This is a genomic window from Thauera sp. AutoDN2 (genome assembly GCF_051280715.1).
Classification (GTDB): Bacteria; Pseudomonadota; Gammaproteobacteria; order Burkholderiales; family Rhodocyclaceae; genus Thauera.
In genome coordinates this window covers 1-56,145 of the sequence record NZ_JBNCAR010000008.1, presented here as the reverse complement: position 1 = coordinate 56,145, position 56,145 = coordinate 1, and the positions used below count along the sequence as shown (strand labels likewise).

Genomic DNA, 56,145 nt, shown 5'->3' with positions numbered 1-56,145 from the left:
GAGCCCGACGACGCTGCCTTGTCCGGCTTGCGCGCGGGAGTTGACCTCGGCGACTTTCACACGCGGCCCTGCGAGGCGCGACGTGTGCCCGAGCCGCAGTGGCTGTGGCAGCGAATCCCTGCGGTACGTTTTCGCAAGACGGTGCCGACGGCCTGGCTCGAGATCGTGCTGCGCGAGGGAAAGAACAGGCAGGTGCGCAGGATGACGGCGCGTGTCGGTCATCCGACCTTGCGCCTGATCCGCGTCGCGATCGGACCCTGGCGTCTGGACGGGCTGCAGCCCGGACAGTGGCGCGAGGTTCAAGCCGTCCTGCCGGATTCGCAGTCAGGGCGCGAGCGCCGAAGCGGATCCGGTGTCCCGGCGGGTTCGGGTGGCGCTCGTCAGCCGGGCAGGGGGGCAGGTAAGATGCGCGCCAGCACGAAAACCACAAGGGACCCCCGATGAAGATCTCTCCGAACACGCAGGTCACGCTTTGCGGAGTTGCCGCTGGCCTCCTCCTCGCCATGTCTGCTCATGCGCAGGATGCGCTACCGATTGCAGAGCTTGGCGCGGGCATGGCGCGTATCGAGGCGGAGGTGGCGCATACCGCCGAAGCACGCATCACCGGGCTGATGAACCGGGTCGCCATGCCGCTGCATCGCGGTATGGTCTTCGTGTTCCCCGAGGAGCGGGCGCATTGCATGTGGATGAAGAACACCCTGATTCCGCTCTCGGTCGCCTTCCTCGACGCCGAGGGCCGCGTGCTCAACATCGCGGACATGCAGCCGCAGACCACCGACAATCACTGTGCGGCGGGGCCGGCCCGGTTTGCGCTGGAGATGAATCTGGGCTGGTTCGCCGAGCGTGGCGTGCGGCCCGGCGACCGCCTGCGCGGTATCGACAAGTTGCCTGCGCCGCAGTAACCCGGCCACAAGGCGCGAATAGCGCCGCTTTATCCGCGTTTATCCCGCCACGGCGCTTGCGCGTCCGGGCCGATAATCCGCACACGTCGCTTCGCGTCCGCGCCCACTCGGGCCGGCGGGGCGGCAGACGGAGCCGGCAGTGGCCGAAGAAAGCGACCTCGAGAAGACAGAAGCCCCATCACCGCGAAGGCTGGAACAGGCGCGCGAGGAAGGACAGGTCCCGCAGTCGCGGGAACTGTCGACCTTTCTCGTCACGGTGACCGGGGCAGCGACCCTGCTGCTGCTCGGCGGCTGGATGGCGGGGCGTGTCTCGGGTCTGCTGCGCGACGGTTTCGCTTTCGACCGGCGCGCTGCCTTCGACGAAAACGTCATGCTCGACATGCTCGAGCGCATGCTCAGCGGCGCACTGCTCACCCTGATGCCGCTGTTCTTCGCCCTGCTGATCGCTGCAGTTGCTGCACCCATGCTTCTGGGCGGGCTGGTGTTCGCCCCCAAGGCGCTCGGGCCAAATTTCGGCCGCATGAACCCGCTCAAGGGGTTCGGTCGCATGTTCTCGGTGCACGGGCTCGCGGAGATGGTGAAAGCCATCCTGAAGTCGCTCCTTGTGGGGGGGGTTGCGGCGCTGGTGCTGTGGCTGAACATGGATCACCTCTTCGACCTGATGGTCGAGCCCCTCGAGATTGGCATGGCCGACTTCTCCGATACCGTCGCCTTCGCCGCGCTGCTCATCGTGCTCAGCCTCGGCCTGCTGGCGCTGATGGACGTGCCGTTCCAGCTCTGGCAGTACCACAAGAAGCTGCGCATGACCAAGGAAGAGGTCAAGCGCGAGGGCAAGGAGCAGGAAGGCGACCCGATGGTGAAAGGCCGTATTCGCGCGATGCAGCGTGAGATGGCCCGTCGCCGCATGATGTCCGAGGTGCCGAAGGCGGATGTCGTGGTGACCAACCCGACCCACTTCTCGGTGGCGCTGAAGTACGACGCTGAGAAGATGGGCGCGCCCGTGGTGGTGGCCAAGGGGCGGGGAGAACTCGCGCTGAAGATCCGGGAGCTTGCCAAGGAACATGGCGTACCCATGCTCGAGGCGCCGCCGCTGGCGCGTGCGCTCTACAAACACTGCGAACTGGAGCAGTCCATTCCCGCCGCGCTGTACACCGCAGTCGCCGAGGTCATGGCCTATGTCTACCAGCTCGATGCCTGGATGAAACTGGGCGGCCTGCCGCCCGTCGCGCCGACTGCCCTGCCTGTACCGGCGGGAATGGACCCGGGCGCCCCTGAGGAATGATTGCCTGACCCATGGCCATGAACGACGCCCTGAATCTGCGCCAGCTGCTCTCGCCGGCAAACCTCCGCCAACTGGCGGCGCCCTTGCTCATCATCATGATCCTGTCGATGATGGTGCTGCCGCTGCCGGTGTTCCTGCTCGACGTGTTTTTCACCTTCAACATCGCGATCTCGGTGATGGTGATGCTGGTGGCGATGTATTCGAAACGGCCACTCGATTTCTCGGTGTTCCCCACCGTGCTGCTGGTGACGACGTTGCTGCGCCTTTCGCTCAACGTGGCGTCGACGCGGATCGTGCTGCTCGAAGGCCACGGTGGCGGCGACGCGGCGGGCAAGGTGATCGAGGCCTTCGGCAGCTTCCTCGTCGGTGGCAACACCGCGGTGGGTCTGGTGGTGTTCGTCATCCTCACTGTCATCAACTTCGTCGTGATCACCAAGGGCGCAGGGCGAATCGCCGAGGTGTCCGCCCGCTTCACGCTGGACGCCATGCCTGGCAAGCAGATGGCGATCGATGCCGACCTCAACGCGGGGCTCATCGATGAGAAGGAAGCCAAGCAGCGGCGCAAGGAGATCGCGCAGGAGTCCGACTTCTATGGCGCCATGGACGGTGCTTCCAAGTTCGTGCGCGGCGACGCGGTGGCCGGCATCATCATCCTCGTCATCAACATCCTCGGCGGCCTCTTCGTCGGCATCATGCAGCATGATATGGCGGTGGGTGAGGCGGGACGCACGTATGCGCTGCTCACGATCGGTGACGGCCTGGTGGCTCAGATCCCGGCGCTGATCATCTCGGTGGCGGCCGGCTTGGTCGTTTCGCGCGTGGGTGACGAGGGCGACATCGGCGGTGTCATCATCGCCCAGGTGTTCTCCAATCCAATGGTGATGACGCTGACCGCCGTCATCATCGGGGTGCTCGGGCTCATTCCCGGGATGCCGAACCTCGTCTTCCTGCTCATCGCGCTGACGCTTGGGGCGATGGCCTGGATGCGACACAAGCGGATCGCCGAGGCGTCGACGGCTGCCCAGGCGCCGTCCGAGCAGGTGGCCGCAGCCGCCGCGCCCGCCGCGGAGGCCCAGGAGGCGAGCTGGAACGACGTCTCCCAGGTCGACGTGCTGGGGCTTGAGGTCGGCTACCGCCTGATCCCGATGGTGGATAAAGGGCAGGATGGCGAGCTGCTCAAGCGCATCCGCGGGCTGCGCAAGAAATTCGCCCAGGAGGTGGGTTTCCTGTCGTCCCCGGTGCATATCCGCGACAACCTCGAGCTCAAGCCCAACGCCTATCGCATCGCCCTCAAGGGGGTCGAGGTTGGCAGCGGGGAGGCCTATCCGGGTCAGTTCCTTGCGATCAACCCGGGCCGCGTGTCCGGCCCCCTTGCCGGGCGTGAAACCACCGATCCGGCGTTCGGTCTGCCCGCGGTGTGGATCGACAGCGGCATGCGCGAGCAGGCCCATGCGCTCGGCTACACCGTGGTCGATGCCAGCACCGTGGTGGCTACCCATCTCAACCACGTCATCCTCAATCACGCCGCGGAACTGCTCGGCCGCCAGGAAACCCAGGCGCTGCTCGACCACGTGGGCAAGGATTCGCCCAAGCTGGTCGAGGATCTGGTGCCGAAGGCGCTGGCCATCGGTACGGTTCAGCGCGTGCTGCAGAACCTGCTCGAGGAAGGCGTCAACATCCGCGACATGCGCAGCATCATCGAGGTGCTCGCCGAGCATGCGCCGCGCACGCAGGACCCGATGCAGCTCACCACCAAGGTGCGCGAGGCTCTGGGACGCGCGATCATGCAGAGCCTGTTTCCGGGCAACACCGAGGTGCAGGTCATGGCGCTGGAGCCGGGGCTGGAGCGCATTCTCATGCAGGCCATGGCCTCGGGCGGCGAGGGCGGTGCGATCGAGCCGGGCCTGGCCGATACCCTGCTGCGCCAGACGGCGCAGATCGCCCAGCGCCAGGAGGACATCGGTCTGCCGCCGGTGCTGCTCGTGCCCGCGCAGTTGCGCATGCTGCTGTCGCGCTTCCTGCGCCGCGCGGTGCCCTCGCTCAAGGTCATCTCCAACAGCGAGGTGCCCGAGAGCCGCACGATTCGCGTCACCGCAATGGTCGGCGCGCAGGGTTGAGCGCTGTCCCTGCACCGGCTCGGTGTCCGGCTTGCGCACGGGCTGTCGAGTCCCTGCGTACAGGCCTTTCTTCCCTGTGCAGGCCATGCGTCCGAGCACTCGAATTGACGGGGGAAAGCCGCTTTATTCGACCCAAGGGCCTTGACCGGGTGTGGCGATAATCCTCATCAAACAGTGGTCGACCGTGGCCACCGGGAGAATCGCCATGAACGTCAAACGCTACTTTGCCCCCACCGCCCGCGAGGCGCTCCGCGCGCTTAAGGAAGCCCTTGGTCCGGATGCGATCGTCCTGTCCAACCGCGCCGTCGAAGGCGGCGTGGAGATCCTCGCCTTGCCGGGTGAGGCCGTGGGGGCCTTGCAGGCCGCGAACCGTGCGGCCGTGACCGCGCGCAGCGCTACCGTAGCGCCTGCCGCCCCTGCCGCCCCTGCCGCGATGCGTGCGCGGATGCAGCCCGAGGCAGACGATGGCGACTTCGAGGTGAGCCTGTCGGCGCTGGCGTCAAAGGCCGCGCGCAACGTCGAGCGTCCGCCGCTGCGCCCCGCGCCGGAGGCGTCCGAGCCAGTGCTGCGTCCGTTCAACCCCCCGCGGATTGAAACTGCCGACTATACCGTGCGTGCCCGCGAGGCCATTCTGCGCAGCGCCGCAGAAACGGCTCGCCCGGCGCAGGGGGCGAGCCCGGCGCCAGCGGTCGCGTCGGGGCGGGCGGCGGGCCGTGCAATGGCGGCTCCGTCGGCCGACGAGTTCGGCAGCACGCGGGTGCGCGAGCTGCAGGAAACCAATGCCCGCCTGATGTCCGAACTGACCGGTATCCGCAGCATGATCGAGCGCCAGCTTGCGGGTTTCGCCTGGGGTGAAACCCGTCGCCATGCTCCAGCGCGCGCCGCGATGCTGGGCGAACTGCTCGAGGCAGGATTCTCGGCCGCGACTGCGCGCAAGCTCGTCGAGGCCGTTGCGGAGGATGCTGGGCGCACCGAGGCGCGCGAGGCCGCGGGCGCGGCGCTGGACCGTATGATGCACGCCTGCGCCTCCGACGAGGATCTGCTCGATCAGGGCGGGGTGTTTGCCCTCGTGGGCCCGACCGGCGTGGGCAAGACCACCACCACGGCCAAGCTGGCCGCCCGCTGCGTTGTGCGTCACGGTGCCGGCAAGCTCGCCCTGATCACCACCGACGGCTACCGCATTGGTGCGCAGGAGCAGTTGCGCATCTACGGCCGCATCCTTGGTGTGCCGGTGTTCTCGGTGCGCGACGCGGCTGATCTTCGACAGACACTGGCAGGTTTGCGCAACAAGCACATGGTGCTCATCGATACCATGGGGATGAGCCAGCGCGATCGCATGGTGGCCGAGCAGGCTGCGATGCTGTCCGGTGCGGGTGATGTGCGCCGCCTGTTGTTGCTCAACGCCACCGTGCGTGGCGACACCCTGGACGACGTGGTGCGCGCCTATGCCGGCGATGATCTCGCGGGCTGCATCTTCACCAAGGTTGACGAGGCGGCATCCCTGGCGCCGGCACTCGATGTGACCGTGCGCCATCAACTCGACATCCGCTACCTGACCAATGGCCAGCGGGTGCCTGAAGATCTGCATCTTCCGAATCGGGCCTATCTCCTCCACCGCGCCCTGCGCGAGCATGCGGGTGAGTCGCCCTGGCATCTGAACGGCGACGAGGCCGGATTCATGCTGGCGGCCGCCGGGGGGGCGTGATCATGCTGGATGGACGCGAAGATCAGGCCGCAGGACTGCGCCGCCTCTTCCGCCGCGCGCCGCCGCAGGTGGTGGCGCTGTACGTGGGCGGCAGGACGCGGACCCAGAATGCCGTGCTGGCTGCGCACCGCATCGCTGGACGTGCGGAGCGCGTGGTCATCCTTGACGAAGCCGAAGGCAGCGACACCCTGGCCGACGCGCTCGGCGTGAGCGAGGGTACCGACTTACTGCAATTGCTCGATGGCCGCACCCGGCTCTCGGGCATCCTCCAGACGGTCCCCGGGCTGGTCGGGCGCGTGCCTGTGGCCGCGGCCGCGCTGGCGCTGCCCTTGCTCGATGAGGCGCGCAGGGCCTGCCTGGTCGAGGCGCTGCGTATCCTGCACCGCCATGCGAGCTTCGTGCTCGTGCATGCAGCGGCGGAGTCGGTGGCCGAGCCGTCCCCCTTCGTGCAGGCTGCACCGCGCCGGCTGGTCGTGGCCGAGGCGAGTGCAAGCGGCGCGACTGACGCCTACCGGAGCATCAAGGGCCTCGCCGCGGCGGGCGCCGGTTCCGTGCATGTCGCCGTGTGCGGTGCACGCGGGCGCGCTGATGCGGCGGCGTTCTTCCGCAGTCTCGAGGCGCTGGTGGTTCGCCATGTAGGCGTTCCCCTTGCCTGGCTGGGTGAACTCGAGCGCGATGACATCGCCGCCGGGCTGCGCCAGCCACTGGAATTGTCCCAGCCCGAAGCCGGGGCTGCCTTCCTGCGCCGAGTGGCCGGCCTTGCTGCAGCTCGCAGCGTGTCCGGAACACGGATTGCCAGGCGGGTCGGTCCATGAGTGTGAAATATCCCGCTGGTAATGCCGTCGGCGCTGCCGGACAATTAGGGCCTCCAATGACCGGAAGCGGTGGGCTCCGGAGCCCGCGCCGCAAGACCATACAGGCCCAGTGGATGTACGACGCAAACGGTAATCTCGACAAGGCGAGCCTGGTCGAGGCCTATGCCCCCCTCGTGAAGCGCATTGCCTTCCAGCTCATGGCGAAGCTGCCTGCGAGCGTGGACGTGGATGACCTGATCCAGAACGGGATGATGGGGCTGCTCGATGCCCTGGGCCGTTACGAGCACGGACTGGGCGCCCAGTTCGAGACGTACGCGGTGCAGCGCATCCGCGGCGCAATGCTGGACGGCCTGCGTGACAATGACTGGCTGCCGCGCAGCCTGCGTCGAGACATGCGCCGGATCGAGGCAGCGATCCATGAACTGGAGCAGCAGTGCGGCCGCTCGCCCACCGAGTCCGAACTCGCCGAAGCGCTCGAAATGTCGCTGGACGACTACCAGCGCATGCTGCAGGACGCGCGTGGGCACCAGCTCGTCTACTTCGAGGATTTCAACCGGGAGGAGAGCGATGACTACCTCGATCGCCATCTGGCCCAGGACGACGCCAACCCGCTCAGTTTGCTCGAGGACGCGGACATGCGCCGGCGACTGGTCGGCGCGATCGAGCATCTGCCCGAGCGCGAGCAGATGGTGATGGCCCTGTATTACGACGAAGAGCTCAACCTGCGCGAGATCGGCGAAGTGCTCGGAGTGACCGAATCCCGCGTCTGTCAGTTGCACAGCCAGGCCGTCGCACGCCTGCGCGCATCCATCTTCGAAGGCGGGGCAGGGCGGCCAGCGGCACGCCGGCGGGGGCGTCCCCCGAAGCAGAAAGCGGCGAACTGATCATGCATGCTGTGCTGACGGCCAGACCCGATCATGGATAAGACCAGCCTTTTCGGCCTCGCCCTCGGTCTCGCCGCGATCGTGCTCGGGCAGATGCTCGAAGGCGGGCATCTGTCGTCGCTGTTCCAGCCCACGGCCTTTCTGATCGTGGTCGGCGGCACCCTTGGCGCAGTGATGCTGCAGAGTCCCCTGCGTACCTTCGTCGATGGCATGCGCATGGTGCGCTGGGTGTTCGTTCCGCCCGCGGTCGATCAGCAGGCCGTGATCGAACAGGTGTCGGGCTGGAGTCACGCCGCACGCAAGGAGGGCTTGCTGAATCTGGAGCGCCAGGTCGATGGACTGAGCGATCCCTTCATGCGCAAGGGTCTGCAACTACTCGTCGATGGCATCGACCCGCAGCGCCTGCGTGAGTTGCTGGAGGTGGAGATCGGCGTGCGCGAGGCGCAGATGCGGCAGTGTGCCCGCATCTGGGAGGCGGCCGGCGGCTACGCGCCCACCATCGGCATCCTGGGCGCCGTGATGGGTCTGATCCATGTGATGGAGAACCTCTCCGATCCCTCGCGCCTCGGTGCAGGCATCGCGGTGGCTTTCGTCGCCACGATCTACGGCGTCGGTTTCGCGAACCTGGTGTTCCTGCCCATCGCCAAGAAGCTGACCGCCCACATCGCGATGCTCACCACGCAGCGCGAGATGTTCGTCGACGGGCTGATCGGGATCGCCAATGGCGACAACCCGCGCATCGTCGCCAGCCGCATGCAGGGCTACGTGGTCTGACGCGGACACAACGGACATGAGGCGCAGGCGCAGACACGAAGAAGAGCATGAGAACCACGAGCGCTGGCTCGTCTCCTATGCCGACTTCATCACCCTGCTGTTCGCGTTCTTCGTCGTGATGTACTCGCTGTCCTCGGTGAATGAAGGCAAGTACCGGGTGCTCTCCGATTCCATGGTGCAGGCTTTCCGCAATGTCACCGTCAATGAAAGCGGCGAGCAGGTGATTCTGCCCACCACCAGCCTGATGCCGACAAGGCCGATCACTCAGGCAGGTCCGCCCGCGACCGAGGAGGTGGTCGAGCAGCGTCGTCGCGAGGTTGCCCGGCAGATGCGCGACATGGCGGAAGAGATCCGTCGCGTGCTGTCGCCCCTGACCCAGTCGGGGCAGGTGAATGTCACCGAGGGTGCCTTCGGCGTGAGCGTCGAGATCAACGCCAGCCTGCTCTTTGGCGCGGGCGAAGCCGTGCTTGGCGCGCAGGCGGCCTCGGCGCTGCAGGCCGTGGCGCAGGTCCTGGCGCCTGCTGGATTTCCGATCACGGTCGAAGGGCATACCGACAACGTGCCCATCAATACTTTCCGCTTCCCCTCGAACTGGGAACTCTCGGCGGTGCGCGCCTCCACCGTGGCGAGGCTCTTCATCGACAACGGCGTGGCGCCCGACCGCCTCACCGCAGCCGGCTATGCCGACCAGCGCCCGGTTGCGGACAATGCCAGCGACGAAGGGCGTAGCCGCAACCGGCGCGTCACCGTGCTGATCGAGTCGCGCACCGCAGACCTTCTGCCGGAGCCGGGCCCGACCACGATCCCTCCGGACGACCCGATCCGGTCGATCCTGCCAGGCAATCCGGAGGGCTGACCCTGACCAAGGCGGTTGCCCATCCCACTGTACACCTCCTCTCCCGACGTCCACATCCCTGAGCTGGGTGATGGGACGTCCTCAGCGCATGTGCTCGGGCTTCACCTTCGGCGCCAGCGGCGCACCCTTGCGCGCGCGACGGTGGCGTAGCGGTTCGCGCTGCGAGGGCTTGAGTTCGATGCGCACCGTCTTGCCACCGCGTCCCACGCCCTCGATCGTCAGCACCGCATCGTCTGCCGGCACCGCCACGGCGGCCAGCGCCTCGCCTTCGTCGAGTGCCATCACGATCACACCGCGACCACCGCTCTGCGTCTTCATCTCCGGGCGGGGGAAGACCAGCAGTCGGCCGTTCTCGGACGCTGCCGCAATCCAGTCGCCAAGGACCTTGGCCGGCGGCAACACCTTCTCGCCCTTCTCCAGGCTCATGAAGGCCTTGCCTGCGCGCTGGCGGCTGGTGGCATCCGCGACGCTGCACAGGAAGCCGTAGCCGCCGCTGTTGGCGAAGAAGTACACCGACTCCGGCGTGTCGGTCACGACCTGCGCCAGCTTGCCGCCGTCCTGGAACTCGACCAGGGTGGTGATCGGCGCACCGTCGCCACGCCCGCCGGGGAGGTCGGAGACCTTTACCGTGTACGCGCGGCCATTGCTGTCGATGACGATCAGCGGCCAGGTGGTGCGCGTCTCGATCACCGCGAAGCCGAAGTCGCCGGCCTTGTAGGCGATGCCTTCGGGGTCGATGCCATGACCCTGGCGCGAACGCACCCAACCGTTCTTCGACACGATCACGGTGACCGGCTCGTCCGGCACGCTGATCTCGGCAGGTGCCACCGCGGCCACCGCTTCGACCAGGGTGCGGCGGTCGTCGCCATACTTCTTCGCGTCGTCCTGGATCTCCTTGAGGATCAGCTTGGTCATCGCCGCGCGGTTATCCAGGATGTGCTGCAGGCCGGTGCGTTCGTCCTTGAGTTCGGCGAGTTCCTTCTCGATCTTGAAGCCTTCGAGGCGGGCCAACTGACGCAGGCGGATCTCGAGGATGTCCTCGGCCTGCGTCTCCGAGAGGCCGAAGGCAGCGATCAGCGCCGGCTTGGGCTCGTCCGACTCGCGGATCACGCGGATCACTTCCTCGATGTGCAGGAAGGCGATCATGCGGCCTTCGAGGATGTGGATGCGGCGATCCACCTCGTCCAGGCGGTGACGGGTGCGGCGCTCGACGGTGACGTAGCGGAAGTCGATCCATTCGCGCAGGATCTGCACAAGGTTCTTCTGCTGCGGTCGACCATCGCGCCCGATCATGGTCATGTTGACCGAGGCCGAGGTCTCCAGGCTGGTGTGGGCGAGCAGCACCGCCATGAACTCGTCCCGGTTCTGGCGGCTGGACTTGGGCTCCAGCACGATGCGCACCGGGGCCTTGTCGCTGGATTCGTCGCGCACCGTGTCGAGCACGCCGAGCACGAGCTGCTTGAGGTTCTTCTGCTCCTGCGAGACTTCTTTCTTGCCCGTGCGCGGCTGCGGGTTGGTCAGGGTCTCGATCTCGGACAGCACCTGCGCGGTGGAGACGCCGTGCGGCAGCTCCTCGACGATCGCGCGCCACTGGCCACGGGCGAGTTCCTCGATCTTCCAGCGTGCGCGCAGGCGCAGGCTGCCGCGGCCCGCCGCGTAGGCGTCGCGGATGGTCTCGGGGGTGGAGATGAGCTGGCCGCCGCCGGGGAAGTCCGGCCCGGGGATGATGCCGAGCACATCCTCGAGCGTGGCCTCGGGGTGGCGGATCAGGTGGCAGGTGGCTTCGGCCACCTCGCGCAGGTTGTGCGGCGGAATCTCGGTCGCCATGCCCACGGCGATGCCCGAGGCGCCGTTCAACAGCACGAAGGGCAGGCGCGCCGGCATCAGCTGCGGCTCCTCGAAGGCGCCGTCGTAGTTGGGGATGAAGTCCACCGTGCCGCGGTCGATCTCGGACAGCAGCAGTTCGGCGATTGGGGTCAGGCGGCACTCGGTGTAGCGCATCGCCGCCGCCGAGTCGCCGTCGCGCGAGCCGAAGTTGCCCTGGCCGTCGACCAGCGGATAGCGCAGCGAGAAGTCCTGCGCCACCCGCACCATGGCGTCATAGACGCTGGAGTCGCCGTGCGGGTGGTACTTGCCGATCACGTCGCCGACCACGCGCGCCGACTTCACGTGCTTGGAGGTGGACGACAGGCGCATCTCGTTCATCGCGAACAGGATGCGGCGCTGCACGGGCTTCAGGCCGTCCTCGACCTGCGGCAGCGCGCGCGACTTCACCACGCTCATGGCGTAGGCGAGGTAGGCGCGCTCGGCGTAGCGGTCGAGCGCCAGGGTGCCTTCGTCCTCGGGTTCGGGGTCGGGCTCGGCGGGCGGGGCGGGGGGCGGGGGCTGGTCCGCACCAATCGTGGTCGCGGGCGTTTGGCTCGTGGCGGGAAGCGCCGGTGCGACCGCGGTCGTCAGCGGCGTAGCAGATTCAGACGCTTCGGGGGCGCCGAACAGGTCGGGAGTGTCGTTGCTCATGCTTGGTGATCTTCGCTTTCGTTCGGCGCGCGCTCCAGGTTCGACCCCGTGTCGATCGGTGTGCGCGTTTCCGCCTCTGCAGGCTGATCGCGCGTGATCGAAAAATCGGGCTCGAACAGCGTCAGGGCGTCGAGTGCGCCGACCGGTGTGAGCTTGTCATTGGAGTTTGTATTCATTTGCGGGTCCTCAGGCGCTCAGACATCCGCCTCGACGCTGTCACCCTTTTCCTCCATCCACGCGCGCCGCCCCGAGGCCTCGCCCTTGCCCATCAGCAGCGTGAACATCTTCAGCGTGTCCTGCAGCGCGCCGCTACGCACCTTCACTGGCAGCACGCGGCGGGTGGCGGGGTCCATGGTGGTTTCGCGCAGCTGGTCGGGGTTCATCTCGCCCAGGCCCTTGAAGCGGCCGATCTCGATCGCGTCGGGCTTGAAGCCTTCCTTTTCCAGGCGGTCGCGGATCGCGGCGAGCTCGCGCTCGTCGAGTGCGTAGAGCCGGCGCGGTGGGCGCTTCTTGCCCTGGGCGGGCACATCAACGCGGTACAGCGGAGGCTGTGCCACATAAACATGGCCGCGCTCGATGAGCTTGGGGAAGTGGCGGAAGAAGAGCGTCAGTAGCAGGGTCTGGATGTGGGCGCCGTCCACGTCGGCGTCGGACATGATGACGACCTTGCCGTAGCGCAGGCCGGAGAGGTCGACCTCGCTGTCGGCCTTGTGCGCATCCACGCCGAGCGCCACCGCGATGTCGTGGATCTCGGCGTTGGCGAACAGGCGGTCGGGGTCGATCTCCCACGCGTTCTGCACCTTGCCGCGCAGCGGCAGGATGGCCTGGGTTTCCTTGTTGCGCGCCATCTTGGCCGAGCCGCCAGCGGAGTCGCCCTCGACCAGGAAGAGCTCGTTGTCGGCGATGTCCTCGGACTCGCAGTCGGACAGCTTGCCCGGCAGCACGGCAACGCCTGAGGTCTTCTTCTTCTCGACCTTTTGTGCGCTCTTCTGCCTTGCCAGCGCCTGTTTGATCGACAACTCGGCGATGGCCTTGCCGGCCTCGACGTGGTTGTTGAGCCAGATCTCGAAGGGGTCGCGCAGTTGCGAGGACACCAGCTTCACCGCTTCGCGCGAGTTGAGCTTCTCCTTCACCTGGCCCTGGAACTGCGGGTCCAGGAGGCGCGCAGACAGCACGAAGCTCATGCGCCCGCACACGTCCTCCTGCTGCAGTTTGACGCCGCGCGGCAGCAAGGTGTGATGGTCGATGAAGGACTTCATTGCCTCGAACACGCCGGCGCGCAGGCCGGACTCGTGCGTGCCGCCGTTCACCGTCGGGATCAGGTTGACGTAGGACTCGCTTGGCACCGCCGACTCGAACCACGCCAGCGCCCAGGCTGCGCCTTCCCCCGGGGCGAACGTCGGGTCGTCCTTGCCGGCGTACTTCTCGGCGGTGAAGATCGGCGCCACCGGCTCGACGTCACCGGCAAGTTCCTTCAGGTAGCCGGCGAGGCCTTCGGGGTAGGACCAGGTCTTGGTCAGCGCCGGGCCGCTAGCCTGCTCGATGTCGAGCCGCACCGCAACGCCGGACAGCAGCACCGCCTTCGAGCGCAGCAGGCGCTCGAGCTCGTTCATCGGAACGCGAGGCGACTCGAAGTATTTGCCGTCGGGCCACACGCGCACCCGGGTACCGGTCTGGCGGCCGCAGTCGCCCTCGATGCGCACCGGGCTGATCGTCTCACCGCCATCGGCGAAGTCGATGCGGTGGATCTTGCCATCGCGCTTGACCTCGACTTCGATGCGGGTCGACAGCGCATTGGTCACCGATACGCCGACGCCGTGCAGACCGCCCGAGAAGGCGTAGGCCGAATTGCCCTCGCGCTTGTCGAACTTGCCGCCGGCGTGCAGGCGGGTGTAGGCCAGCACCACCACCGGCACGCCTTCCTCGGGATGCAGGCCGACCGGAATGCCACGACCGTCGTCGGCCACGGTGACCGAGCCGTCCTGGTGCAGGGTGACGTGGATCTTCTTCGCAAAGCCGGCCAGCGCCTCGTCGGCGGCGTTGTCGATCACTTCCTGGATGATGTGCGCCGGACTGTCGGTGCGGGTGTACATGCCGGGGCGCTCACGCACCGGCTCGAGTCCTTTCAGGACGCGGAAGGAGGATTCGTCGTACTGCTTTGGGGTGTCTTGCTTGCCAGCCATGCTGCGCGCCCGTTCGGTGTCACGAAGGGCGCAAGGATAGCAGAGAGCCGGGCGTAGTTGAGTTGGCGATACTGAACAAACGTTCAGGCACTGCCCAGTATGCGGCCGCCGCCGGTCGGCTTCGAAAGACCGTCGGCGTCATACAGTTGCGGGTGATTGGCGGCCGACAGCAGGATCGACAGTGCGGCCTGGTTCCCGGCCATGCGCTCGAGGATCAGCTTGCCGTTGAGTGCGTTGCGATCGCGCGCGTTGCGGGCCCGCTCGATGACTTCGTCCCAGCGGGCGAGTACGCGCGGCAGCCCCGAAAAGATTGCACGCACCGCCGCGTCGGCAGTCGGGTGGGCGGAACGACCCAGCAACCGGCCGCGTTCGTCGGATAGCCTTTGCAGCTGCCGGTAGCGTTCGTTCTTTTCGTTGGCGATGGCGACAAGGGCGTCGGTGTCGCCCTTGATCAACACAGCCTCCTCGCGATCGAGCAGGGCGAGGAATTCGCCAAGCTGGAGCGATTCGGCTTCGATCAGCAGCGCGATGCGCTGGATGTCGGCGGGGGTCGGGGCGGAGGTCTGCATGGAGTCGTGCCGGCGGTGTGGCCAGGGAGCGGTTCGCGTGCGCGAATCTTAGCGCCCCGGACTCATCCCTGCGAACCGAGCATTTCCCTGACGCTGTCGATGAGACCGTCGGCGATGCGGCTGGCGTCGACCTTGAAGCGCCCCTCGGAGATCGCCTGGCGGATCTCGTCGACCCGCTGGCGGTTGACCTCGGGGGTGCTCGAGATCGCGGTCTCTGCCTTGCGCATCAGCGAGGCCATCGGCGAGATCTGCACGCTTTCTGAACCACCCTGTGTTTCGGCCTTGCCGCGCGCAGCCTGGCTGCGTGTGTCCTGGGCAGGCGTTGGGACGTAGGCCTTGCCCGAGCTTTCGATTTTCATGTCTGTCTCCGCGAACGCTATGACTCGAAAGGGTATACGGCCCCCTTTCATAAAACTTGAGTGATTTATTTCACGCAGCGGAGGCTGCCGGCTTGTCCCGCTTCAAAAGCGGAGGGTGACGGTGCCGTCCTCGCGGGCGATGCCCTGGACGATCTGTCCGTTCGCCAGTCGCACGCGTACCCGCTCGCCCGGCGCCGCGTCGTTGAGGGCCTGGCCCTGGCCGGAAACGGTGAACCCCTCGCCCTGCGTGAACACCTGCACGGGCCTGCCGCGGCTCACCGCGTTGGGCGGTCGGAGCGAGCTGGCCCGCAGCGGCATGCCTTCTGCGACTGCGAAGCGGGTCAAGTTGCCCACTGCCTGCTCCGGGGAAGTAAGCACATTGTCGGGGAGGGCGGTGAGCTCGCCGCTGCGGAGTTCGATATCCTGTGTGCCCAGCATCTCGGCCGAACGCAGTGACCGGGCCGCCACGAGGTAGGCACCGAAGACCTGCACCTGCGCCTGAACATACGCGGTCCATGCCATGGGGGCGTCGCAGCGTACGCCCACGTTGATCGTGCCCCAGGGGCGAACCCCCGACGGCAGGAAGGGCGCGATCGCCGCGCAGGCCGGGAGCCGGTTCGCCGGGTCGAAGCCGCGCACCGCGATACGGACCTCGCCGGGCATGCCCTGAACCTCGCGCTGCAGGAATGTCCGCACTGCGTGCTCTACGGGTTCCGGGGGCTGGTGTGCGCCCGCTACCCCCGGAAGGAACACCGCGGCTAGCACGGTGAGGCTGGCGTGGGCGAGGATCGGTATGCGGAAGGACGGTTGCTTTGGGTCGCTCATGGGGTGATTGCAGCACGGTCCGCCAGCGCAGGCAAGGCGGCAGCTTTTGCCGCGGCCGGCGGGCAAGCGGCAAAGAAGGGCGGTTTTCTGCCGTCTTATCGGGCGAGTGCGGGTGGCGGCGGCCGCGTACCATCGCTGGCATGAAAGCTGCACGTTCTCCCGTCATCCAGCCCGCCGCGCCCAACGTGACGGCGCTGCTCATTCCCGAGGCCCTGCGATGAAAACCCTTGTCGACAACAGTTTCCGCTTTCACCAGACCGCGCTGAACCTGCAGGCGTACCGGCAGGAGTTGCTCGCCTCGAACATCGCCAACGCGGATACGCCGCACTTCAAGGCGCGCGATGTCGACTTCAAGAGCGCGCTGCAGGGGGCGCTTGCCGGCAGCGGCAGTGGTGTGGGGCTCGAGACCACGCACGCTGGGCACATTTCCGGCGGCGCCTTTTCCGCCGTCGAGGGTTCGGTCAAGTACCGTGCCGAGCTGCAATCCTCGGTCGACGGCAACACGGTGAACATGGATGTCGAGCGCGCGGCCTTCGCCGAGAACGCCCTGCGCTACGAAGCCAGCGTGACCTTCATCAGCGGCATGCTGCGCTCGATGAACACCGCGCTCACCGGCCAGTAAGGAGTTCTGTCATGAGCATGCTCAACGTTTTTCAGATTGCGGGTTCTGCGCTCAATGCGCAGTCGATGCGCCTCAATACCACGGCGTCCAACCTCGCCAACGCGGACAGCGTCACCACCGAAACCGGCGAACCCTACCGTGCCAAGCAGGTGGTCTTTGCCGCCCGTCCGGTTGCCGGACCGGGCGCGATCGGCGTCCAGGTCACGCAGATCGTCGAGAGCGCGGCGCCGATGCGGCTCGTGTATGAGCCGAACAACCCGGCGGCCAATGCCGACGGCTACGTCGAGATGCCCAACGTCAACGTTGCCGAGGAAATGGTGAACATGATCTCCGCGTCGCGTTCGTACCAGAACAACGCCGAGATCATGAGCACGGCACGGACCTTGCTTCAGAGGACATTGCAGATCGGACAGTAAGCCCGTCCGGCAAACGATGCCCCTAGCAGGAGATCTTCATGACCACCGTCTCGAACAATCAGACCGCGAACAGCGTGCTGGCCAGCCTGGCCCGCAGCGAACCTGTCCAGAAGCCCGAAGAGGACCAGCAGGGCCGCTTCCTCAAGCTGCTGACGACGCAGCTTCGGAATCAGGACCCGATGAATCCAATGGAAAACGCGGAGATGACTTCGCAACTTGCGCAGATGAGCACGGTGGATGGCATCGAGCGACTCAACAAGATGGTGCAGTCTTTCTTCGACTCGCAGGCTTCCGCCGAAGGGCTCAATGCAGCCGCGCTGCTCGGGCGTGGGGTGCTGGTGGAAGGGCGCAGCCTGGCGCTGACCGAATCGGGTGCAGTCGGCGGTTTCGAGGTCGACGGCCCGGCCGACCGCGTCACGCTGACGGTACGCGACAGCGCCGGACTGGCGGTGAAGCAGATGGATTTCGACGCGGTCGATGCGGGCAGCCACAACTTCGTCTGGGACGGTAGCGCGGACGATGGTTCGCGCGCTGCGGACGGCATCTACACGCTTTCGCTGTCCGCCACGCTGGGCGACGAGGCTGTAGCCGGGCGTACGCTGCAGTTCGGCCCCGTGACCAGCATCGTGCGTGGTGCCAACGGCACCGACCTTCAGGTTGGCGACCTTGGCGTGTTCAAGGTTGCAGACGTCAAGCAGATTCTCTGATCCGGAGCACCGATCATGGCATTTCAGCAGGGCCTCAGCGGCCTGAATTCTTCCTCGAAGGCGCTCGACGTCATCTCCAACAACGTCGCCAACGCCAGCACCGTGGGCTTCAAGAACTCCGGCACGGTGTTCGCCGACGCCTACGCATCCTCGCTCACCGGTGCAGTCTCCAAGGTCCAGATCGGTATCGGCAGCGGGGTGCAGGCCGTGCGCCAGACCTTCAACCAGGGCAACATCACCACCACCAACAACCCGCTCGACATGGCGGCCAATGGCAATGGTTTCTTCGAGGTGGAGCTGCAGAACGGTGGCTACGCGCTGACCCGTAACGGCCAGTTCAACATCGACAAGAATGGCTACATCGTTACCGCATTGGGCGACCGGTTGATGGGGTACCAGTTGGTTGATGCCGTGTCGGGCGACGTTCAGGCGCCGGCCACGGTCACAGCCGATTCGTTCCGTACGATGATGATTCCTTCGACCGGGGTGGGTGCCACGGCGACCACCGATGTTGGCCTGAGCCTCAACCTCAGCGCGGACGCAGCGACCATTGACGCCACAACGACGCCTTTCGATCCGGATGTTCCCGCCACCTACACGTACTCGACCGCGCTGAAGATCTTCGACTCCCTCGGGAAGGAGCACTCGCTGTCCCTTTACTTCGCCCGGCGTACGGATGTCGTAAACAGCACGTGGGATGTCTACACCGTTGTCGATAACACGGTGCCGCCGCCGCCGATCGCAGCAAATGCGACGCTGAGCTTCGATGGGCTCGGCAAGCTCGTTCCGCCCAGCAATTTCGTCCTGAATTCCAACCTTGGTCCGGACGCTGACCCGAGCGTGATCGACGTGGATATGTCGCTGATCACCCAGTTCGGCGGCAAGTCCACGCCGCGCGAACTGACCCAGAACGGCTCTTCCCCCGGCGAGATCGCCGGCCTGGCGATCAGCCGCAACGGCGTCATCCAGGCGCGCTACACCAACGGCATCACCAAGGACATCGCGATCGTCAACCTGACGACCGTGCGCAACAACAACGGCTTGTCGCCCATCGGCAACAACTACTGGGTCGAGACGCCGGAGTCGGGCGGCTTCGCCCGCGGCGAGCCGGGCAACGGGCTCAACGGCGTCATCTCCGCCGGCCAGGTCGAGGAGTCCAACGTCGATCTGACCCAGGAGCTGGTGCAGATGATCATTCAGCAACGTAACTACCAGGCCAACGCGCAATCGATCCGCACGCAGGACCAGATCCTGCAGACGCTGGTCAACCTGCGCTGATGCCTGAGCCGGCCGTCGGCCGACACAAGCAAGGGAGTCGAACATGGACCGCCTGATCTACACCGCGATGACCGGTGCCAAGGGCACGATGGACCAGCAGGCCGCGGTGTCGAACAACATCGCCAATGCCGCATCCACCGGTTTCCGCTCGCAATTGCACAAACTGCGTGCGGTGGAGGTCCAGACCGAAGCTTTCCGCACGCGCTCGTTCGCGGTCGATGCCAGCGTCGCCAACGACTTCACGCCCGGCACGATCCAGTACACCGGGCGTCCCTACGACGTGGCTTTGGAAGGCAAGGGCTGGCTGACGGTGCAGCAGCCCGACGGCAGCGAGGCCTACACCCGCAACGGCAGCCTCACGCTCAGCCCCGCGGGGGTGCTGCAGACGCGTGAGGGGCTACCCGTGATCGGGGATGGCGGGCCGGTGACGCTGCCTCCCGACACCGAGATCGTCATCGGCCGGGACGGCTCGATCTCCTCGATCAATCCGGACGATGGCGTCGTCAACCTCGTCGGCCAACTCAAGCTGGTCAACCCGCCCGAGGCGGAACTCGTGCGTGGCGACGACGGCCTGTTCCGCCTTGCCAACGGAGCGCCAGCGCCGGTCGACCCCAACGTCCAGGTCGCGGGCGGCTACGTCGAGGGCAGCAACGTCAACGTGGCCGACCAGATGGTGCAGATGATCTCGCTCGCCCGCCAGTTCGAGATGCAGGTCCGCATGCTGCAGACCGCCGAGGCCAACGACCGCGCAGCCAGCCAGGTGCTCGCCTGGCGCTGAGCCCTTCCGCGCTTGGCCTGCCGATTAGCACGGTTTTTGCATTGCTTATCCTGCAATGGCCTGGCCCGACCGAGGGCTAGACTGATCCCGTGAAAAAGCGGCAATCGCCGTCACGCTGCGGCAAAACCTGCCGCAGCGGCAAGGCAGAACAGAGGACTTCATCATGATCCGCTCACTGTGGACCGCCCGGACCGGGCTGGATGCCCAGCAAACCTCGCTGGACGTGATCTCCAACAACCTGGCGAACGTATCGACCAACGGCTACAAGCGGCAACGCGCCGTGTTCGAGGATCTGCTCTACCAGACCATGCGCCAGCCGGGCGCACAGACCACGCAGCAGACGCAGGTGTCCAGCGGCCTGCAGATCGGTACTGGCGTGCGACCGGTCGCGACCGAGCGCATCTTCACGCAGGGCAGCCTGCAACAGACCGGCGGCGCGCTCGATGTCGCGATCCAGGGCAATGGCTTTCTGCAGATCGAGATGCCCGACGGCACGACCGCCTACACTCGGGACGGCGCCCTGCAACTCGACAACCAGGGCAACGTCGTCACCCCCAGCGGCTATCCGCTGCTCGACGGCATCCAGATCCCCGCCGACGCCAAATCGATCACCATCGGCAAGGACGGCACCGTCACCGTGACCTTGCCCAATCAGGTCGAGCCGCAGCCCGTGGGGCAGATTCAGATCGCCACCTTCATCAACCCGGGCGGTCTGCAGAGCGCGGGCGAGAACCTCTTCTACGAGACCGCGTCGAGCGGCGAAGCCACGCCGACCGAGGCGGGCACCAATGGCGCAGGGGTGATCAACCAAGGCTATGTCGAGACCTCGAACGTCAACGTGGCCGAGGAACTCGTCAGCATGATCGTCACCCAGCGCGCCTACGAGCTCAACTCGCGTGCGATCTCGACGTCCGATCAGATGCTCGGTCGGCTCACCCAGCTCTGAGGAAACGGTCATGCGCAGCATCCGCGCCTTTGCGCTCCTGATCGTGGCCCTGCTGTCGGGTTGTGCGTCCATCGACACCGTTCCGCCGACGGCGGTGCATCAGCCGATGAGCGTGCGCCCGAACGAACGCGCGGCAATGCCGCCCGCCAATGGCGCGATCTACCAGGCCGCGCTCGCAAGGCCGCTGTTCGAGGATCGGCGCGCCCGTCATGTCGGCGACATCATCACGATCAACCTGGTCGAGCGCAACACCGCGACCAAGAACGCCAACACCAATGCCTCGCGCGGGTCCGGAATGACGGGGGGGATTACCGCATCGTCGCGTCTGCCCCTGGGCGGCCTCAATGGGCTGAACATCGAGGCCGGGGTCGAGTCCGAGTTCAACGGAACGGGGGCGGCGAGCGCGAATAATGCCTTCAATGGAACGATCACCGTTTCTGTCATCGACGTTTATCCCAACGGCAACTTGCTGGTGTCGGGCGAGAAGATGCTCGCGATCAACCAGGGCAGCGAGTTCATCCGCTTCTCCGGCGTGATCGACCCCAACACCGTCACGTCCACCAATACCGTCCAGTCCACCCAGGTGGCCGACGCGCGCATCGAGTACCGCGGCAGCGGCTTCATCGACCAGTCCAACACGATGGGCTGGCTGCAGCGCTTCTTCCTTGCCGTCCTGCCATTCTGATCGAGGTTCGCCATGTTCCGGATCCAGCCCTTCCTGCTGCGCGCTGCGGTTGCCGCCGTGGCCGCCGGCATTTTCCTCAGCTCCGCAGCCGAGGCTGCACCCGAGCGCATCAAGGACCTTGCCTCGATCGCCGGCGTGCGCGAGAACCAGCTCGTCGGCTATGGCCTCGTCGTCGGTCTCGATGGCAGTGGCGACCAGACCACGCAGACGCCCTTCACCAAGCAGAGCATCGTCAACATGCTCGGCAACATGGGCGTGACCGTGCCGCAGGGCACCAACATGCAGCTCAAGAACGTGGCGGCGGTCATGGTCACTGCGAGCCTGCCGGCCTTCGCGCGGCCCGGCCAGGCGATCGACGTCACCGTGTCCTCGATCGGCAACGCCAAGAGCCTGCGCGGCGGAACCCTGGTCATGACGCCGCTCAAGGGGGCCGACGGGCAGGTCTATGCGGTGGCGCAGGGCAACCTCGTCGTCGGCGGCGCGGGCGCTCAGGCCGGCGGCGCGGCGCAGACCATCAACCACCTTGCAGCGGGACGGATTCCCGCGGGCGCTACGGTGGAGCGCGGGGTCGCCTCGTCGGTGGGGCAGGGCGACTACGTCATGCTGGAGCTCAACGAAACCGATTTCGGCACCGCCCGCCGCGTGGTGGACGCGATCAATGCCGTCTCCCCGGGTGCCGCGCGCGCGCTGGATGGCCGCAGCATCCAGGTGCTGGCGCCGGCGGACGTGTCGCATCGCGTCGCGTTTCTCGGGCAACTGGAGAGCCTGCGCGTGACGCCGGAGCAGCAGGTGGCGAAGGTGATCGTCAATTCGCGTACCGGTTCGGTGGTGATGAACCAGCGCGTCACGCTGCAGAATGTTGCGGTCTCGCACGGCAATCTCACCGTCACCGTCAACGCCGAGACACAGGTCAGCCAGCCCAATCCCTTGTCGCAGGGCGTGACCGTCGTGGCGGAGAACCAGGGGCAGGTCGACATCCGTCAGGACGGTGGCAGCATCCATAACGTGCGTGCCGGCGGCAATCTGGCCGACGTGGTCAAGGCGCTCAATTCGCTCGGCGCCAATCCCATGGACCTGGTCAGCATCCTGCAGGCGATGAAGGCCGCGGGTGCGCTGCGCGCCGAACTCGAGATCATCTGAGGCTGCGGTCATGAACGCCGGCGTCCAGCTCAACGCTTTCGACCCGAACTCGCTGCGCGACCTGCATCGCCTGGCGCGCACGGACGGCCAGTCCAACGAAACGCTGCGCGCGGCTGCGCGCCAGTTCGAGGCGCTGTTCCTGCAGATGGCCCTCAAGTCGATGCGTGAGGCGTCGCCGTCCAACAGCATGCTCGACAGCGAGCAGACGCGCATGTACCAGAGCCTGCTCGACCAGCAGCTTGCGCTCAACGCTTCGCAAGCCCGTGGCACTGGGCTGTCCGAGGTCATCTTCCGCCAGCTCGGCGGCAAGAGCGAGGGTGCAGGCGACATCGATGCCCTTGTTCCATCGGCTGCGGGCGTGGGCGGCTTCGACCTTGCCGGTGTGGCGCGCCGGCCGGCAATTTCTGCCGTGATGCAGAAGGCCGGGCTTGCCGATTCTGCACGCGCGGGTGCGGAAGACCCGGCGGCGATGGCGGAAACCGCGCTCGAACAGGCTCGCTTCGTCGAAGCGATCCAGCAGGCGCGCGATGCCAGCGGCGAGGTCTCGGCCAAGGTGCGCGACTTCGTCACCGAGGTTTGGCCGCATGCGGTCGATGCCAGCAAACGCACCGGCATTCCTGCTGCATTCATGGTTGCGCAGGCCGCGCTCGAGACCGGCTGGGGCGAGAAGCAACTTCGCCACGCCGACGGCCGGCCCAGCCACAACCTGTTCAACATCAAGGCGGGCTCCGCCTGGCAGGGCGAGACGGTCGATCGGACCGTCACCGAGTACGCCGGCGGGCAGGCTTATGCGGAACCCTCGCGCTTCCGTGCCTATGCGTCCTACGCCGAATCCTTCCAGGACTACGCCAACCTCATGACCCGCAGCCCGCGCTACGAGGCGGTGCTCGGCACCACCAGTGCCGCCGGGTTTGCGCGCGCGCTGCAGGATGCAGGCTATGCCACCGATCCGCAGTACGCCGACAAGCTGACCCGCATCATCGGCGGCGCGACCTTGCGCAACGCGCTCGCGACCCTCGGCTGATCTTGCCGCTTTGCGCTGGCAAGGTAATTGCTAGGTTCCTGTCAAGGATCATTGGAACAGGACATTCATCATGGCTGGCATGCTCAATATCGGTGTTTCGGGCCTCAATGCGGCACAGGCCCAGCTGAACACGACCAGTCACAACATCACCAATGCCGGCACCACCGGCTATCACCGCCAGACGGTCGGCCAGGCTGCCCGTGAGCCTTTGTTCACCGGGGCCGGTTTCTTCGGCCAGGGCACCAACGTCACTTCCGTCACTCGCTCGTACGATCAGTTCCTTGAGGCGCAGGTGATGCAGGCGGACAACCGCCGCTCGCAGTATTCGGCCTACAGCAGCCAGATCGGCCAGATCAACAACCTGCTTGCCGACAGCACGACCGGCCTGTCGCCCTCGCTCGCAGAGTTCTTTGCCGGCGTGCAGGAGGTGGCGTCGAACCCCACCAGCGTGGCGGCACGCCAGTCCCTGATCTCCAATGGCCAGGCACTCGCATCACGCTTCCAGTCGCTCGACACCCGGCTGCAGGAGATCCGTCAGGGGGTGGAAGGCAACCTCGTCCAGACCGTCGAGTCGATCAACACTTACGCCAATGCCATCGCCGAGATGAACCAGCGCATCGTCGTGGCGCAGGCCGGCGGGGCGGGAACGCCGGCCAACGACCTGCTCGACCAGCGCGACCAGCTGCTGGCGGAGCTGAACAAACTGGTGCAGATCAGCGTGGTGCCCGAGACTGACGGCGGCAAGGCCAACGGCGGCGTGTCGGTCTTCATCGGCTCGGGCCAGCCGCTGGTGCTGCGCGGCACGGTGTCCGAATTCGAGGTCATCCCGAGCGCCACCGACCCGCAACGTGGTGCCATCTCCATGAAGGCGCCCGGCGGCAACACGATCGAGATCGCCGAGTCGTTGCTGACCGGCGGAGAGCTCGGGGGGCTGCTGGAGTTCCGCAGGGATTCGCTGGACCGTGCGCAGAACGAGCTCGGGTTGATTGCACTGGGGATCGTGGAAACCTTCAACGCGCAGCACCAGCTTGGTGTCGATCTCGAGGGCAAGCTCGGGAATCTATTCTTCAACCCGCCTCCGATCGGTGTTCAGCCGCTTGGCACGGGTGTAACCGTCGGTCTGGATGACGTGTCGCAGTTGCGTGCCAGCGACTACGAGGTCATTGGCGAGAGCGGCGGCTTCAGGGTGAAACGGCTCTCCGATGGGGACATCCAGCCTCCCCTCACCGCGTCCGCCGCAAGTGGCGCCCTCAGCATTGATGGGATGACGATCGACGGGAGTTCCTTGGCTGCGGGCCAGTCCGTTCTGGTGCAACCCACCCGCAATGCGGCGCGGGACATTTCGGTGGCCATCACGGACCCGCGCAAGGTCGCTGCCGGAGGCCCGGTTTCGGTCAACCTGCCGCTGACGAACCAGGGGACGGCGAAGGCGTCCGAGATCGATGTGCGCAGCGTGGGCAATGTGCCCGGAGCGCAGCCGTCGTTTGCCCCGTTTGCGCTGAGCTTCGACGGCGCGAATCTCGCCCTGCCGACCACGGGCGGTTACACCATCCAGCGACTCCAGTACCAGGCCAGCAGCGGCGAGTGGCTGCCGGTTGGCGGCCCCGCGACCTCGAGCACGGCCTTCGATCCGTCCGGTGATGCCGCCGGGGTCCGGTTCAGGGTTGTCGAGCCGGGCGGTTACGAATTCGATGTACGCATCAGCGGCGCGCCGCAGGTGGGCGACCGATTCGATTTCGCGCCCACTGTGGCCGGCGCTTCCGACAACCGCAATGCGGTCGCGCTCGGTGCCCTGCAAACGAAGAAGGTTCTGCTCGCGGATGCCAATGGGCGTCCCACAGCGACCTTCCAGACCAGCTACGCACAGACCGTGAGCACCGTTGGCAACAAGACGCGCGAGGTTCAGGTTAACGAGTCTGCGCAGGAAGCCCTGCTGACGCAGGCCACCACGGCGCGCGACAGCATGTCCGGCGTCAACCTCGATGAAGAGGCCGCCAATCTCGTCCGCTACCAGCTGGCTTACCAGGCTTCGGCGCGCGTCATGACCGTGGCGCAGCGGCTGTTCGACGAACTCATCAGCATCGGCCGCTGAGCCGGCAACACCGGGAGAACATCATGCGCGTATCGACAAGCATGATCTACGACAAGGGCGTAGGCTCGATCCAGCAGCAGTGGAAGAACATCCTGCAGACGCAGCAGCAGGTGTCCACCGGCCGGCGTGTGCTGACCCCCGCGGACGACCCCATCGCCTCCGCGCGTGCGCTGGAGGTCGGCCAGACCAAGGCGGTCAACACCCAGTTTTCGGTGAACATCGGCTACGCCGACGACGCCATGAAGCTGCTCGAGTCCCGCCTGCAGAGCGCGGGCGACGTTCTGCACTACGTCCGCGAGCGCGCGGTGCAGGCGGGCAATGGTGCCCTGGATGCCAAGGATCTGGGCTACATGGCAACGGACATGAAGGCCCAGTTCGAAGCCATGCTGGCGCTTGCCAACAGCCAGGACGGTACGGGCGACTACATCTTCGGCGGCTACCGATCGCAGCAGCAGCCCTATTCAGGCGGACTTTCCGGCGTCGGATACGAAGGTGATCAGGGCGAGCGGACGATCCAGGTCTCGGCCTCGCGCTACATGCCCGTCAGCTTGCCGGGCTCGGACGTGTTCGATCGTACGCTCACGCTCGGCACCGGGTCGATCAAGGTCTACGCGAACGCAGCGAACGAGGGACAGGCAGGCCCGACCATCGCGTCGATCGATGCGTCCAACGTACGGCAGGCAACGCGGTATCAGTTCGAGTACGACGCGCTCGCCGCGAGCTATACCGTAACCCGCATCGGGCAGGATGGGCAGGAAGTGCCGCTGGCGCCGGCAACCTATGCCGTCGGCAGCACGCCGACAATCGATGGTATCGATTTTGACCTCACCGCTGTGCCGGTCGGGAGTGAAGACAAGTTCGAGGTCTTCGTCCCTTCCACCAACCTGCTCAACAACATGGCGATGTTCGCCTCTGCGCTCGAGAGCCCGGGTGCCTCGGGCATGACCGGCGCTGTTGCCTTTGCGCTCGAAACCTTCGATGCCGGCCAGGAGAACATCCTCAAGACTCGCGCCCAGATCGGCTCCCAGCTCACCGAGACCGAAGCGCTCGCGAGTCTCGGCAGCGACCTCGACCTGCAATACGCCACTACGCTGTCCGGCTTGCAGGATGTCGATTACGCCGAGGCGATCTCGCGCCTGACGCAGCAACAGACCTACCTGCAGGCGGCGCAGCAGTCTTTCATGCGCGTTTCCGGCCTGTCGCTGTTCAACTACCTGAATTGAGTTCCTCCATGCGCACCGCACTTGTCGTTGGGGCTGCCGTCTTGCTCGCGGCCTGTACCACCACCCACGAGGCCTCGGTCCGCGAACCGGGGACAGTGTCGCCGGAGGAGGCCGTCGAGTTGCTCGCGCCGGTTGCTGCGCTCGCCGGTGGCCTGTCGATGCTCAGCGACCTGGACATGCTCGAGCCGCAATACATCGCCGGTGCGCTGGTCGCATTCGCGATCTATGACCCCTTCGCCCCCACCTGGCGCATCGACGTGCGAGAGGCTGGACGCGACCGGGTACGCATGGCGCTGAAGATGAAATCGCTCTTCACTGGCGGTGAGGGCGAAGCGCGGCAGGTGTTCCTGCGCAATGCGCGTCAGATCGTCGAGGCCGGGGGCTTCGCCGGCTATGAGGTCGTGCACTACGAGGAAGGCGTGGAGTCGACCCGGCCTTTCGCCCGCCGCTACGCGAACGCGGAGATCCGGCTGGTGCGCTCGCAGATCTTCCCCACGATGTAAGCGGGGGAAGAAGGGGAAAGGGTGAGAGGGCGAAAGGGCGAAAGGACGGGAGGGCGGAGAATTGCCCGCCCTCAGGGGGCCGGTGTTGGAAGCGGGGCGAGGGCGTCGAGCAGCAGCGAGATGGTGTCGAAGCCGCGTTCGAACAGGCTCTGCAGTACGGGACCGAAGTTGGTCATGATCAGCAGCAGGCCGATGAAACCGGCGGTGAGCGTAATGGGGAAACCCACTGCGAACAGGTTCAGCTGTGGCGCTGCACGCGTCAGCACACCGAGTGCGATGTTCGCCACCAGCAGCATGGCGATGATCGGCATGGACAGCAGGAGCCCGGCCGCGAACACGGTCAGGCCGGTGCGCGCGATGAAGATCCAGCCGCTGGAACTGAGCAGCTCGGTGCTGACCGGAAGCCACTCGAAGCTCCTGACCACGATCTCGATCAGCACCAGGTGACCGTTGGCCGCCAGAAAGAGCAGCGTGGCGAGCAGGTTCAGGAAGTCGGACAGCACCGCGGTCTGCCCGCCCGCGTCGGGGTCGAAGAAGATCGCGAAGGACAGGCCCATCTGCATGCCGATCAGGGCGCCAGCCATGTCCACGGCCGCGAACACGATGCGCATCATGAAGCCGATCGCGATGCCGATGAAGATCTGCTGGCCGAAGATCACCAGCCCCAGGCCGGAGTTCGGCGGCACGTCCGGCATCGGCGGCATGATCGGTAGCACGGCCACGGTCACCGCGATGCCGATTGCGAGCCGAGCGCGCACCGACACCCCTCGGTTGGCGAATACGGGCGCTGAAGAGAACAACCCGAGCAGCCGCGCGAGCGGAAACATCAGCGCGGCGAGCCATGCATCGAGCTGGGCGGCGGTTACGCTGAGCATCGGGCGGCGGAGCGGTGGTGAGTGCGGCGGCGCGGCGGCGCTAACCGATCATCGTCGGGATGGACTGGATCAGCCTGCGCATGAAGTCCGTCAGCAGGGTGATCATCCACGGCCCGGCAAGCACGAGGGTGACGAAGATCGCGACCAGCTTGGGCACGAAGGAGAGTGTCATCTCGTTGATCTGGGTCGCGGCCTGAAAGATGCTGATGATCAGGCCGGTCGCCAGTGCGGCGACGAACAGGGGTGCGGAAACCAGCAGCGTGACTTCGACGGCTTGACGCCCGATCTCGATGACTGCGGTAGGGGTCATGGCGTTTCTCCTCGGAACGCGCCCTTCAGAGGGCGAAGCTCTGTACCAGCGAGCCGATCAGTAGCGTCCAGCCGTCGACCAGCACGAACAGCATGATCTTGAAGGGCAATGACACGATCACGGGCGACATCATCATCATGCCCATCGACATCAGCACAGAGGCGACCACCATGTCGATGATGATGAAGGGGATGAAGATGATGAAGCCGATCTGGAAGGCGGTCTTGAGCTCCGACGTAACGAAAGCGGGGATCACCACGCGCATCGGCAGATCCTCGGCCTTCTCCACCGGAGGCACCTTGGCAAGTCCGGCGAAAAGATCGAGATCGGGCTCGCGCACCTGCTTGAGCATGAAGGCCTTTACCGGCACCGACGCGCGCTCGAGTGCCTCGTCGAACTGGATCGCTCCCTCGGACATTGGCAGGTAGGCGTCGGTATACACGCGCTCGGCGACCGGCGCCATGATGAAGAAGGTCAGGAAAAGTGCCAGCCCGAGCAGCACCTGGTTCGGCGGCGCGGTCTGCGTGCCCATGGCCTGGCGCAGCAGTGAAAACACGATGATGATGCGGGTGAAGCTCGTCATCATCAGCACCATTGCCGGGATGAAGCTCAGCAGCGTCATCAGCAACAGCGTCTGGATGGTCAGGCTGTAGGTCGTGCCGCCTCCGGGTGCATCGGTCGTGGTCAGCGCGGGCAGGGCCTGTGCGGCGGCCAGCAGCGGCAGACCGGCGAGCAGTACGCCCAGGGCAAGCTGGCGCAGCAAGGCGGGAGACAATCGACGGCCGGTTTCAGCGCGCATTGCGGTGCTCCGTTGCCTGCTTGAGCCAGCTTGCGAAGCTGCGTCCGGCCGGTGTTGCCACCCCGGGCGCATCGGCGGCGAGCGGAAGCGCGCTGCGCTTCATGTCGTGCAGTTTGCTCACCGAGCCTGGCGCCACACCGAGCACCAGGACCTCGTCACCGAGTTCGACCAGCACCACGCGCTCGCGCGGACCCACGGCCGCGGCGCCCAGCACCTTGATGGCGGCGCCACCCCCGCGCGGTGCGCCCAGCCGGCGGATCAGCCACAGGCTGGCGAGCAGCAGCGCGATGACGATGGCGAGCCCGAACGCCATCTGCAGCAGGCTGGCACCGAGCTCGGGGAGGGGGGAAGAGGTAGGGGTGGAGACGGGGGTGGGGGCAGTCTGTGCCAGGGCAGCGCCTGGCCAGAGCGGGGCCAGTGTCGTGGTGCCCGCCAGGACAGGAACGGTCAGTCGTTGCAGGGGCATGGGTCGATCAGCTGCGGATCTTACGCATTCGCTCGGCGGGGGTGATGATGTCGGTCAGACGGATGCCGAACTTGTCGTTGACCACGACCACCTCGCCCTGGGCGATCAGGGTGCCGTTGACCAGCACGTCCATCGGCTCGCCCGCAAGACCGTCCAGTTCGACCACCGAGCCGTGTGCAAGCTGCAACAGGTTGCGGATCGACAGCTTCGTGCGCCCCAACTCCACAGTGATCTGCACCGGGATGTCGAGGATCATGTCGAAATCATTCAGCGACCCCTGCTTGTCGCTGCTGCCGCCGAAGTCTTCGAACAACTGGCTGGCCGGCTTGGCCTGGTAAGGCGAGCCGTCCATGGCCGCCGCGGCGAGTTCGGCCGCCACGCGGTCGGCCTCGCCGTCGCCTCCGGCTTCGACCGCGGCCTGCTCCATCATCGCAGCGGCCCAGTCGTCTTCGGTGATCTGGGGTTCCAGATTGTCGTCAGCCATTGTTTTCTCCCGGATGGCTCGATGTGTCGGTGTCGTCGGCGCGGATGAATTGCTCGAGCTTGATGGCGTAGTGTCCGCCCTTGGTGCCGTGGTTGCACTTGAAGACCGGTACCCCATCCACCTCGGCAACCAGTGCGGCGGGCACGTTCAGCGGAATCACGTCCCCCACGCGCATGTCGACGATGTCGCGCAGGGTGAGGCGGGCGCTGCCGAAATTGCAGCCCAGCTCCACCTCGACGGTCTGCAACTGTCGCGTCAGCAGCTTGATCCAGCGGCGATCCGAGGTCAGATGGTCGCTCTGCATGGTGGAATACAGCAGATCGCGAATGGGTTCGAGCATGGAGTACGGGAAGCAGATGTGCATCTCTGCCTGCGCGCCGCCGAGTTCGAGCGAGAAGCTGGTCGCGACCACGACTTCGGAGGGGGTCGCGATGTTGGCGAACTGCGAGTTCATCTCCGACCGAACGTACTCCAGATGCAGTGCGAACACCGGTGCCCAGGCGCGGGCGTACTCGGTGAAGACCACGTTGAGCATGCCCTGGATGATGCGCTGCTCGGTGGGTGTGAAGTCACGCCCCTCGACCCGGGTGTGGAAGCGCCCATCGCCGCCGAACATGTTGTCCACGACCAGGAACACGAGGTTCGGGTCGAAGACGACCAGCCCGGTGCCGCGCAGCGGCTTGGCGGTCACCAGGTTGAGGTTGGTGGGCACGACGAGGTTGCGGATGAACTCTGCGTACTTTTGCACCTTGATCGGTCCCACCGAGACCTCGACGTTGCGGTGCATGTAGTTGAACAGGCCGATGCGCAGATAGCGTGCGAAGCGCTCGTTGATGAGCTCGAGCGTAGGCATGCGCCCCCGCACGATGCGCTCCTGCGTCGCCAGATTGTAGGGGCGAATGCCTTCCGTCCCCGCGTCGTCCGCAGCCTGTTCGTCCGTCTCCCCGGTCACGCCCCGTAGCAGGGCGTCAACCTCTTCCTGGGAGAGAAAGTCCGCGGACATGGTGCCGCTCCTTACTGGATGATGAAGGAGGTGAACAACACCGACTGCACGGGGCCGTTCGGGATGGGGCGGCCGCTCGCATCGCGCACCGCCTGGAAGCCGAGCGCCTCATTGACCTGCTGCGTGATCTCGAGCGAGAGCGACTCGCGTCCTTCGATAGTGGCGAGCTCCGAGGGGAGTTTGGCCGACAGCAGCAGGTTGATGCGGTGGCGGATCTCCGGCATGAAGGCCTTCAGGGTCGGCTCCATCTTCGCGTCGGCGATGCGGATGACCGCCACCACCTGGAGGTAGTGGTCGCCCTCGTCGCGACGCAGATTGACCGTGAAGGCGTCGAGCGGAATGAAGATCGGTGGCTTGGTGAGGTCGACGGTGCCCTGGGTCTGGAGCTGCGCTTGCGCTGCAGCCTCGCTGGCAGCGGCTTCCTCACCGTCCTTGTCCTTGCCGCCCTTGAGCAGCAGCAGCGCACCGACGCCCGCGGCGATCAGGATGAGCACCACGAGCAGCACGATGACGATGATCAGGCCGAGCTTGCCTTTCTTCTTGGGGACGTCTTCGCCTTCTTCCGTCTTTGCCGGTGCCTTGGCCATGCGTTTCTCCTGTTGTACGAATTGCATTATCCGGGAGGGTCACGCAAGCCAAAGCGCCGAAAAGTGGGGCAGAGCAGCCCCAATTCGCGCGCTTCAGGCGAAGGTGTCGACCATCCCCTGCTGTTGTTTCACCCAGCCGCCACCGCTGCCGGACTGGGTCCCCGCTCCGGTGAGGGCTTCATCGCCCTGGCCATTTCCGCCGTCCTGGCGGGAGGTGCCGCCATCGCGGCCCTGCTGACCCGAAGTGCTCACGTTTGCATCGCCCAGCATGATGCCCGCCTGCTGAAGGATCTCGCGCAGATGCGGCATGGCGCGCTCGAGCGCATCGCGGGCGGCCTGGCTGGACGCGATGAACTGTGCCGTCGTCTGGTCGCCGTTGAGGCTGATCGAGACTTCGAGCTTGCCCAGGCTCGGCGGTGTCAGCACCAGTTCTGCCTTGCTTTCGGCGCGGCCGAGCATCCAGCGCACCTGGTTGCTGACGTCCTCCGCCCATGCCTGCTGGCCGGCCGGCGTCTGGACTGGCAACTGTGGCGTGGGCTGCGCGCCCTGCGCCTGGCGCAGCAACTGCGGCGAACCATGCAGGTGCAGCCCGGCGCCCTGCAGGCCGGTGCTGCCGTCCGCACCCTCCTTGACCAGTGCCGCTGCAGCCTCGGCCCCCCGTCCGGCGGCGATGCCGGCGGAAACCGCGTTTGCCGCCACTGCGATGGCCTTGGCCTGCAGCCCGGGGTTGGCATTGCCGTCCGCGATCTCCTGGCCCAGGCTCGTCAGCAGCGCCGAATTATGAATCGATTTCTTCCCGCCGTTGGGGTTCGTCAGCAGGCTCTCCGTGCCATCCTCCACGGCGGCACTGTCCTGCTGCCCGGAGAGCAGGGCGGCAATGGCTGCCGGCAAGCCGGCAACGGAAGCCGCCGCCGAAGCCTCCGGGCTGCCGGCTGCGGCAGGCTGCTGCGGCTGTGCTTCGGTCTGCGCCTGCCCTTGCGCGTCGGACGGGTTCTGGCCGGTGCCGGTGCTGCCCTCCTGCGTCTGCGTGGAGGGCGGGGCGTCCGCGGGCTGGTCCGCCTCGGCCGTGCGCGCGCCGTCGGGGGCGCTCGCTCGCTCGGGCGAGGGGCTCTTGCGGCCTTCGGCAGTGGGGCTGCGTTCCGCACCCTGCCTGTCCTGCGGGCGCGGAGCTTCATTGCGCGGGGGCTCCGGCATCCGGCTCTGCAGGGTCTGCGAGAAGGAGTTGGCACGGGTGTCGGTGCGGAAACTGGCCTGGGCTTCGGTGCGCGCGTTGCGGGCCGCCGGGTTTGCGGGCTCTGGCTGCGCCGAGAGCAGGTTCATGGCGGAGACCGGGTTGCGTGCGGAGGCGTATGCGGAAGGCAGTGCAGACATGTCTGGGTCCCTGTGAGGCTGGCGGGGATCGAAGGATCCGGTGCGCAACCTCAAGCAAGGCTCATGCCACCAGCGGACAGGGCCCTGTGACGGGCTTCGGGCGCGCGTTCAGCGGGGTCAAGATTCGCCCTCGCCTTCGTCGTCGTTGCCGGAATCGAAGCGCCGGCGCGCCGCGTGCTCGTCCGCCTGTTTCTGCTCGCGCCGTGATTCGGCTTGGTCCAGGGCAGACCGGTGGCGCTGCGAGAGCGTGTCGAAGGCCTTCAGGCGGGTGTGCTGGGCGATCCAGCTCTGCTGACCTTCCACCGTGCGCGCCTGGGACTGCTCCACGAGCTTGCGCTGTGCGGCGATGGCTTCATCGAGCTTGCCCATGAAGGCGCTGAAATTGCGCCAGGCGTCCGGGCTCATGCCATCGCGCGCAGCCTGCACGAAGCGCTCGTTGTATTCCTTGCGGTAGGTTTCGAGCATCTCGAGCTTCTGCGCCTGATCGCGCTCGGCGGCGACGAGTTCGCCAAGCCTGCGGGCGGCTTCGTCGGTGCGGGTGTTGGCGAGGTCGAGCAGGGGCTGGAGGTGGAATTGCGCAGTCATCGGCTGCCGGTTGGCGTGCAGTCTGGAAGCCGGATTCTATCGTGCCGCAGGGCCGCTGGCTCGTTTCGCCCAACGGTCTCGGCCGATCCAGCCCCCTGTCCTTTGCGCCGGCAAGCGCGAACGAGGGGCCGTGCGCCTTGTCAGCCGAACACTTCGGCGAGCTTGCGCAGCGCGCCCTCGTGCGATTCGCGTTCGTGGATGCCCTGCTGGAGGAAGGCCTCCAGCCTGGGGTACAGCCGCACCGCGGTGTCCAGCACCGGGTCTCCGCCGGCCTGGTAGGCGCCCACCGCGATCAGGTCACGAGAGCGCTGATAGCGCGAAAAGAACTGCTTGAACTGGCGCACGACGGCGAAGTGGTCGTCGCCCACGAGGTTGTGCATTGCGCGCGAGATGGACTGCTCGATGTCGATCGCGGGGTAGTGGCCCTGATCCGCGAGCGTGCGGGACAGCACGAAGTGGCCGTCGAGGATCGCTCGCGCAGAATCTGCGATCGGGTCCTGCTGGTCGTCGCCTTCGGCGAGCACAGTATAGAAGGCAGTGATCGATCCGCCGCCCTCCGGGCCGTTGCCGGCGCGCTCGACCAGTGCAGGCAAGCGCGCGAACACGCTCGGCGGGTAGCCGCGGGTGACCGGCGGCTCGCCGATCGCGAGCGCGATCTCGCGCTGGGCCATTGCGTAGCGCGTCAGCGAATCCATGATCAGCAGCACCTGCTTGCCGCGGTCGCGGAAGTGTTCCGCCACCGTGGTCGCATAGGCTGCGCCCTGCATGCGCATCAGCGGGCTGGTATCGGCTGGCGCCGCGACCACCACCGAGCGCGCGAGACCTTCCGGGCCCAGGCTCTGGTCGATGAACTCCTTTACTTCCCGGCCCCGCTCGCCGATCAGGCCGACCACGATCACGTCAGCTTCCGTGTAGCGGGCCATCATCCCGATCAGCACCGACTTGCCCACGCCGGAGCCGGCGAAGAGCCCCAGGCGCTGCCCGCGTCCGACCGTCAGCAGCGCGTTGATGGCGCGAATGCCCACATCGAGCGGCTGGCTGATCGGTGCGCGCGAGAGCGGGTTGATTGCACGGCCCTGCAGCGAGCGCGTCTCCTGGGTCCCGAGCGGACCATGTCCGTCCAGCGGACGGCCGGCGCCATCCACGACGCGGCCCAGCAGCTCATCGCCCACCGGGAGATGCTTGGCGCGGTCGGCGGCGCGCCGGCGCGGGCCGATGCGCTTGCCCGGCACCAGGCGCGGCACGCCCACTTCGATCGGCAGCACGCGCGCCCCGGGGGCGAGGCCGAAAACGTCGTCGGTGGGCATCATGTACAGCTTGTCGCCGTTGAACCCCACCACCTCGGCGTCCACCGAGCCGCCTCCGGGCACCAGGATGCGGCAGCCCGCGCCCAGCGGCAGCTTGATGCCGGCGGCCTCCATCACCAGCCCGTTGATGCGCGTCAGCCGGCCCGAGGTTTCGAGCGGGTTGCAGCCCTCGACCAGATGGCGTCCATCGGTGAGGAAACTGCGCCACAGGGCGGTGTGTGGATTCATGGGCCGGGTGCCTGCTTCGCTCCGGGGTCGCCGGGCTGGCTGTCGTCTGGGCTGTTCGCGTCCGTGAGCGGTTTCCCGCCTCCTTCCCCGCTTCCGTCTTCGGTTGCGCCCCAGGCTGGCTCCTCCGTCTTTTCGTCCGCCTGTTCCGCAACGCTCTCTGCAATGCCCTCCGCAGCCCCTTCCTCAGGCGACCAGGCGGCCTTCTCGTGCCCGATCGATTCCAGCACCCGGCGCCAGCGCGCCTGCAGGGTCGCGTCTACAACGGTGCCCTGGCCCTCGATGCGGCACTCGCCGCGCTGAAGGTGCAGATCCTCGTGCAGCCGATGTCCGCCGTGCGCGAACTGATCGCCTGCGTGCCTGCGCACGAGGTCCAGGTCCTCGGGGTGGAGATGGATCTGCGCGTGCCCCTGGGGAAGCTGGAGCAGGGCTTCGCGTACGGTGTCGAGGATGGTTTCGGGGTGGTGTTCGAGCGTGAGCCGCACCATGCGCCGCGCCATCTCGATCGCGAGCGCCATGAGCTCTTCTGCGATCTCCGCGTCCAGCGTCTGCATCGCGTCCTCGAGCGTGTCCACCAGCCTGGCGATCCGTCCGGCTTCCTGCGCGGCCTGGCGCTGACCTTCCTCGTACCCCTGCTTGCGTCCGGCCTCCAGCCCTTCGGCCACGCCTTCGCGCCGGCCTTCGTCGAAGCCAGCCTGGCGCACCTCCTCGTGCATGCGCTCGATCTCCTCCGCTGTCGGCAGGCGGAAATCGGGGGGCAACTCGGGCAACTCGGGCGGCTCGGCAGGGGCGGGCGCCTCCTCCGCCGCAGCGGGTGCAGCGACTGCGGTCGGCTCGGCCTCAGCCGATGATGCCTCGCCGGTATCCGCGTCGTGTGCGGCGCCGTCCTCGCCTTCGGCATCGAAGTCGGCCGGCGTCCAGCGCCTGTAGGCACCTACGGCCTGATGGCGGGAAATGCTCATGGGCGGCTCACGTGTTCAGTGCCGGGACGCAGATCAGACGAAACCATCGTCGCCGCCCTTGCCGCCGAGCATGAGCTGGCCCTCTTCGGCCAGGCGACGCACGATCTTGAGGATCTCCTTCTGCTCGGCTTCGACCTCGGACAGGCGAACCGGCCCGCGTGCCTCGAGATCCTCGCGCAACATCTCTGCAGCACGGCTGGACATGTTCTTGAACACCTTCTCGCGCAGCTCGGGCGGTGCGCCCTTGAGCGCGATGATGAGCGAGTCGGACTGGATCTCGCGCAACAGGGTCTGAATGCCGCGATCGTCGATGTCGAGCAGGTTCTCGAACACGAACATCTCGTCGAGGATCTTCTGCGCCAGTTCCGGATCGTATTCGCGCACGTTGTCGATCACTGCCGTTTCATGCGTGGAACCGACGAAGTTGAGGATCTCGGCCGCATGGCGAATGCCGCCCATTGCCGCCTTCTTCACGTTCGATGCGCCTGAGAGCATCCGTGTCAGCGCGTCGTTGAGTTCCTTCAGCGCCGCGGGCTGGACGCCGTCCAGCGTGGCGATGCGCAGCACCACATCGTTGCGCAGGCGGTCGGTGAAGTGCTTGAGGATCTCGCCCGCCTGGTCGAACTCCAGGTGCACGAGGATGGTGGCGATGATCTGCGGGTGTTCGTTCTTGATCAGGTCGGCGGCGGTGGCGGCGTCCATCCACTTCAGGCTTTCGATGCCTGCCGTGTCCGAGCCGCTCATCATGCGCGCGAGCAGGTGGCCGGCGCGCTCGTCGCCGAGCGCCTTGGTCAGCATCTCGCGCAGCTGCGCCTCGTCGGGCTGTATCATCGCGCCCTTGCCGAAGTGCGCGTCCACTTCCATCAGCAGTGGCATCACGCGATCGCGGGTCTGGGCGGGCATCTCCGACATCTTCAGGCTCAGCTTCTGCACCTCGCGCGGGCCGAGCTGGCGCAGGACTTCTGCGGCCGCATCCGGGCCCAGGGTCAGCAGCAGCAGGGCGGCCTTCTCCAGGCCTTCCTCAGGCGTCGTCACTTGCGCCCCTCCTCATTCAGGCCCATCCAGTTCTTCATCAAATTCGCCATGGTCTTGGGATCGTCGCGCGCGAGCTGGCGAATGCGCTCGAGACGCTGCTCGAAGCTCTCCTCGGCTTCGCCCGACAGGGTGACGCGCACGCCTTCCTCGCCTTCCTCCAAAGCTTCCTCTCCCGCCGCACCGGCACCCGTCTCGGCCTTCGCCGGGGGCGGCAGCACCGTGCGCAGCAGCGGGCGGATCACGCCGAAGTAGGCCAGCAGCAGCGCCACCAGCACCAGCAGCCAGTTCAGCCCTTCCTTGCCCAACTCGACCATCTCCGGGTCCTTCCACAGGGGCAGGGCCGGCTCGACGCCATCTTGGGCAAAGGCGCTGTTGGCCACGTTGATGCTGTCGCCGCGGTCGGCGTTGTAGCCGACCGCTTCGCGTACCAGATTGGTGATGCGCGAGATCTCGTCGTCCGTCAGGGGTACGCTGGTGGGCGTGCCGTCGGTGCCGGGGATGGTGCGATTATTCACCACAACGGCCACCGACAGGCGCTTGACCTGGCCCACGGCCTGCTTGATGTGCTGGATGCTGCGGTCGAGTTCGTAGTTGAGCACGGCGCTGCGGTTGCTGCTCACCGCGGCGCCCGCTGCACCGGGGCCGCCGGCGACCGGCGGTGCGGTGAGGGGGGCGGTCGCCGGCACCGGCGGCTGGTTGGTGAGCGCGCCCGGCACGCCCTGCGGTCCCTGCAGCGGATTGATCTGCTCGGTGGTCTGCTGACTGCGGATCGCCTGGTCGGGAGACGGATTGGGCTTGTAGCTCTCGGCGGTCTGCTCCACCTGGTCGAAATCGACATCGGCTGCGACCTGGGCGCGGAAGTTGTCCTTGCCGACCATCGGGATCAGGATGTTCTCGATGCGCTCGATGAAGGCCTTCTCCATCGCGCGCACGTACTCGAGCTGGCGTGCGTTTAGCCCCGCATGCATCAGGGGGTCGGCCTGCTCGGTGAGCAGGCTGCCGTTCTGGTCGACGATCTTCACGCCGTCGGCGGTCATGCGCGGCACGCTCGACGACACCAGGTGCACGATGCCCGCCACCTGGCTTTGGTTCAGCACCCGGCCCGGACGCATGTTCACCATCACGGAGGCGGTCGGGCGCTGCTCGTCGCGCAGGAAGGCGGTCTGCTTGGGCATGGCGAGATGCACGCGTGCGCCGGCCACCGCGTCGATGGCCTGCACGGTGCGGGACAGCTCGCCCTCGAGTGCGCGCTGGTAGTTCACCTGTTCGTTGAACTGCGAAATGCCCAGCTTCTGCCCGTCCATCAGCTCGAAACCGGCGAGCCCGCCCTTGGGCAGACCTTCTGCGGCCAGGCGCAAGCGCGTCTCGTGCACCTGCGCCTGCGGCACCAGGATGGCGTTGCCGTTGGCCGACATGCGATAGGGCACGTTCTGCTGTTGCAGCGCGGTGATGATCTGCCCGCCATCGCGCTCGTCGAGGTTGGAGAACAGCACCGCGTAATCGGGTGCCCGGTTCCACAGCAGTGCGCCTGCGACCAGTGCGATCGCGAGCGCGATGGCGGCCGCGGCGGCAATTTTTTGCCGCTGCGAGAGCGCGTTGATGTTCTGCAGTGCCTGCTGCAGCCGGGTGTCCGCCGGCGCTGCGGCGCCGGGGGCAAGGTCTGCGGTGTTTTCTGCTGCGGCCATGGTGGCTGTCCTGTCGCGTACGCTTTTTCCGATGGCGGCATTGTCCGTCCGCGAGCGCAAGGTTCATGTCGTGAAAAGCGGCATTTTTTGCCGCTTGTTTGCCGGCTAAGATGACGGTGTTCGCCGATAGAGTGCATGCCGTGAAAACGGAACCCGCGTTGACTCCTGCCGTGACCGACCCCGCCAGCGCCGATGCAAGGACTGCGCCGGGCGCTGCTGCGCCCGCGCTGGATGCCGCCCAGCTCGCCGAAGCCTTTGCGCTCTTCAGCCGTGCGTCGGAAGAGCTCTCTTCGGCCTACAACGCGCTGCAGGAGCAGGTGGGGCAACTCACCGAGCGCCTCGCGGTGTTGATGGGCGCGCTGCCCGCGGGGGTGCTCGTGCTCGACCGCGCAGGCCGCATCGTGCAGGCCAATCGTGCCGCCGGCGAGCTCTTCGGTCGCGACCTTTCCGGCCTGGGTGAGGGCGAAGCCCTGCGCTGTCTGGAAGAGACCGAGACCCCCGGAGAATACCTGCTGCGCCTGCCGCAGGCGGAGGCGGGCGCTGAACCGCGCCGCGTGGCCCGGACCGAATCGGAGCTCGAGTCCGGCGACGAGCGCATCGTACTGCTGCACGACATCACCGACACCTTCCGCATGCGCCTCACCGCCGAGCGCAACGAGCGCCTGGCCGCGATGGGCGAGATGGTCGCCGGCCTCGCGCACCAACTGCGCACGCCGCTGGCGGCTGCCTTGCTCTACACCGGCAACCTGCGCCAGTCCGAACTCGACCCGCTGCAGCGCATCCAGGTGGCCGACCGCGCGCTCGAGCGCCTGCGGTATCTGGAGCGCCTGATCCGTGACATGCTGCTGTTTGCCCGCGGCGACAGCACCGGGCGCCACCGCTTCGAAGTGTGCGAGCTGGTCACGGAGCTCACGCATACGCTGGAGCCGCTCGCACGCGCCCGCCAGGTGAGCTTCGAGAGCGGCTGCGCGTGCCTGCAGGCAAGCGTACTGGGCGACCGCAAGGCGCTCGGCGGGGCGCTCACCAACCTGCTCGAGAACGGCATCCAGGCTTGCCCGCAGGGCGGGCAGCTTGCCTTCGCCGCGGTCGAGATCGACGCGGCCGAGTCCGGTATCGGCTGTGCGGCGGTGCGCTTCACGGTGCGTGACAGCGGCGGCGGCGTGCCGCCCGAGTTGCAGGAGCGCCTTTTCGAGCCTTTCTTTACCACTCGCGCGGAGGGCACCGGTCTGGGGCTCGCGATCGCGCGCGGCGTCGCCCGTGCGCACGGCGGCGACATCACGCTGCGCTCCGCACCGGGGCAGGGGGCGGAATTCGCGCTGACCGTGCCGCTCGCATCGGCAGCCGCTTCGAACGGGGACGAACCCACATGATCGAGACATTGAACATCCTCGTGGTCGAGGACGACGCCGCGCTGCGCGATGCGGTCTGCTTCACGCTGGAGATGGCGCATCACGGCGTCGTCGGCGTCGATGGCGGGCCGGCGGCGCTGGCGGCGCTGGAGCAGGACCACTTCAACCTCGTCGTCACCGACCTGCGCATGCAGCCCATGGATGGCCTGCAGCTGCTGCATGAGATCCGTGCGCGCTGGCCGCAGCTGCCGGTGCTGCTGATGACCGCCTATGGCGACGTGGACAAGGCCGTGGCGGCCATGCGCGGGGGCGCCTGCGACTTCCTGATGAAGCCCTTCGAGCCCGATGTGCTGCTCGAGAACGTGCGCCGCTACGCCGCCGTGCAGCCCGATGCGGAAGACACCGTGGCCGAGGATCCGCTTACGCGCAACCTGCTGGCGCTTGCTGCGCGTGTGGCCGAGACCGACGCCACGGTGATGCTTTCGGGCGAGTCGGGCACCGGCAAGGAAGTGTTCGCGCGCTACATCCACGAACATTCGCCGCGCGCCGGCAAGGCCTTCGTCGCCATCAACTGCGCGGCCATCCCCGAGAACCTGCTCGAAGCCACGCTGTTCGGCTATGAGAAGGGCGCCTTCACTGGCGCGCAGGCGGCGCAGCCGGGCAAGTTCGAACAGGCGCAGGGCGGCACCATCCTGCTCGACGAGATCTCCGAGATGCCGCTCGGCCTGCAGGCCAAGCTGCTGCGCGTGCTGCAGGAGCGCGAGGTCGAGCGCGTGGGCGGCAAGAAGCCGGTGGCGCTGGACATCCGTGTGCTCGCCACCAGCAACCGCGACATGCCGGCCGAGGTCGCCGCCGGACGCTTCCGCGAAGACCTCTACTACCGGCTCAATGTGTTCCCGATCGCGATTCCCGCGCTGCGCGAGCGCCCCGGCGACATCGTCCCGCTCGCGCGGCATTTCCTTGCGCGCCATGCCGCCCGGCTCAAGCGCCAGGTGCGCTTCTCGCCCGAAGCCGAGGTGCTGCTTGCGCGCTACGGCTGGCCAGGCAACGTGCGGGAGCTCGAGAACACCATGCACCGCGTGCTCATCCTCACGGCGGGCGACGAGGTGAACGCAGAGACTGTGCGGCTGTGCCTGCCGCACTGGAATCCGGAGGCGGCAACACCTGCCGCTGCACCGGCAAGTTCTGCCGCTTATCTGTCTGCATTCACGTCTCCAGTCACGCCCCCACTCACGCCCCCACTCACGCCCCCACTCACGCCCCCACTCACGCCCCCACTCACGCCGCCGCCGGCTGCCGCGCCCGTGCACGCCGCCCCGCTACCGCCAGCGGCGGGCCCGCTTCCTGCTTCCAGCCCCCACGAGGCAGTGGCCCAGCGCCCGGCGAACATGAAGGACTTGGAGCGCGAACACATCCTCTCGACGTTGCGCGCGCTGGGCGGCTCGCGCAAGAAAACCGTTGAAAAGCTTGGGATTTCAGAGCGTACGCTGCGCTACAAGCTGCAGCAGTACCGTGAGGAGGGCCATGACTGCTGACCCGGGCCCCCTAGAGCTTCTCTGTGGAAACGGGCTTGCCCGCGGGTGCGGCACCCGAAGGCGCGGCGGTCGCGGGTAGGGTGCGCTGCGACCACGCCAATGCTTGGCATGCCGCTTGCTCTGCTACACTGACGTCACCAAACACCCTGAGGCTGGGGAACGCACATGGATACCCGTGGAATCGACCAGATGCTGAGCGACCTGCGCTCGGTATCGCAGGCTGCACAAGGCAAGGCCGCATCGCCCGCCGACGCGCCCGCCGGGGGCGTTAACTTTGCCGACGTGCTTGGCAACGCACTCAAGGATGTCAGCGCCGCGCAGGGCGAGGCACGGGCGATGGCCGAGAACTTCTCCGCAGGCGACCCCAACGTGAACCTGCAGGACGTGATGGTCAATCTGCAGAAAGCCAGCCTGTCCTTCCAGCAGATGGTCCAGGTTCGCAACCGGCTGGTCACGGCCTACCAGGACATCATGAACATGCCGGTGTAACCGGCGTCGGCGCAGCGATCGCTGCGCCGTTCTTCAGAAGCCGCCGCGCGTGCGCGCGTTGATCTCGCGCTCGACGTTGAAGATGTAGCGCTGGATGCGCGTATCCGCACTGCGCGGCAACGATTCGAACCGCAGGCCGATACGTAGCTGCTCGGTGCCGTTGGGCCGGAGCTGGCGGTTGATGTTGCGCACCTCCAGGTCGACCGGCAGCGGCTCGCGGTCCGTCAGGCGCAGCGTACAACCGTGCAAGACCTCCCCGATGGTGAGCTCGCGCAGGTCTGCCGGAACCTGCACCGCGATCCCGGTGCCGCTGATGTCGACGACGCGTGTCTCGCTGGGGGCCTGCTCGGCCCCTTCCGCTGGCGGAATCGTCAGCGTGACGTTGTGCGCAATGGGCACCTGCAGGCGGAAGAAGTCGCGGCGTTGCAGGCGCAGCACCTCGGTCGGGAGCCTCGCACGCAGGGCTGGGCGGCCTTCGTCGACCACTTTGCGGATGCCCGTCGCGGTGAACTGGATGCGGATGCGGTTGATCTGCGTGGTGCACAGGATCTGCTCGGCCTCGAGTGCCTTGGCGTGAATTTCCGCGTCCGGGCTCACGTCGATCAGGATCGCCTCGTCATCGGGCATGACCTTGAGCACCGCGCTTACGTAGGAGACCCCGCCGCGAATGTAGGCCGACATCAGGCAGCGGTTGTCGATCAGTTCCTTCATCACCTGCAGGATCTGTCCCCGACCGCGCAGGATGTAGCGCTCGAATCCCGCGTCCTGCATGGGTGGAACGGGGGTGAAGGTCTTTTTCTCTTCTTCCATGGTCTCGGATGTCAAGTCAGCCCCCGCTCGCGCGCGTTGCGCTCTCGTTCCATGCGCAGGACGTAGCGCTGGATGGCGTCGCCTGCGCCGCGCGAGAGATTGGCGAAGGCGCAGCCGATCCGCAGCAATTCGACGCCGTTCATGCGGGTGATGCGGAAGAGGTTGCGCACGATCAGTCGTGCGCTGATCGGTGGGTTGTCGGGCAACAGGAGCGTGCACTCCTCGAACGCGGCCCCCTGTTCCAGCGTGACGCCACCGGGCGGCACGGCGATCGCGAGACCGCCGCGGCTGATGTCGAGGATGTTCAGTTCCACCTCGCGTATCGTTCCGTCGCCCAGCGGCAGGGGCAGCCTGCACACCACGCGGCGCGGGGACGAGGATGAAGGGGTCTGCAGACGGTAGAACTCGCGGCGCTGCAGGCGCAGCACGGTGTTGGGGAAGGGCGCGCGAAAGCCGGGCTTGCCTTCCTCGACTACCCGCACTGGGCGGCGAACGAGGAACTGGATCCGCACGCGGTCAAGCTGCGTGACGCAGTCGAGTGCCTCGGATTGGGCAATGCGGTCGTTCTGTAGAGGATCTGTGCTGGCATCGAGCAGGATGCCGTGCTGCTCGTCGGCCTCGATCAGGGCCGTGATGAAACTCTGCCCGCCGGGGACCATGCGTGCGCTGACCAGCCCTCGGCTGGCGAGCAGCGCACGAAAAAGTGCCTTGATTTCGACGGGGTCGCGCAGCAGGTATTTTGCTTCGTCTTCACCGTAGACCAGCTCGACGCGGGTATCTTCCTGTTCGATGTGCATCTTGTGCAGAGTGTTGTAGGGCGTACCCGCTTTCTTTCCAAACGCTCGTTCCCGCGTGTTCCGGCGCGTTACGGTTCCGGCTTCGTTATATCACGATAAACCCGCCTGCGGCCGGTCGCTGCGCCATCGGGCGCAGGGTCTCAGCCTCCGGGCGCGGCCTCGGCGCTGCGCGGGCGCAGGGTCTCGGGCAGATCCTGTGCCACCGGCGGTGCACCGGCCTCGGCACCCTGTTCGATCCGGTACAGCCAGGCCAGCAATTCGGCCACTGCGACATAGAGCTGAGGCGGGATGCGGGCGTCCAGATCGACCTGCATCAGCAGGCTCACCAGTTCGGGCGATTCATGCACGAAGACGCCCGCCTCTCGTGCGCGGTCGATGATCTCCTGCGCCAGCACGCCCTTGCCCTTGGCCACCACCCGCGGCGCGGTCTCGCCGGCCGTGTAGGCGAGGGCGACGGCCTCGTTGCGGGTGCCGGGGCGTGCGTCACTCATTGCGCGGCTCCACGATCAGACCGGAGAGCTTCAGGTCGACGGCCTCGAGGGCCGAGGCCAGGGCAGCGGCACCCGAATCCAGCGCTACCAGGGTGTCTGCCTCGTCTGCACGCAGACGCAGCGCCACCTGATTGCCGGAGAGGTGCAGCACGGCTTCCACGCCGCCGAGGCGCGGCAGGGTCAGGCGCAGAGTGCTGTCCCAGCCGCGTGCGGTTTCTTCCTCGGCGGTGCCGTCGTCGCGTTCGGGATCCTCGATCCGCCACTCCACCGCCTGGCCCGGCCAGGCCTGCCCGTGCCAGACATACTGCTGTGTGGCGAGCGCGTCCAGCTGCTGGTGGACGATGGGGATCAGGCGCTCCGGAATCGGTGCGCTACGTACCGGCGCGGTCTCTTCGGCCGACATTGCGGCGCTGCGCGCCTGGCTCGTACGCTCGTTGCCCTCGGATGCCGCGGCCTGCTGTCCGGCTTGCGCACCTTGCGCAGTAGGTGTGCCGCCCTGTGCAGCGGCCTGGCCCGATGAGGCCTGGGGCGAAGCCTGCGCCACGGGGCGCGGTTGGCCCTGCGGCTCGCTCGTCAGGCTGGCGGTGTCGCGGCGGCCCAGCACCCAGTCCGCCTGATGGGATTCGTAGAACAGCCCGCTCTGACCGAGCGCCTGGCGCAGCAAGGGCGCCAGTTGTGACCCGTTGGCCGGTGGTGCGGTGAGCAGGGGCTGATTGGCGGCAAGGCTTGCCGGCTGCGGCGCCGGCTGCCCGGTGAGCAGAAAGCTGATCAGCCGGCCCGTCTGGCTCAGCGCCGGCTGTGCCGAGGCGGTGCTGGCCGCGGTCGCCTCCTGGCCCACGATGCGCGCAAACACCGCGCGCGGCGTGACCTGCGAGACTTCGAGCTCCAGGGTGTCGCCCGACTGGGCTGCGGTGTTGAGCGCCAGCGTCATCTGCTGCCCGGCGACCACGGCGCGGAAGGTGCCGTCGGGCAGGGTGCGCTGCAGCGTTGCGAAAAAGCGCTGTCCCGGAACCAGATCCGGCAGCTGGGACTGGATCTCCCGTGCCCGCTGCAGGCCCGGAACGGGCGGCTCGGTGTTGAAGAAGCTCGCTTCGTTGAGCAGACGCAGGCGGGAGGCGAGGTCGGCGGGGATCATGGCGAGACGGTCCTGGCGCTCGGGCGGTCAGCGCCCGTCAGCCACCGTAGGCGTCACGTAGGGCGCGACCCTTTACCGAACTGGAGATCAGCTTTCGAGTGCTCTCCAGCGCAGGTTCCGCGTGAAGGCGGATCTGGCGGTCCAGTTCCAGGATGTCGGCAATGAGCCTCTGAAGCTCGGCTGTGTCCTCTTCGGAAGGCGCGGCCGCCTCAACCGGCGATTCGGCCAAAGCGCGCAATGTGCTCGCCTGCCGTTCCAGGTCGGCCAGCGCCTCCCAATCGCCCGCCTCGGCAGCGTCGTGCATCTGCCGGTACAGGGAAAGCAGGGTCCGAGCGGTGTCCAGGGTCAGCATGGCCGTACGGGTTCCCTAGCCTTGTACCTGAGCTTCGATTGCCGCCCAGGCTTCTCGCAGGCTGTCGAGCAGACCGATCACTTCGTCGATCGCTGCCTGATTGTTGTGCAGGTTTGCGTGCAGCAGGCGATCGGCCATGTATTCGTACAGCGCGTCGAGGCGCTCCGCGAGTTCGCCACCGGCCTTGATGTCCAGACTCACCTTGAGCCCGTTCATGATGATGTCGATCGCCTTGGAGATCGACTTGCCCTTGGTCGGGATGTCCTTGTTCTGCATTGCCACGGTGGCGGTGCGCAGGGCGACGAGGGCGCCGTCGTACAGCATCAGGATGAGCTTGTGCGGCGAGGCCGATTCGACGCTCGTCTGATTGCCGACGCGGGCGTAGGCCGCGGCACGATTGGCGTAGGAGGTTCCGAACATGGAGATCTGGCTCCGGGTTACTGAGGCTTGCTGGCGGAAGGCAGGCTGGCCAGTTGCTGGGTCAGGTAGGTGCTGGTCTGCGTCAGGCCGTTGAGCAGGGTGTCGAGGTTGGAGTACTGCAGTCGGTAACGCTCCTCCATTCGATTCAGCCGCGCTTCCATGGTGTCGTACTGCTTGGTCAGGGACTTGATGGTCGAGTTGATGCCTTCAGTACGACTATTCAGCAGGCCATCGGTGTCGATGAAAGCGTCGAGTCGGGTACTGAGGGTCTCGGCAAAGCCCTTGACGCCATCCTTGCCCGTGAAGAAAGCCGCGACGTCCTTTTCCGGATCGCCCAAGGCTGCCGTGAACTTCGTGTCGTCGAGCGAAAGTTTCCCATCCTTGCCGAAGCTGACACCAACCTGTGATAGAGAACTGGCGCCCGTAAGACCCGCTATGGACGTGCCCAACACGTTGCGCAGCTGATTCTGGATGTTGCGTGCGGTCGAGTCGCCGGTCAGTGCGGCTCCGGTCTTGTTCTCGGCATTGTAGGAGGTCAGGCTGGACAAGGTGCTGGCGACTTCGTTGTACGCCTTCACGAATGCCTCGACGGCAGTTTTTGCCGCGCTCTGGTCATCGCTGACCGACAGCGTGCCGGTCAGGCTGGTCGCCGGGGAGACGGGCTCCTTGTTCAGCGTGAGCGTCACGTTGTCGATGACGTCGGTGATGGTGTTCTTGCCGCGCGTGACCTCGATGCCGTCCACGCGGATGCGGGCATCCTGCGCTGCCTGTACCGAGTACATCGGATCCGTCGGCGCAGGCGTCGTTGCGGGGTCGAAGCTCAGATCCGTGAGTCCGCCCTCGCCAGTCAGCTTGAATGCCATGTCGGCACCCGTGGCGGTTCCGCTCAGTACGAGTTGCTTCGCCGTGCCATTGTTGATGATGTTGGCCTTGATGCCGAGCGTGGCGTCGCCGTTGATCGCATCACGCAGTTCTTCGAGTGTGCTGCCTTCGAAGTCGAGGCTGGCCGTTCGGGGCGGGCTGTCGCTCTCGAAGGTCTTCCCCGAACCGTCATCCTTGACCGCGCCGAACTCGATGGTCAGCTTGCCAGCTGCAGGCGTGAAGCTGCTGGTTGTCGGCGTGGAGACACGCTGGATCTTGGCCATCTGCAGCACGTCAACCGCATAGCTGCCGCTTGATGCACCCGGGCTGGAACTGGCTGTGAAGCCGGCATCGCCCGTGACGCTTGCCTTCGTCGCAGAAAACCTGGTTGCTGTCTTCAGCCCGTCCGTCGCGGTCTGCAGGGAGGACAGCGCGCCCTTGATCTGGCCGAACGCCGAAAGCTTCGCCTGATAGCTTGCTTCCTTCTGCGCCAGCAGGGTCAGTGGCCGGCTTTCCACCGACATCAAGCCGCTCACGATCGCATTGACGTCGATGATCGAACCGCCGCTCGTGATGGTTGCCATGTCGGGTCCTCCTTTCTGCTAATCGGGTCAGGCCTTCTGTTCGACCAGCAGGCCCTGCAACTTGTCCAGCGCCTTCGCGATGGAAATGATCTCTTCCGAGGGGATCTGGCGGATCACCTCGTCTGTGCTGGCATCAACGACCTTCACGATCGTCTTGCCGGTGTCTTCGTCGATGGAAAAAAGCAAGTCCTGTGCCACTGGCGCAATCGCGTTGCGGACGTCTTCCATTGCCTGCTCCACCTGCTGCAGAGGGGTCGGCTCCTGGGCCGTGGCGGTCTCGCCGGGCCTGGCTTGCTGGCTCCGCTCGACGCCCGTGCCGGGTGCGGCGGTTCCTGCTTTAGCAGGTGAGTCCGATTCGTTGCTGGCGGAGGCGCGTTCTGCAGGCGCGGCGCGCGAGCCAGATGTGCTCTGGATCAGGTTCTCGGCTTGAGCCGAGATGTTCACCGAAGAGATGTTCATGATCGTCACCCTGATGGTGTGACGGCGCGGGGCCCTTGCGAACCCCGCGCCGTGCCTAGCGACTTAGCCTACTCCGCTTACCCGAGCAGCGAAAGCACGTTCTGCGGCAGCGCGTTGGCCTGCGAGAGCATTGCCGTGCCGGCCTGCTGCAGGATCTGCGCACGGGTCAGGTTGGCGGTTTCCTGAGCGAAGTCCGTGTCGCGGATACGGCTGCGGGAGGCGGCCATGTTCTCCGAGGTGGTCGCGAGGTTCGCGATGGTGGTTTCGAATCGCGACTGGAGGGCGCCGAACTTGGCGCGCTGCCCGTTGACCGCTGCGAGTGCGGAGTCGACCATCGCTAGCGTTCGCTGCGCGGAATCGACCGAGCTCACATCCAGATCGCTGACCTTCTGCAATTGACCTGCGGCTGCCGTTGCGGTGAAGAAATCGGTCGTGTTTGCCGCAGCGAGGCTGAACGACTTTTCCGAATCGAGCACCAATTGACCGGTTGCAACAGCGGTCGCTCCTGCTGCAGTCGAGGTGCCGCCAACGGTCGCTGTGGCCGAGCCGCTCGCTGCGTTCGCCACGGTGATGTTCTCGCCGTTCGCATTCAGCAACGTGATGCCGTTACCCGCATCATTGACGCGGGCGGTAACGCCGGTCTTGGAGGCGACGTCGTTGAAGGCATTCACTGCGGAGGCCAGGCCGTCCTTATCCACCGCAGCGCCCAGCGTGAAGGAGACGGTGACTGCGGTCGAGTTGTCCGAGGTGACGTCAAACTTGTAGGAGGTGTTGGCCGCCATCGCGGTCACATCGATCTCGGTCTTGGCCGAGGCCTTGACGCCAGTCGTCCCGGTCTGACCGTTGATCAGCTCAGCCGCTTTTTTCGCGGAATCTCCCGCGGTGATCGAGACGGCGGCCGAACCGGTGGCGCCGCTGATGGTGATTGCACCGCCGGCGACACGGCTGGTTGCCGCTGCGTTGGAGGCGATCGCGTTGGCGGTGCTGCCGGTGGTCAGATCACCCTTCGCGCCTGCGTCGGTCGCTACTTTGGCGCCGACCCGGTAGTTGCCGTACTGGCTGGTGGAGAAGTTGGCCGTGCTGGCCGAGATCGATTGACCGGCGTTGGCGCCGACCTGGAAGGTCGCGGTGCCGAAAGAGCCGTCAAGCAGTTTGGAGCCGTTGAATTCGGTCGTCTTGGCGATGCGGTCGAGTTCGGCCGTGAGTTGGTTGACTTCGGCGTTCAGGGCCTGGCGGTCCGAGGCGGAGTTCGTCGCGTTGGACGACTGCACGGCCAGTTCGCGGATGCGCTGCAGGATGTCGCCGGAGGACTGCAGGGCGCCTTCAGCGGTCTGCGCAAGCGAAATGCCGTCGTTCGCGTTACGGCGAGCTTGGTCCAGACCGCGGATCTGGGAGGTGAAGCGCTCCGAAATGGCAAGGCCGGCAGCGTCGTCCTTGGCACTGTTGATGCGAAGACCCGACGACAGGCGCTGCAGCGAGGAGTTCAGCGAGTTTGCGGATTGGTTCAGGTTGCGCTGAGCGTTGAGCGACTGAACGTTGGTGTTGATCACTTGTGCCATGATTTTTCTCCGTTAGAGAAGTATCAAAAATGGTCCGGCGGTGGCCGGGGTGTCCTCTGCGAGCCAGCCTGCGAAACCTGCCAGCTGCACTCTTGAGACCATTAACGGAGTAGCGACCGGAAACTTTAGGGTTTATCGAAGGGTTGCTCTTCTCGGGAGGCTGGGAGGCTGGGAGGGTGTGTCGGGTCGAAGACGATAGGCTGCGGGCGCTATGATCCTGTGGGTTCATTCATGAGAAAGGAAGGGTTGATCCATGGCCGCTGAATTCACTTTATCGTCGCGAGACCTGGAAAGCTTGAGAGAGGCTGCTCATCACTTCTCTGCTGGTCGTTATGCTCGGGCGGTGGAGTTGGCGAGCTCTCTATGCACGAAGCACGCTGCGCTGCCGGCCGCTCACAAACTCCTCGGAAGTGCCCTCCACCTCGATGGCCGTAGTAAAGAGGCGGTCGCTCCGCTCGAGCGGGCGACGTGCTTGGATCCTGACGATGCGCAGGCCTGGAGCAATCTGGGCAACGCGCTTGCTGCGATCGGGCAGCATGAGGCTGCGGTGGCTGCGCATGAGCGTGCGGTTGCGCTTCAGCCTTCCAATCCGACAGTCCTCTACAACTTCGGGTGTCTGTTGCTCGAAATGAAGCGCTCCGCGGATGCGCTGGAGCAGTTCTGGAGGTCCTATGAGGCTGGGGCCGGGGACCCTGAGGTCGCGTGTCTATGCCGAGGAATTCTGGCTGAGCTCGGGGATTCAGCGCTCTCTGAAGCGTTCTGCCGGCTGAATGTGATGCGTGCGCCGGATGATCACAATGCGCAGTCGATGCTCGGAGGTTTGCTTGTGCAGCGTGGGGCGTACGCGGAAGGAGAGCAGCTATTGCGCTCTTCACTCCAGCGAGATCCGGCGAATGCGCTCGTGTGGTCGAATCTTTGCGTTGCTTTGAAAGGCGATGGGCGTTTCGCGGAGGCGATTGATGCCGGGCAGCACGCGGTAGCTCTTGCACCGGAGTGGGCGTTGGCACACAGCAATCTGGGCGTTGCGCTGCGCGATGCCGGTGCGTGGGCACAGGCGAGGCAGCAGTTCGTGGAGGCGCTGACACTCGATCGGGAGTGTGCAGACGCCTGGTACAACCTGGGGTGCGTCAGCGCCGACCTTGGAGAGGCCGAGGATGCACGTGCTGCCTATATCGAGGCGGTTTCGCGAGCTCCGCTACCGGAATGGCTGATTCAGGGAGCACATGCATGTCGCCAAATGGTGGATTGGGAAGCGGCCGATTTGATGGAGGTCGAGCTGGTAAGGCAAATCGAAAGCGGTACTCTGTCTCAGGCGAATGGACACCGACCCTCTCCCTTTGCCTTCCTGACTACGCCTGGGACGTCTGCTGCCGCGCAGCTTCAGGTCGCCAGAAACTTCGCTGCGCAGTTTGCGGGGCGTGCCGGCTTGACCAAGGACGCTGCGGTTGTCGATGGTCACCCGCGAAGGCGGGGCTTGTGCATAGGCCTGCTATCGGCCGACTTTCGCGATCACGCTACAGCGCAGCTGATCACCGGCGTGCTGGAGGCGCTGGACCCAGCTCGGTTCGACCTGATTGCCTACGATTACGGCCCCCAAGCGATTGAGGGCGATGAATACCGACGTCGACTGCGGTCGGCAATCCCGCGGTGGGTGGATGTTGCAGCGATGTCCGACATCGACGCGGCCAGGAGAATGCAAGCCGACGGCGTCGATATCACCATCGACCTGAAGGGATGGACCCAGGGCTATCGTGCAGGAATCCTTGCGTATCGGCCGGCGCCGATCCAGATGCAGTGGCTTGGCTTTCCCGGCACCATGGGGGCCCCCTGGATCGACTACATCATCGCAGACGCCATCGTCATTCCGCCTGGCATGGAGGGCGGCTACAGCGAGCAGGTCTTGCGCTTGCCCGCCTGTTATCAGCCCAATGATCGTCTGCGGGTGATCGGCCGGACGCCGGGCCGAGCGAGCCTGGGGCTTCCGGAGAATGCTGTCGTGCTGGCGGGCTTTCATCAGTACTACAAGATCACCCGGGAAACCTTTGCGTTGTGGATGCGGGTGCTTGGGCAGTGTCCTGACGCGGTGCTCTGGCTGCTGGATGGGCCGGAAAGTGCCAAGGCGGTGTTCTTGCGCGAGGCCGCCTCCGCGGGTATTGAACGCAAGCGGCTCGTGTGGGCGCGGAGGGTTCCTGCTGCTGACCATTTGGGCAGGTTGGGGCAAGCCGATCTTGCCCTCGATGCATTTCCTGTCAATGCCCACACAACGGCAAGCGATGCGCTGTGGGCAGGGGTGCCCCAATTGGCAATTTGCGGTGACACCTTCGTGTCCCGGGTTTCGGCGAGCATTCTGCATGCCGCGGGTTTGCCCCAACTCGTTACCAACGATCAAACGACTTATGAGCGCTTGATCGTTGAACTTGTTCGCAGTGCCGAAATGAGGGAAATGCTACGGAATCAACTGCGTGAGACACGGGACAAGCTTGCTCTTTTCGATGCGGAGGCCTTTGCTCGACACCTTGGTGCAGGACTTGAGGAAGCGTGGCAGCGCCACCAGCGCGGATTGCCGGTGGCGCATATCAATGTTAACGGCTGATCAACGCGTCCAGCCAGCAAGCCATTCGTCAAGATGGTCGTCGAGCATCCAATGCTGGCGAACCTGAGCTTGCAGGGCCATGCCCTCCTGCCGGGCCGCATCCGGATCGTGGATACGTTCCCGGATTGCCGCAATCCATGCCTGGGGTGTGTTGGCGACCCGTTTGACCGGGAGCCCTTGCCGGTATGGCCCGATGTCGGAGCACACTACGGGGTAGCCGAGGATGCCGTACTCCAGTAGCTTGAGATTGCTCTTGGCCTCATTGAATGCATTGCTGGCGATCGGCGCGATGGCGAGATCCAGGCCCATGCTGGCCAGGGCCTGGGGATACTGCGAGAAGGACACGGCAGCTTTTTTCTCACTGATGTAGGGAAGCATGTCCCGAGAGCAGGTGCCGAGAAAGACCCAGTCGACTTCATTGGCCAGGGTTTTCACGACATCGGTCAGCAATGCCAGGTCGCCGAGGTGGGAGATGCTGCCCGCCCAGCCGACCCGCGGGCGGCTGCCGGATCTTCTGGCCGGTGTCAGGGTGTTCCAGACCCGCTTCGGCAAGTAGTTTGGCACGACCCTGACCTCATCCACCAACTGACCATAGGCTTGAGCGAGCGCCTCGGTGGGGACCACCAGGCGGTTGCACAGGCCGAGCGCCTGCTTGAACAGTGCGATGGTGTCCGGACCGAAGTCACGGGCATGGGGACTGCTCTCCGGAACGTCAGTGAGCAGGTCGTCTACTTCAAAGATGCGCAATGCGCTGCTCAGTTGCCGGTATTGGTGCATGGCACGGAGTACGGGCGCAGTATGCGGCCGCTGGAAGATCAGGGTGTCGAATTCGTCGGCGACCATCCGTGCAGGGGGCAGGGGGTCTGTGGCTGCGCCGCCACTGACCCGCGCGTTCGACAGCAGGGCTTCGAGCGGCTGGAGAATGCGGTAGTGGCCGCAGCCTTCGCGGTCGGCGGCGTGCGCGTAGATACGCGGAAGGCCGAGGCTGGCCAATGGAGCATAGGTGAGCGCGCTGCGCGTTTCGGGTATCAGGTCTCTTGCTTCCATGTTCAGGTGCGGCTCGGCAGCGACCTGGTCTGCTATCTGGGTCTGCCAGCGCAGAAGGGTGGCCGTAGTGGTCCCTCCCAACTCGCTCTTGCGCCTTGAGGTGTCTTCCTGCTCAAGTTGTTCGAGCGATTCGCGCACCATCACAGTGGAGCTTGGCGTCCATAGCAGCGGGCCGAGCGCCCCGAGGCGCAGGCAAAGATCCGCGGCCCAATGCTCTTCGCTGCTGGCCGCATCCAGGCCTCCTGCGGCGGCGAGGGCGGACCTGCGTACCAGCAGGCAGCGGGGATCCAGAATCCGGACGCGATGGTCTGACTGCAGCCAGGCGTTTTCGCCCGGATAGTCGAGAAATACCCCTTTGTAGGGTGCGCCTGATGGGCCACAGAGTCCCATGATCTCTCCCGCACTGACGAGTTGCGCGGCGGCATTGGCCAGCCGCGGTCCGACGGCGGCGGGTGATGAGGGGCGACTGAACTGTTTGAGCAGCGGCGTGAGCCAGTCGGTCTGTACCGCCACGCTGTCATCCGCCCAGAAAACGAGGAAATCATCGGTAATCCGGGTGACTGCCTCCTGCAGGATCCGTACTCGCCCTTCATCGTATGGGGCGGGCAGGAAGACCACATTGGGCAGCCCGAGGCTTTCGAGCTGGGTTAGAAAACGCCAGATGTCCGGATGACGAGGGCCTGGGTTGATCAGATAGAGCGTGTGTGGCTGGGGCGGAGTTTTTTCCAGCAGGCTGGTGATGGCCTGTTCGAGGGCGGCAAGCTGGCAGGCCGCGGGGTAAATCACGATTGCGACCGAGGGGGTGGCCTTGGCGGGGGACGGGTGGAAATCCAAGCGTAGCGGCTGTCCTTCGTCGAAACGCAGCGACGCTTCGATGCCCTGACGGCCGAGGTGGTCGGCCACCGCCTGAGCGTGGCTGTGCTGCGGGTAGGGGGACCAGCGGCCCGCGGGACGGTGTAACAGCACGTCCGGGACGTGGCCGATGGCCTCCGGGGGACAGGATTCCAGCGTGCGAAGCATGAGATCGAAGGTCTCCGCTTCGGGTAGGGCAGAACACAGCCCACCGAGGTCGGCGAGGTGGTCGGCGCGGAAAAAGAGTACTTTGCCGATGTAGGGGGCGGCTAAAACATGGTCGGGATCGAAAGCCGGTTTGAAGTGGGGGCTGTGGTGTTTCCCTTTAGCGTCGATTTCATCTTCATCGACATAAAGGAGCTGCCATGCCGTGTGCGAATGGGTGTCCAGGGCAAGCGTGAGCAAGGCGCGTTCGGGCAGTCGGTCGCCTTCCTCCAGCACGGCCACCCAGGTCGCATGGCGTTCGCCGACTCCAGCTGCCAACTGGTTGACCGCCTCCGCCCACTGCGAAGGGGGGCACTGAATCCAGGTCAGCCGTTCGCCCTCGATGCCCGGAGGGGCTTCGATAGGTGATAGGACAACCAGCCTGAATGCACCGTACAACTGGGCCGTGAGTGAACGGATCGTGGCGGAGAGTGCATTGAAGTCTGCCTGGGTGTGACGCACGAAGAGCATGAACTGGGGCTTTTCGATCCAGCCGTCCAGTTCTGCGTCGATACGCCGGGCCATGCCGGTGGTGAAGTAGCAGCCTTCGCGCCACAAGCCGTAGGCATACTCCCGACGGTGATGTTCTGCGATCTGGCGATATTCGGACTGGGCACGTGCGCGGTTGCCGGAAAGGGAGTCGTCGCTGACCAAGTAGAGGCCGGTGAAGTCCCACAGACATCTCATCGGGTAGCGGGCCCCCACGCGTAACCAGAAGTCCTGGTCGCTGATGGCGGTGTATCTCTCATCGAACCAGCCGAATTCGTCGTGAAGGCGCCGCCTCCACATTGGGTGAGGGCCGATGGAAGGCTCTTTAAGGAGTCCTCGATAGCTGTAGTCGGCCCATTTGTAGCAACCGGCATAGGTGAAACGGGCAAACGACTCGTGCGGCGTGCGGGTGAGATAGCTGAAACCGTAGGTCAGCGCGATATCGGGTTGTTCATCGAGTACCCTGGCCATCAGTTCGAGCGCGTTGGGGCGGAGACGGTCGTTAGTGCTGCATGACACGAGGTAAGCACCTTGCGCCATGCGAATGGCGAGATTCCACGCCGCATAGACGCCGATCCGCTCCGCAGTCCGGTGGTAGCGGATGTTGGCATGCCTGGCCTGGTAGGCGCGCACGATCTCTGCCTCGTTCTCTGGAGAGGCCGCGTCAATGACGATGATCTCCATGTCATCCGCAATCGATTGGCTGAGCAGGTCGTCCAGACAATCGGCGATGAACGCTGCGGAGGCATAGGTCGAAACGATGGCGCTGACACGATAGGGACGGTCCGGCTCGGCTCCCTGATTGATTGTGTTAAGCGCAACCACCGGGGATGAATATTTCAGACGTACATTGCTGCATTCCAGACTGTGGAGCAAAACGTCTCCCAGTACGGCGAGTTGTGTTTCACGTTTGAGTGCCTCGTCCGGGTCTCCTGCACGGACTTCGACACGCCGGATGGCCTCATTCAGGAGCGGGCTCTTGGCCAGAGAGAGAATATGATCCTTGAAACGGTAGAGATCGTCCTTGCGATAATTGACAGGATGGGAAATATGGAAAGCAACGTAGGCGTCCAGGCGCTTGATCGGTATGCCAGCTTGTGCGGCCTGGAAGGGGACCCAGTAGTCCCAATGCTCTCAACTTAACGCTCCCTTATAGGACATATGCAAATGTGGCTTGCTTCGGGGCGGTCGTGGGTAGCTTCTGCCTGGCTGGATGCGGCATC

Annotated in this window: 54 protein-coding genes (1 of these 54 only partly in view); 25 read left to right on the top strand and 29 right to left on the bottom strand. The window is 65.9% G+C overall.

What is annotated here, in order from left to right:
- The 9 genes from ACPT9U_RS06895 to motD form a co-directional block, all read left to right on the top strand.
- On the top strand, window positions 1-444 hold the 3' portion of the coding sequence (locus ACPT9U_RS06895; protein ID WP_435750330.1) for a pseudouridine synthase. Its footprint begins 234 nt before the window's first position; 444 of the gene's 678 nt are visible here — the last part of the coding sequence; its start codon lies beyond the left edge, outside the window; the stop codon is at window positions 442-444.
- Between the two features lie 59 nt (window positions 445-503).
- Entirely contained in the window at window positions 504-902 is a 399-nt protein-coding gene (locus tag ACPT9U_RS06890; protein WP_435750370.1) for a DUF192 domain-containing protein, read from the top strand.
- Window positions 903-1,041: 139 nt separating this feature from the next.
- Entirely contained in the window at window positions 1,042-2,184 is a 1,143-nt protein-coding gene (flhB, locus tag ACPT9U_RS06885; protein WP_435750329.1) for a flagellar biosynthesis protein FlhB, read from the top strand.
- An 11-nt stretch (window positions 2,185-2,195) separates the two neighbouring features.
- Complete coding sequence (flhA, locus tag ACPT9U_RS06880; RefSeq protein WP_435750328.1) at window positions 2,196-4,301, top strand: flagellar biosynthesis protein FlhA; 2,106 nt, start codon at window positions 2,196-2,198, stop codon at window positions 4,299-4,301.
- A gap of 205 nt (window positions 4,302-4,506) precedes the next feature.
- Window positions 4,507-6,006, top strand: coding sequence for a flagellar biosynthesis protein FlhF (gene flhF / locus ACPT9U_RS06875; protein WP_435750327.1), 1,500 nt, complete (start codon window positions 4,507-4,509; stop codon window positions 6,004-6,006).
- A 2-nt stretch (window positions 6,007-6,008) separates the two neighbouring features.
- A complete protein-coding gene (locus ACPT9U_RS06870) occupies window positions 6,009-6,821 on the top strand; it encodes a MinD/ParA family ATP-binding protein (RefSeq protein ID WP_435750325.1) in 813 nt (270 codons plus the stop codon).
- 113 nt (window positions 6,822-6,934) lie between these two features.
- Window positions 6,935-7,705 carry an RNA polymerase sigma factor FliA gene (locus ACPT9U_RS06865; protein ID WP_418362974.1) on the top strand — a complete coding sequence of 257 codons (771 nt, stop codon included), beginning with the start codon at window positions 6,935-6,937 and terminating at the stop codon, window positions 7,703-7,705.
- 33 nt (window positions 7,706-7,738) lie between these two features.
- Entirely contained in the window at window positions 7,739-8,479 is a 741-nt protein-coding gene (locus tag ACPT9U_RS06860; RefSeq protein ID WP_435750324.1) for a flagellar motor protein, read from the top strand.
- Between the two features lie 16 nt (window positions 8,480-8,495).
- The gene (motD, locus tag ACPT9U_RS06855; RefSeq protein WP_435750323.1) at window positions 8,496-9,335 is read left to right on the top strand and encodes a flagellar motor protein MotD; all 840 of its coding nucleotides are present in this window, start codon (window positions 8,496-8,498) and stop codon (window positions 9,333-9,335) included.
- Window positions 9,336-9,416: 81 nt separating this feature from the next.
- Here motD and parC read toward each other — a convergent pair whose 3' ends face one another.
- The 6 genes from parC to flgA form a co-directional block, all read right to left on the bottom strand.
- Entirely contained in the window at window positions 9,417-11,852 is a 2,436-nt protein-coding gene (gene parC / locus ACPT9U_RS06850; RefSeq protein ID WP_435750322.1) for a DNA topoisomerase IV subunit A, read from the bottom strand.
- A complete protein-coding gene (locus ACPT9U_RS06845) occupies window positions 11,849-12,028 on the bottom strand; it encodes a hypothetical protein (protein ID WP_435750321.1) in 180 nt (59 codons plus the stop codon). Before ACPT9U_RS06845 ends, parC begins: the two co-directional genes overlap by 4 nt.
- Window positions 12,029-12,046: 18 nt before the next feature.
- Window positions 12,047-14,035 (bottom strand): DNA topoisomerase IV subunit B, encoded by a 1,989-nt coding sequence (locus ACPT9U_RS06840; RefSeq protein ID WP_435750320.1) that lies wholly within the window; start codon window positions 14,033-14,035, stop codon window positions 12,047-12,049.
- An 83-nt stretch (window positions 14,036-14,118) separates the two neighbouring features.
- Window positions 14,119-14,604, bottom strand: a complete 486-nt coding sequence (locus tag ACPT9U_RS06835) for a flagella synthesis protein FlgN (protein WP_435750319.1) — start codon at window positions 14,602-14,604, stop codon at window positions 14,119-14,121.
- 62 nt (window positions 14,605-14,666) lie between these two features.
- Complete coding sequence (gene flgM, locus ACPT9U_RS06830) at window positions 14,667-14,963, bottom strand: flagellar biosynthesis anti-sigma factor FlgM (protein WP_435750318.1); 297 nt, start codon at window positions 14,961-14,963, stop codon at window positions 14,667-14,669.
- Between the two features lie 102 nt (window positions 14,964-15,065).
- Complete coding sequence (gene flgA, locus ACPT9U_RS06825; protein ID WP_435750317.1) at window positions 15,066-15,788, bottom strand: flagellar basal body P-ring formation chaperone FlgA; 723 nt, start codon at window positions 15,786-15,788, stop codon at window positions 15,066-15,068.
- Window positions 15,789-16,005: 217 nt separating this feature from the next.
- Here flgA and flgB point away from each other — a divergent pair, with 217 nt between their 5' ends.
- The 12 genes from flgB (at window position 16,006) to ACPT9U_RS06765 (ending at window position 27,202) form a co-directional block, all read left to right on the top strand.
- On the top strand, window positions 16,006-16,410 hold the full coding sequence (gene flgB / locus ACPT9U_RS06820) for a flagellar basal body rod protein FlgB (RefSeq protein WP_418362964.1): 405 nt from the start codon (window positions 16,006-16,008) through the stop codon (window positions 16,408-16,410).
- 11 nt (window positions 16,411-16,421) lie between these two features.
- Window positions 16,422-16,826, top strand: coding sequence for a flagellar basal body rod protein FlgC (flgC, locus tag ACPT9U_RS06815; RefSeq protein ID WP_418362963.1), 405 nt, complete (start codon window positions 16,422-16,424; stop codon window positions 16,824-16,826).
- A 38-nt stretch (window positions 16,827-16,864) separates the two neighbouring features.
- On the top strand, window positions 16,865-17,533 hold the full coding sequence (locus tag ACPT9U_RS06810; protein WP_418362962.1) for a flagellar hook assembly protein FlgD: 669 nt from the start codon (window positions 16,865-16,867) through the stop codon (window positions 17,531-17,533).
- Window positions 17,534-17,548: 15 nt separating this feature from the next.
- Entirely contained in the window at window positions 17,549-18,811 is a 1,263-nt protein-coding gene (flgE, locus tag ACPT9U_RS06805; protein WP_418362961.1) for a flagellar hook protein FlgE, read from the top strand.
- Between the two features lie 43 nt (window positions 18,812-18,854).
- On the top strand, window positions 18,855-19,589 hold the full coding sequence (flgF, locus tag ACPT9U_RS06800; protein WP_418362960.1) for a flagellar basal-body rod protein FlgF: 735 nt from the start codon (window positions 18,855-18,857) through the stop codon (window positions 19,587-19,589).
- A 163-nt stretch (window positions 19,590-19,752) separates the two neighbouring features.
- Entirely contained in the window at window positions 19,753-20,535 is a 783-nt protein-coding gene (flgG, locus tag ACPT9U_RS06795; RefSeq protein ID WP_418362959.1) for a flagellar basal-body rod protein FlgG, read from the top strand.
- A 10-nt stretch (window positions 20,536-20,545) separates the two neighbouring features.
- A complete protein-coding gene (locus ACPT9U_RS06790; RefSeq protein WP_418362958.1) occupies window positions 20,546-21,220 on the top strand; it encodes a flagellar basal body L-ring protein FlgH in 675 nt (224 codons plus the stop codon).
- 12 nt (window positions 21,221-21,232) lie between these two features.
- Entirely contained in the window at window positions 21,233-22,360 is a 1,128-nt protein-coding gene (locus ACPT9U_RS06785; RefSeq protein ID WP_418362957.1) for a flagellar basal body P-ring protein FlgI, read from the top strand.
- A 10-nt stretch (window positions 22,361-22,370) separates the two neighbouring features.
- Window positions 22,371-23,384: a flagellar assembly peptidoglycan hydrolase FlgJ gene (gene flgJ, locus ACPT9U_RS06780; protein WP_435750316.1), complete on the top strand. Its 1,014-nt coding sequence runs from the start codon at window positions 22,371-22,373 to the stop codon at window positions 23,382-23,384.
- Between the two features lie 70 nt (window positions 23,385-23,454).
- Complete coding sequence (gene flgK, locus ACPT9U_RS06775; protein ID WP_418362955.1) at window positions 23,455-25,476, top strand: flagellar hook-associated protein FlgK; 2,022 nt, start codon at window positions 23,455-23,457, stop codon at window positions 25,474-25,476.
- Between the two features lie 23 nt (window positions 25,477-25,499).
- Window positions 25,500-26,699: a flagellar hook-associated protein FlgL gene (gene flgL, locus ACPT9U_RS06770; protein WP_418362954.1), complete on the top strand. Its 1,200-nt coding sequence runs from the start codon at window positions 25,500-25,502 to the stop codon at window positions 26,697-26,699.
- Between the two features lie 8 nt (window positions 26,700-26,707).
- On the top strand, window positions 26,708-27,202 hold the full coding sequence (locus tag ACPT9U_RS06765; protein ID WP_418362953.1) for a hypothetical protein: 495 nt from the start codon (window positions 26,708-26,710) through the stop codon (window positions 27,200-27,202).
- Window positions 27,203-27,273: 71 nt separating this feature from the next.
- Here the strand turns inward: ACPT9U_RS06765 and fliR are convergent, their stop codons facing one another.
- The 13 genes from fliR to fliF form a co-directional block, all read right to left on the bottom strand.
- Window positions 27,274-28,077: a flagellar biosynthetic protein FliR gene (fliR, locus tag ACPT9U_RS06760; protein ID WP_435750315.1), complete on the bottom strand. Its 804-nt coding sequence runs from the start codon at window positions 28,075-28,077 to the stop codon at window positions 27,274-27,276.
- Window positions 28,078-28,117: 40 nt separating this feature from the next.
- Window positions 28,118-28,387 carry a flagellar biosynthesis protein FliQ gene (gene fliQ, locus ACPT9U_RS06755; protein WP_418362951.1) on the bottom strand — a complete coding sequence of 90 codons (270 nt, stop codon included), beginning with the start codon at window positions 28,385-28,387 and terminating at the stop codon, window positions 28,118-28,120.
- A 25-nt stretch (window positions 28,388-28,412) separates the two neighbouring features.
- Complete coding sequence (fliP, locus tag ACPT9U_RS06750; RefSeq protein WP_418362950.1) at window positions 28,413-29,186, bottom strand: flagellar type III secretion system pore protein FliP; 774 nt, start codon at window positions 29,184-29,186, stop codon at window positions 28,413-28,415.
- A complete protein-coding gene (gene fliO, locus ACPT9U_RS06745) occupies window positions 29,176-29,652 on the bottom strand; it encodes a flagellar biosynthetic protein FliO (protein WP_418362949.1) in 477 nt (158 codons plus the stop codon). Before fliO ends, fliP begins: the two co-directional genes overlap by 11 nt.
- Window positions 29,653-29,659: 7 nt before the next feature.
- Window positions 29,660-30,136, bottom strand: a complete 477-nt coding sequence (gene fliN, locus ACPT9U_RS06740; protein WP_418362948.1) for a flagellar motor switch protein FliN — start codon at window positions 30,134-30,136, stop codon at window positions 29,660-29,662.
- Window positions 30,129-31,139, bottom strand: a complete 1,011-nt coding sequence (gene fliM / locus ACPT9U_RS06735) for a flagellar motor switch protein FliM (protein WP_418362947.1) — start codon at window positions 31,137-31,139, stop codon at window positions 30,129-30,131. The genes fliN and fliM overlap by 8 nt, the downstream gene beginning before the upstream one ends.
- Window positions 31,140-31,150: 11 nt before the next feature.
- Window positions 31,151-31,726, bottom strand: coding sequence for a flagellar basal body-associated FliL family protein (locus ACPT9U_RS06730; RefSeq protein WP_435750313.1), 576 nt, complete (start codon window positions 31,724-31,726; stop codon window positions 31,151-31,153).
- A 93-nt stretch (window positions 31,727-31,819) separates the two neighbouring features.
- Complete coding sequence (locus tag ACPT9U_RS06725; RefSeq protein WP_435750311.1) at window positions 31,820-33,097, bottom strand: flagellar hook-length control protein FliK; 1,278 nt, start codon at window positions 33,095-33,097, stop codon at window positions 31,820-31,822.
- A gap of 117 nt (window positions 33,098-33,214) precedes the next feature.
- Window positions 33,215-33,682: a flagellar export protein FliJ gene (gene fliJ, locus ACPT9U_RS06720; RefSeq protein WP_435750310.1), complete on the bottom strand. Its 468-nt coding sequence runs from the start codon at window positions 33,680-33,682 to the stop codon at window positions 33,215-33,217.
- Window positions 33,683-33,822: 140 nt separating this feature from the next.
- Window positions 33,823-35,217, bottom strand: coding sequence for a flagellar protein export ATPase FliI (fliI, locus tag ACPT9U_RS06715; protein WP_418362943.1), 1,395 nt, complete (start codon window positions 35,215-35,217; stop codon window positions 33,823-33,825).
- On the bottom strand, window positions 35,214-36,176 hold the full coding sequence (locus ACPT9U_RS06710) for a flagellar assembly protein FliH (protein ID WP_435750309.1): 963 nt from the start codon (window positions 36,174-36,176) through the stop codon (window positions 35,214-35,216). The genes fliI and ACPT9U_RS06710 overlap by 4 nt, the downstream gene beginning before the upstream one ends.
- A 33-nt stretch (window positions 36,177-36,209) precedes the next feature.
- Window positions 36,210-37,211, bottom strand: a complete 1,002-nt coding sequence (gene fliG, locus ACPT9U_RS06705) for a flagellar motor switch protein FliG (protein WP_418362941.1) — start codon at window positions 37,209-37,211, stop codon at window positions 36,210-36,212.
- The gene (fliF, locus tag ACPT9U_RS06700; protein ID WP_435750308.1) at window positions 37,208-38,896 is read right to left on the bottom strand and encodes a flagellar basal-body MS-ring/collar protein FliF; all 1,689 of its coding nucleotides are present in this window, start codon (window positions 38,894-38,896) and stop codon (window positions 37,208-37,210) included. Before fliF ends, fliG begins: the two co-directional genes overlap by 4 nt.
- A 131-nt stretch (window positions 38,897-39,027) precedes the next feature.
- Here fliF and ACPT9U_RS06695 point away from each other — a divergent pair, with 131 nt between their 5' ends.
- The 3 genes from ACPT9U_RS06695 to fliE all read left to right on the top strand — a co-directional run bounded on the left by ACPT9U_RS06695 (window position 39,028) and on the right by fliE (window position 42,269).
- Window positions 39,028-40,266: a sensor histidine kinase gene (locus ACPT9U_RS06695; RefSeq protein ID WP_435750369.1), complete on the top strand. Its 1,239-nt coding sequence runs from the start codon at window positions 39,028-39,030 to the stop codon at window positions 40,264-40,266.
- Window positions 40,263-41,780: a sigma-54-dependent transcriptional regulator gene (locus ACPT9U_RS06690; protein WP_435750306.1), complete on the top strand. Its 1,518-nt coding sequence runs from the start codon at window positions 40,263-40,265 to the stop codon at window positions 41,778-41,780. Before ACPT9U_RS06695 ends, ACPT9U_RS06690 begins: the two co-directional genes overlap by 4 nt.
- A 165-nt stretch (window positions 41,781-41,945) precedes the next feature.
- Window positions 41,946-42,269 (top strand): flagellar hook-basal body complex protein FliE, encoded by a 324-nt coding sequence (gene fliE, locus ACPT9U_RS06685; protein ID WP_418362938.1) that lies wholly within the window; start codon window positions 41,946-41,948, stop codon window positions 42,267-42,269.
- A 33-nt stretch (window positions 42,270-42,302) separates the two neighbouring features.
- On the opposite strand, the gene ACPT9U_RS06680 is transcribed toward fliE, so the two are convergent.
- From ACPT9U_RS06680 to ACPT9U_RS06640, 9 genes are all read right to left on the bottom strand, one after another.
- Window positions 42,303-43,079, bottom strand: a complete 777-nt coding sequence (locus ACPT9U_RS06680; RefSeq protein WP_435750304.1) for a flagellar brake protein — start codon at window positions 43,077-43,079, stop codon at window positions 42,303-42,305.
- Between the two features lie 11 nt (window positions 43,080-43,090).
- Window positions 43,091-43,876 (bottom strand): flagellar brake protein, encoded by a 786-nt coding sequence (locus tag ACPT9U_RS06675; RefSeq protein ID WP_435750303.1) that lies wholly within the window; start codon window positions 43,874-43,876, stop codon window positions 43,091-43,093.
- Window positions 43,877-44,016: 140 nt separating this feature from the next.
- On the bottom strand, window positions 44,017-44,367 hold the full coding sequence (locus ACPT9U_RS06670) for an EscU/YscU/HrcU family type III secretion system export apparatus switch protein (RefSeq protein ID WP_418362935.1): 351 nt from the start codon (window positions 44,365-44,367) through the stop codon (window positions 44,017-44,019).
- Window positions 44,360-45,502, bottom strand: a complete 1,143-nt coding sequence (locus ACPT9U_RS06665) for a flagellar hook-length control protein FliK (protein WP_435750300.1) — start codon at window positions 45,500-45,502, stop codon at window positions 44,360-44,362. The genes ACPT9U_RS06670 and ACPT9U_RS06665 overlap by 8 nt, the downstream gene beginning before the upstream one ends.
- A gap of 37 nt (window positions 45,503-45,539) precedes the next feature.
- Complete coding sequence (locus ACPT9U_RS06660; protein WP_435750298.1) at window positions 45,540-45,854, bottom strand: flagellar protein FliT; 315 nt, start codon at window positions 45,852-45,854, stop codon at window positions 45,540-45,542.
- A 15-nt stretch (window positions 45,855-45,869) separates the two neighbouring features.
- The gene (fliS, locus tag ACPT9U_RS06655; protein WP_418362932.1) at window positions 45,870-46,274 is read right to left on the bottom strand and encodes a flagellar export chaperone FliS; all 405 of its coding nucleotides are present in this window, start codon (window positions 46,272-46,274) and stop codon (window positions 45,870-45,872) included.
- Window positions 46,275-46,291: 17 nt separating this feature from the next.
- Window positions 46,292-47,719, bottom strand: coding sequence for a flagellar filament capping protein FliD (gene fliD / locus ACPT9U_RS06650; protein WP_435750297.1), 1,428 nt, complete (start codon window positions 47,717-47,719; stop codon window positions 46,292-46,294).
- A 27-nt stretch (window positions 47,720-47,746) separates the two neighbouring features.
- Window positions 47,747-48,178, bottom strand: coding sequence for a flagellar protein FlaG (locus ACPT9U_RS06645; protein ID WP_435750296.1), 432 nt, complete (start codon window positions 48,176-48,178; stop codon window positions 47,747-47,749).
- Window positions 48,179-48,255: 77 nt separating this feature from the next.
- The gene (locus ACPT9U_RS06640) at window positions 48,256-49,737 is read right to left on the bottom strand and encodes a flagellin (RefSeq protein WP_435750295.1); all 1,482 of its coding nucleotides are present in this window, start codon (window positions 49,735-49,737) and stop codon (window positions 48,256-48,258) included.
- Window positions 49,738-49,990: 253 nt separating this feature from the next.
- On the opposite strand from ACPT9U_RS06640, the gene ACPT9U_RS06635 reads away from it, so the two are divergent.
- Window positions 49,991-52,330, top strand: coding sequence for a tetratricopeptide repeat protein (locus ACPT9U_RS06635; protein WP_435750293.1), 2,340 nt, complete (start codon window positions 49,991-49,993; stop codon window positions 52,328-52,330).
- On the opposite strand, the gene ACPT9U_RS06630 is transcribed toward ACPT9U_RS06635, so the two are convergent.
- Window positions 52,331-55,798 (bottom strand): glycosyltransferase, encoded by a 3,468-nt coding sequence (locus ACPT9U_RS06630; protein WP_435750292.1) that lies wholly within the window; start codon window positions 55,796-55,798, stop codon window positions 52,331-52,333. It lies immediately after the preceding gene.
- Window positions 55,799-56,145: the final 347 nt, after the last annotated feature.

Bases quoted from the DNA above. Each gene is read 5' to 3' on its own strand.
- ACPT9U_RS06890 (WP_435750370.1), top strand. From the start codon at position 504: ATGTCTGCTCATGCGCAGGATGCGCTACCGATTGCAGAGCTTGGCGCG.
- flhA (WP_435750328.1), top strand. From the start codon at position 2,196: ATGGCCATGAACGACGCCCTGAATCTGCGCCAGCTGCTCTCGCCGGCA.
- flhF (WP_435750327.1), top strand. From the start codon at position 4,507: ATGAACGTCAAACGCTACTTTGCCCCCACCGCCCGCGAGGCGCTCCGC.
- ACPT9U_RS06870 (WP_435750325.1), top strand. From the start codon at position 6,009: ATGCTGGATGGACGCGAAGATCAGGCCGCAGGACTGCGCCGCCTCTTC.
- ACPT9U_RS06865 (WP_418362974.1), top strand. From the start codon at position 6,935: ATGTACGACGCAAACGGTAATCTCGACAAGGCGAGCCTGGTCGAGGCC.
- ACPT9U_RS06860 (WP_435750324.1), top strand. From the start codon at position 7,739: ATGGATAAGACCAGCCTTTTCGGCCTCGCCCTCGGTCTCGCCGCGATC.
- motD (WP_435750323.1), top strand. From the start codon at position 8,496: ATGAGGCGCAGGCGCAGACACGAAGAAGAGCATGAGAACCACGAGCGC.
- parC (WP_435750322.1), bottom strand. From the start codon at position 11,852: ATGAGCAACGACACTCCCGACCTGTTCGGCGCCCCCGAAGCGTCTGAA.
- ACPT9U_RS06845 (WP_435750321.1), bottom strand. From the start codon at position 12,028: ATGAATACAAACTCCAATGACAAGCTCACACCGGTCGGCGCACTCGAC.
- ACPT9U_RS06840 (WP_435750320.1), bottom strand. From the start codon at position 14,035: ATGGCTGGCAAGCAAGACACCCCAAAGCAGTACGACGAATCCTCCTTC.
- ACPT9U_RS06835 (WP_435750319.1), bottom strand. From the start codon at position 14,604: ATGCAGACCTCCGCCCCGACCCCCGCCGACATCCAGCGCATCGCGCTG.
- flgM (WP_435750318.1), bottom strand. From the start codon at position 14,963: ATGAAAATCGAAAGCTCGGGCAAGGCCTACGTCCCAACGCCTGCCCAG.
- flgA (WP_435750317.1), bottom strand. From the start codon at position 15,788: ATGAGCGACCCAAAGCAACCGTCCTTCCGCATACCGATCCTCGCCCAC.
- flgB (WP_418362964.1), top strand. From the start codon at position 16,006: ATGAAAACCCTTGTCGACAACAGTTTCCGCTTTCACCAGACCGCGCTG.
- flgC (WP_418362963.1), top strand. From the start codon at position 16,422: ATGAGCATGCTCAACGTTTTTCAGATTGCGGGTTCTGCGCTCAATGCG.
- ACPT9U_RS06810 (WP_418362962.1), top strand. From the start codon at position 16,865: ATGACCACCGTCTCGAACAATCAGACCGCGAACAGCGTGCTGGCCAGC.
- flgE (WP_418362961.1), top strand. From the start codon at position 17,549: ATGGCATTTCAGCAGGGCCTCAGCGGCCTGAATTCTTCCTCGAAGGCG.
- flgF (WP_418362960.1), top strand. From the start codon at position 18,855: ATGGACCGCCTGATCTACACCGCGATGACCGGTGCCAAGGGCACGATG.
- flgG (WP_418362959.1), top strand. From the start codon at position 19,753: ATGATCCGCTCACTGTGGACCGCCCGGACCGGGCTGGATGCCCAGCAA.
- ACPT9U_RS06790 (WP_418362958.1), top strand. From the start codon at position 20,546: ATGCGCAGCATCCGCGCCTTTGCGCTCCTGATCGTGGCCCTGCTGTCG.
- ACPT9U_RS06785 (WP_418362957.1), top strand. From the start codon at position 21,233: ATGTTCCGGATCCAGCCCTTCCTGCTGCGCGCTGCGGTTGCCGCCGTG.
- flgJ (WP_435750316.1), top strand. From the start codon at position 22,371: ATGAACGCCGGCGTCCAGCTCAACGCTTTCGACCCGAACTCGCTGCGC.
- flgK (WP_418362955.1), top strand. From the start codon at position 23,455: ATGGCTGGCATGCTCAATATCGGTGTTTCGGGCCTCAATGCGGCACAG.
- flgL (WP_418362954.1), top strand. From the start codon at position 25,500: ATGCGCGTATCGACAAGCATGATCTACGACAAGGGCGTAGGCTCGATC.
- ACPT9U_RS06765 (WP_418362953.1), top strand. From the start codon at position 26,708: ATGCGCACCGCACTTGTCGTTGGGGCTGCCGTCTTGCTCGCGGCCTGT.
- fliR (WP_435750315.1), bottom strand. From the start codon at position 28,077: ATGCTCAGCGTAACCGCCGCCCAGCTCGATGCATGGCTCGCCGCGCTG.
- fliQ (WP_418362951.1), bottom strand. From the start codon at position 28,387: ATGACCCCTACCGCAGTCATCGAGATCGGGCGTCAAGCCGTCGAAGTC.
- fliP (WP_418362950.1), bottom strand. From the start codon at position 29,186: ATGCGCGCTGAAACCGGCCGTCGATTGTCTCCCGCCTTGCTGCGCCAG.
- fliO (WP_418362949.1), bottom strand. From the start codon at position 29,652: ATGCCCCTGCAACGACTGACCGTTCCTGTCCTGGCGGGCACCACGACA.
- fliN (WP_418362948.1), bottom strand. From the start codon at position 30,136: ATGGCTGACGACAATCTGGAACCCCAGATCACCGAAGACGACTGGGCC.
- fliM (WP_418362947.1), bottom strand. From the start codon at position 31,139: ATGTCCGCGGACTTTCTCTCCCAGGAAGAGGTTGACGCCCTGCTACGG.
- ACPT9U_RS06730 (WP_435750313.1), bottom strand. From the start codon at position 31,726: ATGGCCAAGGCACCGGCAAAGACGGAAGAAGGCGAAGACGTCCCCAAG.
- ACPT9U_RS06725 (WP_435750311.1), bottom strand. From the start codon at position 33,097: ATGTCTGCACTGCCTTCCGCATACGCCTCCGCACGCAACCCGGTCTCC.
- fliJ (WP_435750310.1), bottom strand. From the start codon at position 33,682: ATGACTGCGCAATTCCACCTCCAGCCCCTGCTCGACCTCGCCAACACC.
- fliI (WP_418362943.1), bottom strand. From the start codon at position 35,217: ATGAATCCACACACCGCCCTGTGGCGCAGTTTCCTCACCGATGGACGC.
- ACPT9U_RS06710 (WP_435750309.1), bottom strand. From the start codon at position 36,176: ATGAGCATTTCCCGCCATCAGGCCGTAGGTGCCTACAGGCGCTGGACG.
- fliF (WP_435750308.1), bottom strand. From the start codon at position 38,896: ATGGCCGCAGCAGAAAACACCGCAGACCTTGCCCCCGGCGCCGCAGCG.
- ACPT9U_RS06690 (WP_435750306.1), top strand. From the start codon at position 40,263: ATGATCGAGACATTGAACATCCTCGTGGTCGAGGACGACGCCGCGCTG.
- fliE (WP_418362938.1), top strand. From the start codon at position 41,946: ATGGATACCCGTGGAATCGACCAGATGCTGAGCGACCTGCGCTCGGTA.
- ACPT9U_RS06680 (WP_435750304.1), bottom strand. From the start codon at position 43,079: ATGGAAGAAGAGAAAAAGACCTTCACCCCCGTTCCACCCATGCAGGAC.
- ACPT9U_RS06675 (WP_435750303.1), bottom strand. From the start codon at position 43,876: ATGCACATCGAACAGGAAGATACCCGCGTCGAGCTGGTCTACGGTGAA.
- ACPT9U_RS06670 (WP_418362935.1), bottom strand. From the start codon at position 44,367: ATGAGTGACGCACGCCCCGGCACCCGCAACGAGGCCGTCGCCCTCGCC.
- ACPT9U_RS06665 (WP_435750300.1), bottom strand. From the start codon at position 45,502: ATGATCCCCGCCGACCTCGCCTCCCGCCTGCGTCTGCTCAACGAAGCG.
- ACPT9U_RS06660 (WP_435750298.1), bottom strand. From the start codon at position 45,854: ATGCTGACCCTGGACACCGCTCGGACCCTGCTTTCCCTGTACCGGCAG.
- fliS (WP_418362932.1), bottom strand. From the start codon at position 46,274: ATGTTCGGAACCTCCTACGCCAATCGTGCCGCGGCCTACGCCCGCGTC.
- fliD (WP_435750297.1), bottom strand. From the start codon at position 47,719: ATGGCAACCATCACGAGCGGCGGTTCGATCATCGACGTCAATGCGATC.
- ACPT9U_RS06645 (WP_435750296.1), bottom strand. From the start codon at position 48,178: ATGAACATCTCTTCGGTGAACATCTCGGCTCAAGCCGAGAACCTGATC.
- ACPT9U_RS06640 (WP_435750295.1), bottom strand. From the start codon at position 49,737: ATGGCACAAGTGATCAACACCAACGTTCAGTCGCTCAACGCTCAGCGC.
- ACPT9U_RS06635 (WP_435750293.1), top strand. From the start codon at position 49,991: ATGGCCGCTGAATTCACTTTATCGTCGCGAGACCTGGAAAGCTTGAGA.